This is a genomic window from Lacrimispora xylanisolvens (genome assembly GCF_002934545.1).
Taxonomy (GTDB): domain Bacteria; phylum Bacillota; class Clostridia; order Lachnospirales; family Lachnospiraceae; genus Lacrimispora; species Lacrimispora xylanisolvens.
Window position 1 is genome coordinate 57,672 of the sequence record NZ_PTJA01000012.1, and the last position, 57,671, is coordinate 115,342.

Sequence of the window (57,671 nt, forward strand, 5' to 3'; positions counted from 1 at the left end):
TTCAAAATTCTCCGTCTCTGTATCCACATCATTCATTTTATCTGCAGGAAGAGCGCGGGCAGCAAAGGCATAGGCAGCCTGATCTTCTTTTTCGATATGACGCTGTAATAAAGCCCCGTATCCCACAGCATTGGAAATGATATCCAGCTTATGGTCAGTCACAGGATCTTTTTCATATTCTTCGATTGCCGCTTCCAGCTGGGTAAGATGCAGTCTTCCCAGATCGTGTTCCACCAGCATTCCGTTACGGATCAGCTTATCGGCAACAGGACCCATATTCTCCATCATGATGCGGAACAGGATTTTTTCTTCCTTTCCATGATGATGCTTGTCTGCATAATTTCTGCCAAAGTCAATGCATTCTCTAAGAAGAGCTCCGTCTACTTCTCCGCCCTCAACAATACCAGCACAGATCTTTCTTAAAAAACCGTTGAAAGCCAGAATATTTTCATGTTCCTTCATTAAAATATCGATTCCATTCATTAGCGGCTCCTTAATTCATACTCCTGATTTCCAGTATGATAAAATTGTACACTTGAACCTTCAAACATTCCCTGGATCAGGGCTTCTCTCAGTTCATAGTAGTTATTAACATCTCCGTGAATCATATCCCAGTATGGCTGGTGTATTTCCACTGCCTGACGATAGGCCAGAAGATCCGGTTCTTCCTTCACAAGCTGATTCACTCTGTCACAGGGCATACCGTTTAATAACGTATTTTCCAGATGATCATAGGCCTGTTTTACAGATAAATCTCCACTTGCGCTGTGGTTCTTTCCGAATTCCTTTACTGCCTGTTTCATTTCATCAAGACGTGTGGAGTCTTCTTCTAAAAGAGTTGTAACAGCATAAGCAAGGCGGTTTTCCACCAGGCTTACCCGCTCCTGAAGCCATCCGTGAATGTTATCTGTATTGATGTTGTCCTCTAAATTACCTGTTTCCAGAGTCCCGTATCTGGAAGCCAGCTTCTCGTCTAAGCCCTTAGTCCAGCCCTTTTCTTCTGCATAAGCTGCTATAGCATCTGTCATTGCATTCTGAAGCAGGATTTTATTATATAACCAGGTGTGAATCGGTCCTAAAAATGCACTCATTATATTCCTCTTTTCTCTATTTGTTTAATTGTTCCAGCACTTCGTCCGCATCAAGTCCGTGAACCATGCAGGCATCCTCTAAGGATTCCATCTGAGAAGACGGGCAGCCAAGGCAGTGCATTCCGCAGCCCATTAAAATTTCTGCTGCTTCCGGTTTGCTTCTTAAAATTTCTCCAATATACATTTCCTTCGTTATCATTATTTCTTCCTCCTGTTAATTGAATGTGGTTAATTTCTCAGTTATTTTTCTTAAATCTTCTTCTGGCAAGGGAATCAGGGATATTTTATAATCTTCTCCCAGGATTGCCATTATATTAGGTGTCATAAGTTTTTTCAGGGATTCATAATCCGGTATTATAATAGAAGGACTTTCAGGGCTTATATCTGCTTCTTTGCAGATCAGATTCATCTCTGCCGCTTCCTCTGCAACCGGAAGAAGATCTTCCATTGTTAAGTCATAGCTTATGATAGACAAAGCTTTGTAAAAGAATTCATTTATTTTTTCATTTTGATCTCCCTTTACCATGGCAGGAAGAGCATAAACTGCAATTCCTTTGATAGAGGATAAAATCAGGTACTTTAAAAAACGAATGTCTTCATCAGCTGCCCAGATATTATTTATGTCATAATCAGAAGTATTACCGCAGACACTTTTACAAACAGCACAACCAGGTGCGATCCTGTCTTTTTCCCTTCTGACCCTTAAAAGCATGTCTGACAGTGCCTGATCAGCAAAGCCTGCATCAGCAATTGTTGTGATTAAACCTTCCATCAGAAGTCTTGTTACGGCTGTCTGGCGGATATTCATCTTACATGCTTTTGCCAGACCGATGATCGATCCAGTCAGCTCATTTAAGAAACCGGACATTTGATTTTCCATTTCTTTGTACTGCCTTTCTTTAAAATATTACTACCAAAGACATCTTAAAACTTTCCTGCCCATATACAGCATGAGGTTTTTTCGCCGGCATGACCAGGGTTTCCCCTTGGTTTAAAATAAACTCGGTTCCGTCTACCGTAAATTTTCCTGTTCCCTCTAAGACGGTAACCATGGCATCTCCATTGGATTCATGGGTACTGATCTCTTCCCCTTTATCAAAGGCAAACAAGGTGACGCTGACTGACTGATTCTGTACCAGAGTCTTACTTACGATCTGACCCTTTTGAATCTCAACTAAATCTGCTAACTTTAAAACTTCTTCCTGTGCTATATTTTTTAAGAGTTTCTCTGACATTTGTCTCCCTCCTTATTTTGTTCTTGTCTTTCTATAGCGATTATAATATAATATTATCATCATTTCCGTTGTTTTAACAACATTTTGAAAATATTATTTAAAAATGGAAAAATGGATATATGGAAAATACCATTCACATACTTGGGAGGGACAATCATATGGAAGAATTTCTGCCTGTTTTAAAAAAATCAAGCTTGTTTTCAGGTGTCTCGCCTGATGAAATCAGAAGCATGTTAAAATGCTTATCTGCACGAATGAAATGTTATAAAAAAGATGAATTTATTATAAGAAGCGGTGATTACATTCATTCCGTGGGAATGGTTCTTTCCGGAACCGCTCTTATTATACAGGAAGATTTCTGGGGAAAGAGAAGTATTATCTCAGAAGTGATGCCTGGAACGCTGTTTGCAGAAACCTATGCCTGCATCTCATCTGTTCCAATAGAAATGAGCGTAGTTGCTGATTCTGACTGCGAGATTATGTTCCTGGATTTTAATAAGATTTTAACTGTATGCACCTCTGCCTGCGGTTTTCACACCCGGCTGATCCAGAACTTTCTGTCAGCAATTGCCGGCAGAAATCTGGTTCTGACGAAAAAGATGCAGCACATGTCAAAAAAGACAATCAGGGAAAAATTGCTCTCCTATCTCTCCGCAGAGTCTTTAAAGAGCAACTCTTCCACATTTGATATTCCGTTTAACAGACAGCAGCTGGCTGATTATCTTTCCGTAGACCGGAGTGCCCTGTCCAATGAACTGAGTAAGCTCCAGGCAGAAGAAATACTGAATTTTAATAAGAACCGGTTTACTTTAAAAGAGCAGGGACCGGAAGGATATCTATAAACTATGATTCTGACTTAGGAATCGAGACTGTAAAACAGCTTCCCGATTCCTCTTTACTATCTGCCACTATGGTGCCGCCATGGGCTTCCACAATGGATTTTACAATGGTCAGACCGATTCCGGCACCTCCGGTTTTCCGGTTCCTGGATTGATCCGTCCGGTAAAAGCGTTCAAAGATAAGAGGAAGCTCCTCTTTCCTGATTCCGATTCCCGTATCCTCTATGGTTACGACTCCGTTCTCCCTTGTTTCAGATACGCCAATCCGGATACTGCCGCCTTCCGGTGTGTATTTTACAGCATTGGAAATTAAGTTGGAAAATACCTGTCCCATTCGGTTTTTATCTCCATCCACAAAAACCGGTTCCCCTTTTATACTGAGAGCCAGCTTCTTCTTGTTGATTTCTCCCGTCATATTCTCTGCTGCCTGACAGACTGCCGAATATAAATCCATGGAACCTTTCTTCAGGCAAAAGCTATCCCCTTCGATCCTTGCAAGCTGTTCCAAATCAGCTACCAATGTACCGAGCCGTTTTACCTCTTCATGACAGCTTTTTAAGCGTTCTGGTGTGGCATCCCACAACCCCTCTGTCATCGCTTCCAGATGTGAGCCAAGTGCCGTGAGAGGAGTCCGAAGTTCATGGGCTACATCGGCAGTGAGGCGTTTACGCAGCCGCTCCTGCTCACTTAACGCTCCGGATAAATGGTTAATGGCTATGCCCAGATCGTCAAGCTCTTTTATCCTGGTACCTGGTTCAAATTTAAGTTCGTAATTTCCTGTGGAGATCTGCTTGGCAATATAGGCAGTTTTAGTAACTGGGCGGGATATCCTGCTTCCTAATACACAGCCAACCACAACAGAACAGATGCTGGACAAAACTCCAATGACAAGTAAAACGATATTCATCACACGGATAAAATTAAAATCGGCTTCATTCATGAAAAAGGGTCCGTAATATTTAATGGAAACGGAACCAGTCTTTTTCCCATTCTGAGTCAGCTCATAGGTGTGATCCACAAAGCCGCCTTTTGCCCCCCGTTCTTTCATACGTGCGGAAATATCGTTCATGATCTGGCCGCAAAGCCTCATATCGTGATTCTCTGCATCCCACACCATGTTCCCATCTGCATCATAAAGTTTTATGATATATCCGTCATATAAGGAATTCATTCCGATTGCATGAACGTAATCCAGCTTCCAGCTTCTTTTGAACTCATCATACTGGCTTTCCAGTTCATCTGCAATATTATCCCGCCGCTCCTGACCGGTTTTGGCAATGTATTTTTCAAATTCCCGGTTAATGAGCAGGTTGGAGGCAAGTCCGATCAGTGCAATGGTAATGAGGAGGGTTAAAAGTATGGTCAGGGAAAGCTGTTTTCTTAAGGTTTTCATATGCATCAGCCTCCGAACTTATAGCCCAGCCCGGGAATCGTTAAGACATAGTCGGGATTTTTAGGATCATCCTCTATTTTCTTTCTGATATTTTTAATGTGGCTGTCAATGGCTCTGTCATAACCGGCAAAGTCCCTGCCAAGAGCCGTATCAATCAGTTCCTCCCTGGTAAATACCTTACCGGGATATTTAATGAGGGCAGATAATATCTTCAGTTCGCTTGGTGTGAGTGTCAGACCGGATCCATTTTTTCTTACCTCATTTTTTTCAAAATCAACGACCAGATCACCGTCTCTCCAGGAATTTCGTTTAACAAGAGGTACCAGATCCCCTTCTGTGCGTCTTAATACCGCCTCCACCCTGGCATACAGTTCCTTTAAACCAAAGGGTTTCATAATATAGTCGTCGGCTCCCAGCTCCAGCCCGCTTACCACATCCTCTTCCTCTACTCTGGCAGTCAGCATTATGACTGGAATCCGAGACTTTTTTCGGATGGCGGAGCAGACCTCTTCTCCTGAGATATCAGGCAGCATTAAATCCAGTATGACAAGGGAGAGATTCTCCGTATCAAATATTTCCAGTGCCTTCTTCCCAGTTTCGGCGGGGAATGTCTTAAATCCTTTGCTTTCCATGAGCATACATACTACTTCCAGAATTTTAGGCTCATCATCCACTACCAGCACTTGCCTGCAGTTATTGTTCATTTCCTGTCACCTCATTTTAAAAACTTTCAGTATGAAAAGAGGGAACCGGTCAGATTCCGGTTCCCGTCTTTCTTTATTCTACTACATCATATCCCTGGTCTTCAATCTCAGCTTTGATTTTTTCTACCGGTGCTTCATCGGGATTGTGATCCACAGTCACGGTTTTTGCAGCTAAATCAACCGCTACTCCTGATACGCCGGATAACCCGCTTACTGCTCCTGTTATTGCTTTTACACAATGTTCACATGCCATTCCATCTACGTTTATTACTGTCTTTGCCATATCAATTTCCTCCATGATTTTAATTATTTAATATTAAAAGGCTTTAAAAACTTGTTGACCTGCACTTTCTTTCCGTTTTCCATAACTGGAACGGGTGCATAGAGCCAGCCTTCCACTTTTTCAGGGTCTACGCCAGCCGCAATCAACGGTTCAGGTGACAGAACAAACACAATATCTTTATCCTGTGCCTGTTTCGTTGCAGCACTGGTCTCTAAGTCTTTTGCCCATTCAAACATATTTCCGCCGCCCAGCTTTACTCCAAAATGATCCATATCCATATGGTAATTAATCAGGTTACGGCCATTTTTCACCAGTCCCTCATAGGAGGAAAGGGCGGATTCTTCTGTACCAGTGAAGCTTCCATCATTGAGCTTCACGCCTACAGTTATAACATCGTCGTTTATCTCGTAATTCTCAGGAAGCTTTCCGGTATCCAGGCCTGCCTGGATAAATGGTGCCGCATCTGCCTGAAGCTTTACGTCAAAACGAGAACTTTCATCTGTTTCTCCGCTCCAGATAAAACGGGCTCCCCCGTCAGGAGCAGTCAGGACAAAGCCTTTGCCCCCATCTTCCTTACTCACCTGATCAGGAATGGCATTTAATACCATATCAAAGGACTGTACCGACTTTTTACCCACTACATCAAGGGTACCTCCGGCACTTTCTACTGTCAGAAATATAATTGCTGCAATCACCAGTACACCGGCGATAATTGCGGTTATTGTTTTCTTGTTCTTTAACATGGATCTGTCACCTCTTTCCTGTGTCTGGCCTAAACCTCTTTAACCGCAGCGCATTGGTCAGCACTGATACAGAGCTAAGGCTCATGGCAGCTGCTGCAAACATAGGGTTTAAAAGAGGGCCGTTAAATAGTAAATGTAACACACCTGCTGCAATGGGAATTCCGATTACATTATAACCGAATGCCCAGAAAAGGTTTTGTTTGATATTACGAATGGTATGCTTACTTAAATCAATGGCTGCCGGCACATCCATCAGATCAGACCGCATTAATACGATATCTGCTGATTCCATGGCAACATCCGTACCGGAACCGATGGCGATTCCGATATCTGCCTGAGCCAGCGCAGGTGCATCGTTGATTCCATCTCCTACCATGGCTACTTTCCGGTTCTCTGACTGAAGCTTTTTCACTTCATTGGACTTATCCTGAGGCAGAACCTCAGCAAGAACCCGGTCAATTCCTACCTGTTTTGCAATGGCTGCAGCCGTCTTTTTATTATCACCGGTAATCATGGCAACTTCGATTCCCATCTTATGAAGCCGCTCAATGGCTGCACGGCTGGACTCCTTCACAACGTCGGCAACCGCTACAATTCCTGCCAGTTCCCCATTGATTGCTACATACATGGGAGTTTTGCCTTCTTCTGCCAGCCTGTCTGAAATCTCTTCCATACCTGCAAGGGAGATGTTTTGCTCATCCATCAGTTTTCTGTTTCCAGCAAGGATATCTTCTCCCTCCAGACGAGCCTTGATTCCACGTCCGGTCAGTGAATCAAACTGCTCCGCTTCCAATAGGGTAAGTCCTGATTCCTTTGCTCCAAGGACAATTGCCTGACCAAGGGGATGCTCAGAACCTCTCTCCGCCGATGCGGTAAGCTGTAAGAGACGGTCTTTTGAAACACTGCCTGCCACAAGTACATCTGTCACTTTTGGTTTACCTTCTGTAATGGTTCCTGTTTTATCAAATACAATGGTATTTATTTTGTGAGCGGTCTCCAGAGCTTCTCCGCCCTTAATTAAGATTCCGTTCTCTGCTCCTTTTCCCGTACCTACCATGATGGCAGTGGGTGTAGCAAGACCCAGTGCACAGGGACATGCGATTACCAGGACGGAAATAAAGATGGTAAGTGCAAATTTCAAATCTCCTGCTGTACCGAAGTACCAGCCAATTCCTGCAAGCAGGGCAATGACACAGACAACTGGTACAAAGTATCCGGAAACGATGTCTGCCATCTGGGCAATAGGTGCTTTTGACCCCTGGGCATCTTCTACCAGTTTGATGATCTGGGCAAGGGCTGTATCACTTCCGATTTTTTCAGCTTTAAACTGGATCACACCTGTGGTGTTTAAGGAAGCGGCATAAACCGGATCTCCTTCTTTTTTGTCCACCGGCATACTTTCTCCGGTGAGCATGGATTCATCAATGGAAGTGTGTCCGCCTGTAACAGTTCCGTCAACCGGAATCTTATCACCAGGCTTTACCAGAATTATATCGCCGATTTCCACTTCGTCAATGGGGATTTCCTTTTCCTGCCCGTTTTCCAGAATTACGGCTGTTTTTGGAGCAAGACCCATAAGCTTTTTAATGGCTTCACTGGTTCTTCCTTTGGATACAGCCTCTAAGGATTTGCCCAGTAAAATCAAGGTAATAATGACACCGGCTGATTCAAAATAAAGGGCATCTACTGCCATAAAATGTCCGGCAGCGATCTGGAATGTATTATAAATGCTGTATAAAACAGCTGCTGTTGTTCCGATTGCAATGAGTGAATCCATATTAGGACTTCTCTGAAAAAGTGCTTTAAAACCAATGGCGTAAAATTTATATCCTACCCCAATGACAGGGGCTGTTAATATCAGTTCCGTCAGAGCATAGGCAAGGGGATAGTTCATGGGCTCAATGGCTGATGGGAATGGAAGGCGGATAAAGCTGATCATGGGTGCCATCGCAATATATAATAATGGAAGGGAGAATACTGCTGAAGTAATAAACTTCGTCCACAGTGTCTTAATCTCCTGCTGCTTTCTTAATCTGTCTTCGTCCGCAGCGTCTGCTTTATTCACTTCCAGTGCCTGATATCCTGCCTTTTCAATGGCTGCCTTAATGGCGGATAATCTTACTTTCCGGGGATCATAGGCAATGGTTGCTTTTTCTGTTGCAAAATTGACTGAGGAGCTTTCCACACCCTCCAGCTTTCCGACTGCTTTTTCCACCCGTCTGGCACAGGCTGCACAGGTCATTCCGCCAATGGGAATGGTTACGTCCGAATATTCTGTTTTTTCTGCTGCTTCATATCCAATCTTAGAAACTGCATTTTTGATATCAGATAAATTCAGGCTGCTGTCATATTCCACAAAAAGCTTTTCACTGGCAAGGTTCACAGATGCCTGACTGATTCCCGGAAGCTTCTTGACTGTTTTTTCAATTCTCTGGGCACAGGCCGCGCAGGTCATGCCTCTTATATCTAACGTTTTATTTTCCATATATTTCACCTCTTTTAATTGGCTGATGCCTCTTGAAGTTTTTGAGTACTCATGATATTATTATGGCAGATATCGCAATTATTGCAAGTATGCACTTTTTAGTGATATAGTACCCAAAAAGATACTAAAGGAGGATTCACTATGCCCCCAATTGATTGTGCCGGCTACAACTGTCCGGTGGATGCAACCCTGGATATGATCGGAGGGAAATACAAAGCCCTGATTTTATGGCATCTGATCGACCACACCTTACGATTTGGAGAACTAAGAAAACTGATTCCCCAGGCCACACCCAAGATGCTGACCCAGCAGTTAAGAGAGCTGGAAGAGAATAATTTGATTATAAGGACCGTTTATCCAGTTGTTCCTCCAAAGGTGGAATACACTCTTTCCGATCTGGGAAACAGCATACGCCCCATTCTTGAGACCATGTATAAATGGGGAGCAGATTACTTAACCCAAAATGGTGTTACCGTAAACTGCTCCATGAAATGTCCTGATTAATTTAATATGTTTTTTTCCAGTTAGCAAATATCTGTTTGGATTCCTTTAAAAAGTCAGAAGAGATCGTGATTGACTCATCCGTCACGGTCTTATTCTGATCGAATATAGGCCATGGATTACAGCCTCCGGCTTCCACTTCCACCCGGCTCATAGGGAATCTGTTACCACAATTCTGGCACACCAGCTCATTCCCATCCTGTTTATAGTATCCCCGACCGGAATCGTAACATACCTGACAGGTATTAAATGCAGTTCGTATGGTACCGTCAGGCGCTTTCACTGCCAGAACTTCCATCTTTGTTCCATCTGCTTCTACCGGATAAAAGCTCACCTTTTCTGTGATATCTGAAACTGGAATTACAAGATCTGTGTCTGCCTGTGCACTTTTACTGTTGTTTTCCGATTTTATAGCTGTGGTTTCCTGTGTTTTGGTTGCAGAATTGGAGCTGCAGCCAGTAAGTACCAGCAATGACATAGCAGCCACCACCGCTGTTTTAAGTATTGATATTCTATTTGCCTTCATCATTCTTCTCCTTGTTATTCACTTTTATTTTCATTTCTTCTCATAAAAAATAATCCTGCGATCAGAGCCGCTGCCGGCAGTATGCAGTGCCAGTGACTGTATAATAATCCCATAAACCAATCTCCTTTCCCATTCCTGTCAGAACCTGATTATTCATAGCATAATTATCCGCAGCATGATCCTCCGGACCCCTGAAACGTTTCCTCAGGCCATATCATCGTCTGAAATTTACTCACTTCATCCTTTACTGCGTTTAGATCCACGTTCTCCAAATCATCTACCACCTTTATATATCCATAAAAGGAATTGTCCCCGGTAGAAAAGTCAAAACTTTTATCTGGTACAAAATAAAGGGTGTTTTCTCCCTTTTCAAGATACAGTTCCGTAGCAAAATCAGGGATCAGAAGATTGGTCCCATAGTCCATATCCTGACGGTTATCAATAAATGTCCACTCCGTATCCACTCCGGCTTTTACCACCGCAACTGCCGGCTTAAATCCCTGACTGGTAAGTTCAAGAGTGATTTTTTGTACGGGCTTTCCATTCTCATCCGTGGATTCCTGAGCAACGACCACATCATCAACTGGTATGGTATATCCGGCTGGAACCGGTTTTTGGGGTGCATATTCTTTTAATACTCCCTGACTTTCTGATTGCTGGCCGCCATCTGTCTCTCCCTCTTTTAAAACATTAATCGAACCACGAATCATACCCATCCAGCAGCTATATGGGATTTTTCCGGTTTTGTCCGGCGTAAATTCCACCACGTTTTCTCCTGTATGAAAGGAATATTCGATGCCGTATTCCCTTATAATCATCCGGTTATTACAACCGTTTATACTTCCTGCAGGTGCATCTATAATCCACTTTACAGGAATTCCTGCCTGAACCTTAATATTTGGATACCGCCCCGGACTTAATGTGCTGTTAATCACCTGCACACCGTCTTCTATTTTTATCTGCCCTGAACTTTCCTGCTGATTTCCACTGATGCCTTCCAGCCCAGGTAAGATTGCAGATGGACTGATTCCCGCCAGACTGACTCCCTGTGTAAACATGGACAGTCCCAGTACCACCACTAAAACTGCACCGGCAGTCATGACTCTGTTTGTGAATTTCTTTGAAAGAACCGTTGATAAAGCTCCCAGAATAAACATCAGGGGAACAGTGCCAAGGCTGAATAAAAACATGGAAAGTGCACCGGAAAACGGATTTCCGGTTGACAGTGCATAGATCTGCATGGCCTGGAGTGGTCCGCAGGGCATCAGTCCATTTAAAAGGCCTACAAAAAACGGACTGTTACTTTTTGATTTTTCTTTCTGGATCTTTACTGCAATAAACTTTGGCATTCTGGGATTTAGTCTGCGAAGCCAGGGAAAGATTCCCAGCATGTTGATGCCCATAATTACCATAAAGATCCCTGCTGCCAGCTTTAAAACACCCTGAAAGGTGTTAGAAAAGGTTACGGCAGCTCCCAGGCCTCCTGCCAGGAAACCCACGGCTGTATAAGAAATAACACGGCCGAGGTTGTAAAGAAATGCAGGCCGAAATGCTGCAAGCCGTCCCTGATTTAATTCTTCCTGTCCGCTTTTGGGAATACACTGGGAAAGGTTAATGCCGCCGCACATTGCCACACAGTGAACGGAGGTAATCAGTCCGATTATAAAGAGCATTCCGTATCCCATTGTCTTATCCGCCAGCTGGCTGGGCACCAGGAGATTTAACAGACCGGATTGTTCTAAAAAAAGATACAGGGAAGCAATAATCATTAAAACACCTATAGTCCTGGATGTATCTTTTCTTTCCTGCCCCTGATCCGTTATCACGCTATACCCTAAATTTTCAATGATTCCTGTTATGCTCTGATAGGAAATAATATCCGTATCAAACGTGACCAGAGCGGTTCCTGCGTTATAGCTCACCTCTGCTTTTTCGATTCCAGCTGTGTTACGTAATTTTTTTTCAATTTTATTCTGGCAGCTGATACAGGTCATCCCGCCGATACGCAATTTTTTCGTTCTGATTGCATTTCCCATTACGCATCCTCCTTTTTCATTTCTGATAGAAGAATAGCAGGAGCATATGTAGAAGTTGTGTAGATGGTTTTTGGACACAAAAAAAACACGTATATCTCATTGGTTTAAGTGAGATACACGTGCATTTCATTATTTAGCCGGTTCCAGTCTGATATCCAGACAGACTTCCCCTATTTCCGAAGTGATTAAGATGTTGTTTCGAAATTCATAGTCTTCACCGCCGTCCTGACTTTTTAAGACAGGGGGAAGGATATCACAGGTCAAATCTTTCTCTGCAAGCATGGTAAGTACATTTCCACTGATGATATTGGCTATTTCTGATATGGCAGAGATTACAAATTCATCCACTGTATCAAACTCCATGCCGCTCATAATGGTTACAATTCCAAGAGATGTCTGATGAGGAAGACGATAAATTACTTCTCCTTTTAAATCACCAGTAAAACCGATGGAAACATCTAACTCTTCCTCATTCCCTAAACACTCTGCCGGCTGGTCAGAGATATTTGATATATCCAGCATTAAGTGAAAAACATTACGGGTCGCTTCTAAAAAGGGAGTGTACAAATCAGTCATGCTTGTCCACCCCTTTCGAAATTGCATAGGCGGCAATTCGCTGATCTTCTGATGCCACGTGATTAATCAGCCAGGCCATCAGCTTTCCTGCAAACTTCTGCATGAGCTGTTCATCGTATCCGCTGTTTTTATATTCTTCTGTTACAGCAATCACGTAATTTACCATATCAGCATGAACCTTCTTATGCTCTTCTTCACCTGGATATCCGATTTCCTGCTGAAAGGCTTCTTCATCACGGAAGTGCTCAACTACATATGTATTCATAAAATCCAGGGTTTCATTTACTTTTTCCACCTTGTCTTCCCAGGAAGACGCCATACGCAGTACCTGCATGAAAGATTCAACTCTTTTAAATAATTCCTTGTGCTGCTCATCAATTAACGGTACTCCAAGTTCATATTTTTCTTTCCAAAGCATCTAAATTCCTCCTTATCTCCCGTGAAATAATTCTTAAATTGCTGCTTCCAGTTTCATCAGTGACTGAATAAGTTCCTCACAGATATCTACTATATCTTTTCCGTCTGTTTCTATTATAATATCAGCCGCGCTCTGGTAGAGGCTGGCCCGTCTCTCCATCAGTCCCTTAATATACTCAACATTCATATTTCCATTTAAAATGGGGCGCTCATCACTATCCTTCACTCGTTCCAGGATCGTCTCAGGACTGGCAGTTAAAAGTACGATTCTGCTGTTTTTCTTTAGATTCTTCACATTCTCTTCTCTGATTACCGCACCGCCGCCGCAGGAAATAATCGTCTGCTGACAGTCCTTTAAACTAATGATGGCGTTGCTCTCACAGTTACGAAAATACTCTTCTCCGTACTTTGCAAAAATATCCTTTATAGGCATCTTCTGATCTTCGACGATTTTTGTGTCTAAATCCACTTCGTTCATTGCCAGCATGTCTTTTAAATATTTGGACACTGTACTTTTGCCTGCTCCCATAAAACCAATAAGAGCTATGTTATAATGAAACAGACTCTTACTCTGCACACTTTTACTTTCTTCCACAATCTGACGGAAAATTCCAAGGAGCTCCTCTTTATAACCATGTTCACCAATCGCCCGGATAAGAGTCTCCTGCTGAACCTCTTCCTGCTCCGGCTGAAAAATAGGAAGGCCGTATGCTTTCTTGTACTCTATGATCTCCTCGATGCAGGAAAGCCGATTCATTAAAAGTTCCAGAATCTGAAGGTCACATTGATTTAAATCGTTTCTAATTTCTTTCAGTTCTCTCATTTTGCTTCTCCCTAAAATATCCGTTAGTATAATTTTTTACATTATACATACAGCTGTGGGTGATTGTAAAGTAATTCTTACGCCTTTTCTTTTATAAATTCAATATATTCATCTCCCCATTCTCCCAGTGCCACAAGTACTTTATCAAATTTATAGCCAATTTCACTTAAAAAGTATTCTACCTTTGGCGGAATCTGGGAATACTCTTTTCTGACAATCAGTCCCTCCTCTTCCAGGGATTTCAACTGTCTGGAAAGGGTTGTATGGGTAATCTCCTCCGGCATCATTCGCTTCAGTTCATTAAAACGCACCGGTCCATCCTTTAATAAATAGAGAAGATATATGGACCATTTGCCGGAAAGGATCTTCTGAGAGGTAACGTAAGGACACAGTCCAAATAAATCTTTTTTATCCATATAGGTATCCTCCTTGATACTAGGTATCATAAAATATCGTAGTTTACAAAAATCTCATACTCGATATAATAATCTCGTAAACAAATTATATCATGGTCTCACGAAAGGAGCAAGAGCGATGAACGAAATCCTCAATTACTTAAAAGAATGCGGAACATTTTACCTGGCAACCACAGAGGGAGATCAGCCCCGTGTCCGTCCCTTTGGTGCTGTATGCGAATTCGAAGGCAGACTTTACATCACAACTAACAATCAGAAAAAAGTTTTTAATCAGATGCAGAAAAATCCTAAAATTGAAATTTCCGCTATGAATAAGGGAACATGGATCAGACTGGAAGCTGAAGCAGTGTGGGACGACCGCAGAGAAGCAAGAGCTGCCATGATGGAGGACAATGAGGCTTCTCTCAGCCGCTTGTATTCCGTAGACGATGGAATCTTTGCAGTTTTATATCTGAAGAATGCAACTGCTACCATTTTTTCATTCACCTCCGAGCCGAAAGTTGTAACGTTCTAACTCATAACGGAAAACGGCAGCTGTTAAACTGCCGTTTTCATAAAAAAATAATTCTGTTACTGTAACCGGAATTTCTCCACTTCCTGGGTAAGTAAGTGCGCCTGTGCCGCCAGTTCTTCGCTGGAAGAAGAACTTTCCTCCGCAGTTGCTGCATTGGTCTGAATGACAGCGGATACCTGGGACAGTCCCTGGTTAATCTCATCAATCATCAGTGCCTGTTTGGCGGAAGCCTGCTCAATTTCTCCAACAGACCGTCCTACAAGCTCCGATTTTTCTCCCACTCCAAGGAGCAGTCTGGCTGTTTCTTCTGCCAGCTTTTCTCCTTCAGATACAATTCTCACAGAATCGTGAATTAAATCTGCAGTCTGTTTTGCAGCCTCTGCTGATTTGCCTGCAAGGTTTCTCACTTCATCAGCTACAACGGCAAAGCCCTTTCCTGCCTCTCCTGCCCGGGCTGATTCCACTGCCGCATTTAACGCAAGTATGTTGGTCTGGAATGCAATATCTTCAATGACTTTCGTGATACTGGATATCTTTTCCGAAGAAGTTCCAATATCTTTCATTGCAGAGTTTAACTTCTGCATATATATATTGCCTTCTTTGAGACCTTCTCCGGTATTTGCAATATAAATCGTAGCTTTCTTTACATTTTCTGCATTTTGTTCTGCTTCCTTTGCTATGCTGTTTACCGATGCGCTTAATTCTTCCACAGTAGCGGCCTGTTCTGTAGTTCCCGATGCAAGTGCCTGGGCTGCGGATGCCACCTGGGCAGAACCTTCATTTACCTGGTCTGCAGCCACACTGATGGAGAGCAGCGTCCGGCTTAAATCCTTTCTTATTTTCTGTAGTGCAAGGCCAAGAACATCTTTATCAGAGCGTAGAGGAACTTCTATGGTGAAATCACCATTGCTGATGTCTTCTGCTGCATTTACCTGTTTCTTAATACTGCCTGTCATCTGGGTAAATGCATCTGCAAGCTGCCCGGTCTCATCTTTTGAATCGATATTTCCCAGATCAACATCAATATGACCTAATGCAATACGACCCGCAGCTTCCACAACCTGGGTGATGGGACGGCTGATCATTCTGGAGATTCTGTTTCCTAAAAACATTCCGAAACCTGCACCAAATATAACCGTAAAAATCAAAACCACAATAAGTACATCAGCAGTTAAACGATTGTCATTGTTTGTTTTATGTGCTTCTGCCATGCGGTTATCAATGAGTAAATCAAAATTATCAAACATTTTCTGGATATTGTCGGTTTCCTTTAAAAGTTCGGCATATGCTTCCTTACTTTTTCCATTTCTTGCTTCTACGAGGCAATTCTGGATAGCCGGCTCAAAAGAATTATTAAAAAGATCTACTGATTCATCAAGAAGTGCAAAAGATGCCGAATTAGTAAGTGTCTTCCGGTACTCTTTTATATTTGTTAGAAATTTTTCCTTATCGCTATTAAATTGCTGTTCCAGCTTGTCCAATTCCCCATTGTCACCTGCTACAACAACCATGGTTCTTGAATCAATTCGAAACTGATACAGTCCTTCAACGGCTTCCATCAGATTCTCAATTGGTGCCGTCTGCTTTTCATACAAATATGTATCCATTGCGCTGATTCTGAAAAGTCCGGCAACTCCAGCCCCTCCCACAACAAGCATAATCAGAGTCAGACATAAAAAACCGGTCCGCAGTTTTCGGGAAATGCTGTAATCCTTAAAATTCTTCATTTAATTTCCTCCCTGTTTTATCTTTTGCAGCTAGTACCAGACTACTGATCGCAGTATATTTGGTACTGCGGTTTTCGGCGAACAATACAGGCTATACTTGCAATTAAAAGCTTAATGACGGAGATATAGACGGCGTTCTGACCAGATAATCATCTGTTTCCCATACCTGCCAGAAGCTAATTTAGACACATAGGAGCCAGTTATCTACATTTTATATGACGTAATTTATGACGGCGTTCTTATGTTTATAAGCTTATTTACAAAATCATTATTTTGTCAATTATTTTACTTTATATTTTTAAATAATTAATTTATATAATTACTTCCTATTTGACAAACAATATATATTAGTTGTATAATATATATTGTCGAAAAATACATATTTTTGTAACCGCAGTACCAAATATACTGTGGCATTTTCTCCTATTTATTTGATAAAAGAGCACAAGTTTCCCGCAGTTTTCAAACGAAATGCGGCTTGTACTCTTTTATTTGTTGCATTTATTCAGACATTAATCTTTTTTCTCCAGTAATTTTCTGAATTTGATCAATGTCCTGAGTGACTTCCAATACTCCAAGATATTCACCATCTATACTGCGAACGGCATAATAACGAATCAGGATATATTTTTCTCCCATTCTGATCCAGAAATCCTCCTGATCCTTCACCCCATTTTTAAAATCTTCTACGATTTTTTCAACAATATGGACACTTGCAGGCGGGTGGCAGTTGGATACATTTCTTCCGATAATTGTTCTGGTTCTTGGAAATGCCCGGTCCTTTCCTTCCGAAAAATACTTCACTTTATCCTCTTTATCAACGAACGTGATATCAAAAGGAAGTGTGTTAAGCAAGGCAGTCAGTTCTTCGGTGTTCACTTCCCCGGAAGGCAGCTTTACGATTCCATCTTCCGCAGAGACAGAAACTTTTTCTTCTTTATTAATTTCTCCTGGCTCCCACTTAGGCACATGTTCAATTATATAGCCGATTTCTCCGCTTCCATCTGCAATGGTTTTCCACTCTTCCTGTGTAAGGTTCTCCATTAGCATGGGGATCATGATATTTTCTTCTTTGAATATCATCTCTTCAATCTTATCGGCCATATCCTGTGCTTTTTGTATCAGGGTTTCTTTTTTTATGGGATCATTGTTAAGAAGGGAGGAAACTTCTTTCACCTGAGCTCTGATCTCGTCATCCACTCCCCACATGACTTTGGGAGGTGCTGTAATTCCATATTTCTCCATATAAGGGAAGTAAAGATTCTCTTTCTTTTTGTAGTGGACGTCCAAATCCTTTAGCTGTTCCACACCTGCCTTTAACTGATCTATTGCGCCTGATCCCTCCAGTGCTGTCAGGGACAGATATGGCTGGACTTCCTTTTCCAGTATGTGAGAGATTTTCTTATTTTCCCGGACCAGTACCTGGAGGGGGTGGCCGGGAATCAGTGCCGGCTCTTCCGGCTGATGAATTTCCTCTATCGACCCCTTAAATACAGCTGCATGAACATCGCACAATTTTTGCACCTCTTCCACGGGAAGCCCCTCCGCAATTAAAGCGCCCTCCGCTTCTGAAATCTCTGTGGCAGATACTCCATGAAATACATGTTCAAACTGGGATTTTACCTGATCTACAGTCTTTCCCTCATGAAGCTGCCGGATAATATCTTTGATTGTCTTCTGTCTCATCTGGCGGTTATTGATGTATTCACTCATTGCAGTTCTCCTTTTCCATTTATAATATAGTAATAAAAACACCTCAGTCTGATTCTTTGCTTCGTTTCAGAAAGAGGTGCCTTCAGTGATTATTCTTCTACTTTAATTACAGAGACCGGACAGCCTTCCTGTGCCTCAACCGCCGATGATTCTGATGACTCTGGGACGGTGTCAACGTACACCTCTGCCGGACCATCATCACCCATACGAAATACCTCCGGACATACGGAAGCGCAGAGCCCGCATTCGATGCAGCCCTCTCTATCTACTTCTGCTACCATTTTCTAACTCCTTTCTGTTCTGTCCCGGGGACAGCTTTCATTCTTTGACCCTGAATGCACTTTTATTGTTGGTAATTTTTATAAAAAATATTCAAATAAAAAGAAGATCCAAAGCCTGCCCCTTACTTATGGGACTGACTTAAGGATCTCCTTTTTAATTCATCTGTTGTTTACTTTCTTTTCGCCAGATATTCCTGACCAAGTACATCGGCAGCAATGAGAGCATCATAAAGCTGCCCGGGAGTCACATCTCCGATCATATTATGAATGCTTTCACCTTCGGCACATGCATTTTTAGCAGCGATGTGAACTCTCTCTTTATCTGTTACACCAATTTCTTTTAAGGTCACCGGAAGACCTACGCTGACGCAGAATTCCAGCACCTGATTAAATTCTGCTTTCGGGGCATCTTCCAGCACCAGCTGAGCCAGAGTTCCGAACGCTACCACACTGCCGTGCATCGTGGCTTCACATTCCTCCAGCGCTGTAAATCCATTGTATACGGAATGAGATACTGCCAGACCGCCATTATCTGCGCCTACACCGCTTAAATAAGTATTGGCTTCAATAATTGCTTCCAGAGCAGGGGTTACAATCTGATTTTCACACGCCTTCAGTGCCTTATATCCATCTTCTAAAAGAGTCTCGTAACAAAGTCTGCAAAGAGCCATGGCGGATTTTGTAATTCCCCCATTTTCCAGGCTGGGGGCTTTCGCCTTCTCACAGGCTCTCGCTTCAAAATAAGTTCCCAGTGCATCCCCCATTCCTGCAACCAGGAATTTAACAGGTGCATGCGCAATAATATCAGAATCTACAATTACTGCATCAGGATTTTTGGGATAAAATATGTAATGGGAAAAGCTTCCGTCATTGTTATAGATTACGGATAAGCCGGTACATGGTGCGTCTGTTGCCACCACGGTAGGTATGATTACCACCGGCAGTTTCTCATAATGAGCCGTTGCTTTTGCGGTATCAATGGCAGAACCGCCTCCAACTGCAACCACACAGTTAATCTGATTTTCTCTGACTATTTTCTGCATCCGCTCTACTTCGCCTATGGAACTGATTCCGCCGAATATCTCAAATTTCAACTCAGCTTCTTTTCCCTCAAAGCTTTCTTCAATCTTTTCATGGCAGTTTCTATATCCGCTGTTGCTGCAGATAAACAGAAATGATGTTCCAAGGTCCTTTGTTTCTTCATAAACCGCTGACAAAGCCCCCTGTCCCTGTACGTATTTTAAAGGTGATCTCATTAATTTCAGCATAGTAGTCTCCTCTCATCAATCAGTAAAAATTTATCGTTTATGCTACGTCAAATATACACCTGTCACAACAAAATGTCAATATTTTAACGAGGTATAAATTCCAATACAATCTTACTGATATGAACCATATGGAGTTAAAATGCCACAATCTCCTTTATCAGAAATTCCCTTCCTTCTAACAGTTCCCAGGAAAAGCTCTGGCAGAACGGACACTTGTAATAATCTTCTGTAACATGGAACATTTTATTGCAGGTACTGCATCGTCCACTGGCAGGGAGAATTTCAATAGTAAGACGGGTGTTTTCCAGTATCGTCCCATTAACAGCGGCAGGATAACACTGTTCTACATAATAGGGAATCACAGAAGCCATCTCGCCAATTTGCAGCACAAGGCTTTCAACCTGTGTCAGATTCTGCTCCCTGACTACATTTTCCACAATCCGGACCACTTCCGTCATGACTCCCAGTTCATGCATACCAATCCTCCCGCTCTATTTGTTATACGGTTGCTTTTGTTTCTGCTAATGCTTTCACTTCCTGATACGATTTTAAATCTGTATAAAGTTCAGGTCCATAGGGGTTCCGGTGCTTTTTCCAGATATTAATACCCATATAGACTGCCACTGCAGCATTGCTTAACAATGCAATCAGGCTGACTGCAAAGTAGATACCCGGCTTATAAGACGAGTCCACCCGGAATTGTCCCACATCCTGAAATCCTGGGAAGGTCTGGGCAAACATACACCAGAGTGCAAGAGTCTGAGCCCGGTGCTGAAGCCACGCTCCCTTTCCTACTGTAAATGCACAAAGAGTGGGTGCCAGTAGAAGTGCCAGACCGCAGTACCAGGCATGGTGAGGCAGACAGTTATAGGTATAAGCAAAGTTCCATATATCGTAGGCTGCGATCCAGAACCAGAGCATGTCAGGCCAAAGCATATCCTTACTCTTGTCTTTCTCAGTCACTTTCCTGAGGCAGATACCAAACCAGCCGGTTATGGTAATGATATTTAAGATCCCTGCCGCCGCATTCATAAAATTCCAGGGACCTCCCATTAAAAGCACGGAGACATCCGCCGTTGCATCCTGAGCGATGGTACGGTACGTCATTCCAACTTCTATATCCCTTGTCACTGCCTCCATAATATTAACCGCCAGAATTAACGGAGGAAAACAAAGGGCAATCCGGCTGTCACACAGGCGGAATACGGTTTTGTCTTTTCTTGTTTTTTCATAATGCCTGATTAACCAGAAACCGATGCAGCCTGCCGTGGCAGAATAGACCTTGGCAAGATGAAACCAGTCCGTATAGGTACTCTTTTTCAGCACTGTAAACCAGAGGACGGATAATACGGCGGGCATGACGAAAAAGAAAAGCAGGCCAATCATTTTATAGCGCCGTGACACCTCATTTAATAAGAATAGCGAAGCAAATACCAAAAACCACATGAGAAGATAAGTGACAGGGATTCCACCCTTCGCTGATTGAAATACAAACATGTTTCTACCCCCAATTAATTTTATTTCTTTGTTTATATTTTAACACTCTGTTTTAACTTTTGTCAAAATCTTCCTAATATTTAACTGAAAACTAGAGGTTTTCACAGTAATTTTCATTGCTTTTTATACAAAATTACCATATAATTAGAATTGTGGTTACTGGCTGAACCAGGAACAATCACATACAAACAGGGGGAACTATGATATGGAATTTAAAAAGCTGAATGCGCCTACATTAAAAGAGCTGTTCGTAAAGGAACTGGAATCTCAAATCCTGTCCGGACGGCTCCCAATTGGAACCAGACTGCCTCCGGAACGGGAGCTGGCGGCCACCATGCAGATCAGCAGAACCGTTGTCAACGAGGGCGTAATTGCTCTGGCAGAAAAAGGATTTCTTGATATTCGCCAGAGGCAAGGGATTTTTATAGCGGACTACCGAAAAGAAGGAACGATGGATACCTTTCTATCTATTGTCAATTACAATGGAGGGGTACTGCGAAAAGAAGAGATCCGGTCTATTTTAGAGCTTAGAATTGCCCTTGATACCCTTGCCATCGATCTTGGGTCAAAAGACATCACAGATTCAGAGCTTTCAGAGCTGCGGAGTCTTACGGAAGCCATTGGCAGAGCCTCCTGTGCGCAGGACGCGGCGGAATCCGCATTTGACTTTCACCATCATCTGGCACTGTTTTCCGGGAATACTCTTCTTCCATTGATATTCCGCTCGTTCAAATCCCTGACCTGCACGCTCTGGCTTCGTTTCTGTGACTTATACGGAATTCCAGCTCTTTATGAAAACACAAACGAGCTTTGTACCATGATAGAAGAAAGGAACTTTAAAGGAGCCGGGGATTATCTGAAACGTTCCCTGTCAGAAAGCATAGATGGTCATCGGGAGATTTATTACTGAATATGTACAGAAATGCCGGTTACATCAGCTTTCCTAAGAACTAATATAACCGGCTTTCTATCTGATTCCTTTCACCTTTCATCCATATAGATCTTTATGAATTCTGCCATGAGCATGACATAACTGATGACGAATACAAAACCTGCCGCTGCAAGAGGCCACTTCCTCTTTTTTTCCGGAATGGAAAGTCCAATTATTATGCCCACTGCACAAAGACAAATTTTTAATAATGCAAAATCCTTGATTCTGCACTGCCTGATATATTGGTCTGCACAGTCAATTAACTGTTTCATCTTTTTTGCCTCCTTTATCCTTAATCGTTTGTACTTAGTATATACTTATTGTATATTTTTATTTAGACGGATCAGAAAAGGTTAAAAACTGTTTTACGTCAACACCCATTTCCCGAAAGCCAGACCATAAAAATTCAATCCTTTTTATTGTAATTTTTATTAAATAAAGAGAAGAAGGAAGTTTCATCACATTTTCATATTTTAATTTTCTCATAGCGAGAAAATCACAGTACTCTTCGCTGCCCGTTTCTATTATTTCCGACATGCCTTTGATTTGCATCCCTCTTAACTGATTCATTCCCTGAAACTCATTAAAAACTGCCACAGAGACATTGGGACTCAGCAGAATATTAGCAAACTTTTCTCCGCCCTCACTTAAAATATATAAAAATCCATTCTTATACCGATACTCAATAGGTGTGGCGCGAACCCTTTTCCCATATCCGGTTGATAATGAGCAGGTATTATGGTTTAACAGGAATTCTTCACAGAATTCAAGAATTTTTTTTTCATCCATTGCCTCTGTGGGATTGTCCTTCCACTCCTTTATGCCAAGCAGTGTGTCAATATACCAGTTCTGATCAAAACAAAGATAATCCTGCTCCTTAAGTCCTGCTGATTCCAAAAATGATGCCGTCCGGACCCGATCTTCCTGATCCAGCTGTTTTAAAATCAGATTACCTGGAATTCCTTCCTGAAATACAACGCTGCTTCCAAGGAGGTCGCTTACCGGCTGCAGATATTTTTTTGCATAATCTTTCACCAGGCAGGTACAAAAAAGTACTATTTTTCCTCTTTTTAGCCGGTCAAGATTATTTTTTATGTTTTCAACTGCTTCCTCATCCAGTTTTTCATAATAGACTGGAATCAGTAAAACAATAAGGTCCCATTCCTGTTTATTATTGTTAAATTCAGAAAACCGCATACATTTCCCGGGTCCCAGTACGAGAGCAGCCTGCCAGGCGGCCATTTTGGTAAATCCATATTTGCTTTCGTATAGAACTAAAGTATTTTTCATTACTCCACCTCCCCTTCTCCATTCATATGCGGGAACTTGAAATTTTAGAATTTAAGAACCTTTTAATACCATACATCCAGTTGCTTTTTATAATAAAACATATTAAAATTGGTTTAGTTAAACTAGAATGGAGGCAGCAGCTATGATTCTGGATATCCCTACGATCGCCGTTGTTTATTTTTATATCAGCTTCATACAGGTTCTGATTATGCTGTTTGTTTTCCGCATTATTAAAATTTATCCCGGAATGAATTACTTACTTTTCAGCTGTATTTTTTCAGCCGTCTGCGGACTGCTTTATGCTTACCAGTACATATCCCATTATGGAAATTTATTGGTATTCTTTTCTAATATTTCTTTCTATTTTTCCATATTGGCATTGAACATTGGCTTTTCAAGATTTTTAGATTTACCTGTAGCAAGAAAGAAACTGCTGTTACTTTCGATTCTGTTTTTTGCTGGTTATTTCTGGTTTTCCTTTCTCTACGAAAATAAAAGCTATCGGATTGTTGTATTTTGCCTCATATTTGCTATTGTTTCCTTTCATAACGGGAAGATTTTAAGCAGTCATGCCATTGATTCTGTCCGTCCTGCCACCAGACTTATCGCAGCAGCATGTGTTCCTTATGGTACCTTTTTTGTCATCCGGGCTTTACTTACCTTTTTTAATGAGACACGAAACTACAACTTCTCTTCCTTCTTTTCCTTTATGAGCTACTTTCTCTCCATTGCCGGTATCCTTTTATGGACTTATTGCTTTATTGTCATGACTGTCCAGAGGGAACATGCGGACAGGACGTATGCAGAGGAACGGTTTGGACTTATATTTAAAACAATTCCTGATACCGTATTTATTTCTGAGCTTCCCACCGGAAAAATAATAGATGTAAATGAAACCTACACATTATTAACTGGATATACGAAAGAGGAGTCTTTGGGAAAAACCACACTTGATTTAGAATTCTGGAAAACCCTTAGTGACAGAGACCGATTTTTTGATATCATTAATAAGAATGGCAGCTGCAAGAACCTGGAAATTACGATTCTTACCAAAGAAAGAAAGGAATTAAATGCACTGATTTCATCACAAATTACCAGATTTCAAAATAGTACATACATCATCAGTGTGATCCGTGATATCACCTCGAATAAGGAATTAAGGCAGAAGCTGAAAAAAAGTGAGGACACCTTTCAGGCAATTATGGAACAGAGCCCCATGTCTTTTATTCTTACCAGTACATCGGGAAAAATTGAATATGCAAATCCGACTTTTTTACGGCTTATGGGATATGAGTTAGAGGAAGTTTTAGGGAAAAACCCAAGGATCTTAAAATCCGGATATCACAACCGGGAGTTTTATCATACTTTATGGAATACAATTCTCTCAGGGAAACAGTGGAGCAGTGAAATTGTTAATAAGAAAAAGAATGGGGATTTTATCTGGGAACATATAATTCTTACTCCTATTTTAAATGAAGATGGGGAAATCGTTCAGTTTCTTTCCACCTTAGAAGATATCTCCGATCGTAAGAAAACGGAGCAGGAACTTAAAATTCAGGCAAGAACTGATATGCTAACGGGTATTATGAACCGAAGAAGCTTTCTGGAAACAGCCCATAAAAGGCTTTTAACCATCAAAGAACACGGTCAGAAAGCCGCTTTTCTCATGATTGACATCGACCGTTTTAAATCTATTAACGACTCTTTTGGGCATAACATAGGGGACCGGGCAATCTGCATGGTAACAGAAGAATGCCAGAAATTTATGAAAGGTCAGGATTTACTGGGACGGATCGGCGGGGAGGAATTTGCCGCACTGGTTCTTGGCTTTAGTGAAGGAGAAATTGTGGCAGCGGCTGAACTATTATGCAAACGAATTGAGGAGCTGGAATTTTATACAGAAAATAAGGAACGGATTCCCCTTCGCATCAGTGTAGGAGTAACCTTTTTCCATCTGGATACCGATACTCTGGAGAGTCTGATGGAACGTTCTGACGTCGCTCTTTATCAGGCAAAGAATGCAGGGAGAAATCAGATATCCGTGATTAACTAAATAAAAAGCATGCCTGGGTACTGTTCTGTCCCAGGCATGCTTTTTATTCTAATGAAGCTCCATTTGTTCCAATTACTTTCTGATACCAGTAAAATGATTTTTTTCTACTGCGTTTTAATGTTCCGTTCCCTTCATTGTCTTTGTCTACATAGATAAATCCATACCTCTTTTTCATCTCTCCCGTAGACGCACTTACCAGATCAATGCAACCCCATGGGGTATATCCCAGTAAGTCCACTCCATCCAGATCCACTGCATCCATCATGGCTTTTATGTGCTCCCGCAAATAATCAATGCGGTAGTCATCCGACACAGTGCCGTCTGCCTCCATCACATCAGCTGCGCCAAGTCCGTTCTCCACGATAAAAAGTGGTTTCTGATAACGGTCATACAGCGTGTTTAAGGTAATACGAAGTCCCAGGGGATCGATCTGCCAACCCCAGTCAGACGCCTTTAAATAGGGGTTTTTAATGCTCTTCATTACATTTCCTGCTGTTGACTTCTTTAGGATATCCGGGTCTGCTGAGGCACAACGGGAAGAATAATAGCTAAATGAGATATAATCAACGGTATTTTCTCTTAGTATCCGGTAATCGTCCGCTTCTGCATTGAGGGTAATTCCTTCTCTTTCAAAAAATTTCAATGCATAGGCAGGATACTGACCTCTGGCCTGAACATCGATAAAGAAATAGTTATCCCGGTCTTTTTCCATGGCTTTCCACACATCATCCGGATTGCAGCTGTAGGGATAAAAATTACCTGCTGCCAGCATACACCCAACCTTACACTCGGGATCAATCTCATGAGCAAGTCTGGTCGCCATAGCTGATGCCACCAATTCGTTATGAGCCGCCTGATATTTGACCTGGATTCCATTCTCCCCTTCCTCAAAGAGTATTCCCGCTCCCATAAATGGCAGGTGCAAAAGCATATTAATCTCATTGAAGGTGATCCAGTATTTGACTTTTCCTTTGAATCTGCGGAAAATCGCGTCACAGTAATGAACAAAACAGTCGATCAGCTTACGGTTTTTCCAGGAGCCGTATTTATCTGCCAAAGCTAAGGGCACATCAAAATGGCAGATGGTGATAACCGGTTCGATGTTATATTTTAACAGCTCATCAATTACTTCTTCATAAAATTTAAGACCTTCCTCATTTGGCATTTCCTCTTCCCCAGTGGGAAAAATTCTTGACCAGGAAAGAGAAAAACGATAACATTTAAAGCCCATCTCTGCAAAAAGCGCAATGTCTTCCTTATAGTGATGATACATGTCAATGGCTTCTCTCGATGGATAGTAGGAGTCGTCAGGAAGATCCTTATAATTCATCTCACCTAACATAACAGGGAAACGGTTTTCCCCCCATGGCACAACGTCCACCGTACCCATACCTTTTCCACCTTCCAAATAACCGCCCTCACACTGGTTGGCTGCGGTTGCGCCTCCCCACAAAAAATCTTTTCTCATCGTTTTTATCTTTCCTTTCTTTCTGTTATATTACGGGACTCAGTTAGAAACCTTCTTTGCTTCTTCATCCCGGTAGAGAATGAAACAAACTGCAAATGCAATCACCATTGCAACAATTACACCAGCAGCTACCCAGGGTATACTGGATGTATCATTGTTTGCAGGATTAATAAAAGTAGGAAAACCAAAAATTCCCAAAGCGCCGGACATATACTTCTTAACATTCCCGGCTCCAATAATTGCACCGCCAATGGAAGCTGCCACACAGGAAATAATAAATGGCTTTTTCTTTGGCAGAGAGATTCCATAAATAGCAGGCTCCGTTACACCGAAAATACCGGAAATTGTTGCCGGAATACAAAGACTCTTTAAATTCTTATCCTTTGTTTTAAACATAACTGCCATTACTACTGCTGTCTGTGCAAAGGAAGCTGCAAAATAGGGCTGCATGAAGCTGTCAAATCCCTGGGATTTAAGATTCATAATATAGACAGGAACCAGTCCCCAGTGAAGCCCGAAAATTACCAGTACCTGCCAGAACGCACCTACAATCGCACCTTCTAAAACAGGGCTTGCATTGTAAGCAGCCTGGGTCAGATAACCAATGACTGCTGCAATGGAATTTGCAAGAGGTCCAACCACAACAAAGGTTAAAGGTGCTGCAACCATCAAAGTCAGTGTGGGAACCAGGAAGTTCTTAACCACATCCGGGATCACCCGTTTCCAGAACTTTTCAATTTTAGAAGCTACATATACGGCAAGAATGATTGGTACTACGGAAGACGGATAACCGCTTTTGGGCATGATCACAGGAATCTTCATAAATGTAGCATAAATATTGGATTCAAACATAGTTCCGGCAAACAATACTTCCATTACATCCTTGGAAGTAAGTTCCACTACCTTAGGATAAACCAGGGCACAGCCAAGTGCAATACCTGTAAATGGATTTAAACCGAATTTTTTTGAAGCGGTATATCCCAGGATCACCGGTAGGTAATAAAAGAAGCCGTCTGCTACTGCATAAAGGAGCTGATACGTTCCGCTTTCTGCTGTAAGCACTCCGGTAAAGGTTAGTATTGCCAGAATACCTTTAATAAGTCCGGTTGCACAGAACACGCCCAGGATCGGCTGAAATACTCCTGATATGGTATCAATCAGGGCAGAAAACAGCTTCTGGTGCTTCACCGGTTTTTCTTCGTCTGATCCCTGGGAGTCTTCCCCGAACCCGCCAATTTTACAGACTACCTCATAAACATCTGGTACATGATTGCCGATGACAACCTGATACTGTCCCCCGCTTTTCATGACTGTCACAATTCCATCGGTGTTTTTTAGGATCTCCGTGTTTGCTTTTGACTCATCCTTTAATTTGAAACGCAGTCTGGTAATGCAATGGGTCAGACTGATAACATTGGACTTTCCTCCAACGTTCTGAATAATGATTCTTGCTAATCCATCATACTTGCTTGCCATATTTTCCTTCTCCTTTTTATAGTTAGTAAGGTTTCATCCTTACTACTTTTTCTGCTTGTAAACCCAGTCCATGATTTCTCTGCTTTTTAATGCAGGAACCCAGGAACTATGGTATATCATCTGCCCCGCCTGTTTCATTTCTTCATCACTGTACATGGTAATTCTATTATTTTCGGCTCCTTTATCCTTTAATACCTGATACAAAATTTTGGAAGTATAGCTGGTACATACCGGATCATTTTCCGCCTGTACAAACCACATGGGAACATTGGTTATATCAGGATGACTTATTAAATCAGAGATATCCTGATAGCATTTTTGATAGTCCTGCTCTGTAAGAGCCAGACTGCCATCAAACTTATATGCAAGTCCATAGGGCCTGGATATAGGTATTAAGGTATCCTTTGCACATATAGGAAGGGCTGCTGCGAAAAAGTCAGGATACTGCATAACAAAACGCAAAACTGCACCGCCTCCTGACGAAGCCCCGCTGATATAAACCCGCTTTGAGTCAATCTTCCCCTTATTGATCAGATCCTGAATAAACTCGTGTATCACATCATTATAATCCTGCATTTTCTTAAGCTGGTCCGGTTCTTCTGAGATCCCAAAACTGTAGTTTTCCGGAAACTGAAAGGAAAGAACCGCTGTCTGGTATCCGTCCTCTATCCAGGAAACAGCTCCCCTGTTATTTAAAATATTAGCTCCTTCAAAGGAGGATGAAAGGACTTCCCCACCTCCATGTTCCCACAGCATAAGCGGCACTTTTGCAGAGCCGGCAGGCATATAAAGCCAATAGGGAAGTTCCACTCCGTTGCTGCCTTTAAAGGTTCCTTTCACAAAATCATCTGCTGTTCTTGTTTTAATCTGAAAGGAATCTCCCTTCTTTAAGTCCAGCCCATCAATGGTACTGTTAATGGAAAAGTCATAATGGGTCGGCTGCATTTTTTCATCGTATACCGTTTTACCAAGATATCGAAACGGATCCACGTAAAGTTTTACATTGTTACCCATTATCTTAATATCATTGACCTGATAGCGTTCACTCCCAATTGTTATGTTAAAATCATCGGGTGCAATGCTGCCTAACGCCGAAATGTCCCTGAGCTGATAGGTGATGGACTGTACCTCCTGACCATCATCTCCCACATATGTATGGAGAGTGACATTCTCCACCGTAACTGCCTTATCAGATGCACTTGCAACAGTTATAAATGCAGTACCGCTCAGCATCAGCACCATAGATAAAAGCAGACATCTTCTGGTGAACTTGATCTTTTTCATGTATTTCCTCCTTTTAAAATTTGTTTATACTCATTACGGGATTGGCCTTCTCCCCAATGGTTCCTTGTTTAATAACCCATAAAAATAAAAAAACTGATCATACTTACACGTTGCTTAAGCAAACATGTAAATATCACCAGTCATGCCTGTATCTGCTGATACAGTAACACCTAGTTATTAATTTGTTTTTAAATCAATACACTCTTTATGAATTAAGTAAATGTTACCATATTTATCCAGTTATGTAAATACTTTTTGTGTATTTTTATATTTTAAATCCTGACTCAGGAAGAAATGCCCGATTTTATCAATTTTATGTTATAATTTCTTTATTATTACTATTTTGAGACACAGGCCGGCAATGGCCAGAAAAGGAATTACGGATGCCATGAACCTTTATCATTTACGCTATTTTGTTACACTTGCGCACCTGGAACACTATACTAAGGCTGCTGCACAGCTAAACACCACTCAGCCCAACTTAAGTTATGCCATTTCATCATTGGAAGCCGAGCTTGGCGTTTCTCTCTTTGAAAAAGACGGACGGAATATTGTCCTTACAAAATGCGGAAAGGATTTTTTATCTGATGTAGAACATTCTTTATCCATTCTGGATTCCGGAGTATTAAAAATGCAGCTGATTGGACGGGGAGAGGGTCTGATTGAGATCGGATTTTTAAGAACTCTGGGAATCAACTACATTCCCCTTACCCTTTCCAGCTTCTTAAAGACGGAGGATGGGGAAAATGCCGCCTTTCATTTTCATGACGGGATCACTGCAGATTTAATTCCCATGCTGAAAGATAAAACCTGTGATGTGGTTTTTTGTTCCTATGCAAAGAATGAACCGGATATTGAATTCGTTCCGGTCGCTGCCCAGGATCTGGTTCTTATCGTTCCCACAGACCATCCCTTGGCAGACCGGTCCGAAGCAGATCTTTCAGAAACACTGCCCTATCCCCAGATTTTTTTCCACTCAAGAAGCGGACTTCGTTCCATTGTGGACAACCTGTTTCAAAAAATAAACGCCACACCCAATATCGCATTGGAAATCGAGGAAGATCAGGTAATTGCAGGATTTGTTGCTGCAGGATTTGGAATTGCCATTGTCCCGGATATGTTTGAATTAAACCAGCTGTCTGTTAAAAAAATATCCATTAAAAACCCCAGTTGGGAGCGCCGCTTTTATATGGCTTATTTAAAAAATCAGTATCAGACACCAGTTGTCTCCCGCTTTATCCATTTTATAAAGGAAAACAGAGAAAATTATATGAAAAATCCATAAATATTTTTTATATATACCCACAAATTCATCAATTAGTTTTTTCATTCCCCAACGCTTATAATAGAAGGAGAATCTAAGATCACTTTTATTTATATTGAAAAGGGAGAAATTATATGAAATCCAAATATTCACAGCTTTTTAGTCCTTTAACTGTTAAAAATATGACAATCAAAAACAGGATTGCCATGATGCCCATGGGAACCAACTATGGTGAGCAGAATGGAGAAATGAGTTTTCTGCATATCAATTATTACAGGCAGAGAGCAATGGGCGGAACAGGGCTGATTATCGTGGAAAATGCCAACGTAGATTACCCGTCAGGCTCCAATGGAACCACCCAGATCCGAATTGATCATGACAATTATATTCCCCGTTATTATAAGCTCTGTGAAGAACTTCATAAGCAGGGAGCCTGTGCTGCCATACAGATCAATCATGCGGGAGCTTCCGCACAGTCTGCAAGAACCAACATGCAGCCAGTATCTGCATCTGATATCCCTTCTAAGACAGGCGGTGAATTACCACGCCCCCTAAGCAGGAAAGAAATTGATGATATCGTGATCAAATTCGGACAGGCAGCCAGACGGGCTCAGATCGCCGGATTTGATGCAGTTGAAATCCACGCAGGCCACTCCTATTTACTCAGTCAGTTTCTCTCCCCTCTCACCAATGACCGGACAGATGAATTCGGCGGCTCTGCAAAAAACCGCGCACGCTTTCCACGGATGGTTTTTGAGGAAGTACGCAGACAAGTGGGATCTATGTATCCCATCCTGGCAAGAATCAGTGCTGACGAACTTTTAGAGGGTGGAAACACGTTGGAAGACACATTGGATTACTTACAGTACTTTGATGAATTTGTAGATATCTATGATGTATCCTGCGGTTTAAACGGTTCCATTCAGTTTCAGATTGATGCCAATTACCTAAAGGATGGCTGGCGCTCCTATATGGCAAGGGCAGTAAAAGACCGGTATCACAAGCCATGTATTACCATGGGAAACATACGAAATCCCCAGATCGCTGAAGAAATCCTTCTAAAAGGAGATGCCGATTTAATTGGAATCGGAAGAGGTCTGATTGCTGATCCCTCCTGGGCAAACAAAGCCTATGCCGGCAGAGAAGCGTTTATTAATAAATGTATCTCCTGTAACATCGGCTGTGCAGGAAACCGCATCGGCATCAACCGCCCCATCCGCTGTACTGTTAATCCCAGTGTGAATGAAGGGGAATCCTATGAGAAGAACAAAGTAAAGAAACCCTGCAATGTGGTTGTAATCGGAGGTGGAACGGCAGGTCTAGAGGCCGCCTGCACTGCAGCAGAGGTAGGATGCAATGTTTTTCTTATCGAAAAAAAGGATTACCTGGGTGGACTGGCAGCCGAGATCTCCAGAATTCCCGATAAGGTAAGGCTGAATGATTTCCCAACTTACTTAATTAACCGTGCGAAAAATCTTCATAACCTGTATCTTTTTACTGGAGAAGATGCTGTAGTGGATCGGGTGAAACGTCTGAATCCGGATATTATCGTAAACGCCACCGGCTCCAACCCTCTTCTTCCACCCATTAAGGGACTCTTTGATTACATAGACAAAGAGGACAGCCACATTTCTTCCATAACCGGTATGATCGGACACATTCCTGATTATCCCAATGATCTGACTGGGAAACAGGTGGTGGTGGTAGGCGGAGGTGCCGTTGGTCTTGATGTGGTGGAATATATGGCACCAAGAGGTGCAAAGGTATTCATCGTGGAAATGATGCCGGATATCGGAAAAGACTTGGATCCAGTTTCAAAAAGCGGAATCAATGCAATGATGAAAAAATATGAAGTGGTCCAGTTAACAGGAGCCACACTGACTGAAGTCAGAGAGTCTTCTTTCCTCATCAGCCAGGACGGGACGGAAACAGAGCTTCCCTTTGACTATGGCTTTGTCTGCCTTGGCATGAGAGCCAACACGCCGGTCATCAATGATCTGCATCAGGCATTTGATGATACTGATGCCGAGATCATCAACATTGGAGACAGCGTCCGGGCGCGAAGAATCATAGACGGAATTCAGGAAGGACGGAACCTGTTAAATACATTGGAACGCAAAGATTTTCTGTAAACAGCGGATCCATTATTAATTACACAGGAGAAGAAGGCGCTGATCGGTAACGAATCAGCGCCTTCTTCTCCTGTGTCAGAGTTTTACCGTTTTCTATTCAATTACTGTTCTTTTTTTCACTCCCGGAATGCTCCAGTTGCTCAGGACAATGTTAAGCCCAAATCCCACCAAAAGAGCCCAGGCAGAGCCCTGCATGGCAAGAACCACTGCCATAATGGCTGCGATGCTTTTATCAAGATCTGTCTCACAGTATTCCATGCCAATTCTTCCGCAGACAAATGCCTGGAATATCAGAGTGATTCCTGCGCCAACGGGAAATACCGGTTTTAATAGTGTAACAACAGGAATGCAGATAACACTGATTAAAGTTCCAAGGCGGAAGGAGCCCATTGCACCAAGAAGAGATTTCATTGCCTCTTTTCCCTCCTTGTAACGGATGCTCACTGAAACGGTCATTCCCACCCACAAAGGTCCTGCCAGCGGGGGAAACGGAGCAAAGATGGCAAGAATTATATTTCTGACTCCGCTGATTAAATTGGATCTGCTGGAATTAAAATCAATGATTTCATCGTCCCGTTCTGCCTTTGCTTCTTCAATCAGACTCTCAGACGTAACAAAATCTCCGAATGCGATTACATAGCAGATCAGGGCAAGAGGAAGTGCACTTAGAAACATCCGGATTCCCGGAAAACCCACTCCAAACACTCCTACACTTTTAAGCATTTCTTTAAACATGGGGATTTTAATAAATGTACCAATTTCCACGTGAGGCATGGCAAGCTCACCTGCTGCGATTCCGATTACCATGGCAATCAGATAGGGAAATAAGTTTCCGTACTGGGCAATGATATCAAGGACTTTGTATTTTTTCCGCTTTTCCTGATAAGAGGAGGAGAAGCTGATAATTGCCAGGAGCAAAGCACCTGCTCCGACTGCTACCGGAAAATTTCTAAGCTGCCCGTTTGGAGAAAGCTGCCCCTGTAAAACCGTGATGGGAGTTGCCATTAAGATTCCCCCCTTGATAGACGGGGGAATGTTTTTAATAAAGCTCTCAGCCAGTTTTGTCACTCCCATAAATATAAAAACCACACCAACCAGCAGCTGCAGGGCAATCATTGCCTGAATCCTCTCCGCCCCCATTTCATATGAAGTTAAATAAGCCAGCGTCAGAGGCAAAGTTGCTGTTATCCAGCCAGGAATCACAGGATCGCCCAGGTTTGCATGGAGTATGTATAAAAATGCTTCCAGAATAATGCAGCTCCACGCCAGTTCATATGGAAGTCCTAAATATTCTGTCATATATGGGATCGCGCTGAGAGCGGTCGCTCCTACGATCAATCCCTGAATAAATTCTACCTTTTCCAGTTTATAATGGATAAAAGGAATTCTCAGTTTAAAAATCCCCATTGGAATAAATGCCAGTTCTTTCTTCTCCGAAATCATATGACCTCCTGTATTTTGTTATTTTTTTAACATTTTAGGTTAAAAAAAGAATGTGTCTGAAATTAAACACATACCTTTCATTTTTCAGGTTCTGTCAGGAACTGCCGCACTGCTGCCCCTGACAGAGTCTTTTTTATCTCTAACTTACTTTCTGTCTTTTCTCCATTACCTTTACAAAAACCGCAAGCATAACGCCAAGGAATGTGACACCTGCATTCAGTAGAAGGATCATTCTTGGTCCTTCGCTCCCTCCGATTCTCGTTAAATATCCTGCCAGAGACAAGATGGTGTAATTAGCCACAGAGGAGGCAATCATCACAAAGGAGGTTGCAGTTGCCTTATTCTCAGGGAAGAACTGAATGGTAGTTGCCACAGCAAGCTGAAGAACACCGCCTGCTCCTGCATATCCAATTACAAAACCCCCGATAATACAAATCTGCGGTGTTCTGATCCAATAGCACAAAAGCAGCATGACAGTGGAAACAGCCGGATATAAAATCAGAACCGTCTTCTCGCCTAACCCCTTTTTAATCAGAAATGCCGTTACGATAATTGCAACAGCCGTACCAGCTGCATAATAGGACTGAATCAGGGATGGATTGGTCATTCCATACAGCTGCCCCAGCTCTTTATTGCAGTTTAACCACAGCATAAATGTGGAGGAGCTGGTAAAGCCGATTAAGATTGCAGCTACGGAAACAGGCGTAAATTTCATTCGCTCCTGTTTGGTTTTTACACCATTTACCACCTTTTTCTCCCTTTCCGGGAATGGAAGCAACAGGATTAATAAGCCGTCTGCCAGAATCGCTGCTCCGCAGATGATAAACAGTGTGGTGTATGGAAGTCCTGCATTCCCTACCAAAAGAATGAAAAAAGGCAGGAGAAACTGGCTGACACACATAGAGAATTTCGTAAACATGTTGGCTATGGAACCGTTATTTACAAAGATCTCCATGCAGGTTGGGCTGACACAGGTATCTAAAAAGGAATTTGCCGCTCCTCCAAGAATGGCAAAGCAATAGGCTGCTGCCATGTTAGGTGACAGGATAATTCCTGCAAAGAATATGACATATAATCCCACCCCGATGAGTCCGCTTAACTTTCTTCCATAGCGGTCTGAAAATGGTCCGGCCACAAAATGTGCCAGCAGCCTTCCAAGCCCAAGAGCTGCAATAACGGTCACAACCGTGCTTACATCATAGCTTCCGTCAGCCAGCTGTCCGGCACCCCAGGCCCTGGCAAAATTCGTCTTATACTGGCTCAGTATGGAAGCTCCGATTCCATGGATAAAAAAAGAAAAGTATAAGGCAAAAGCAGTCGGATAGTATCTTTTGTTATTCATCTATAACTCTCTTTCTGTTAGCGAAAGAGCAGATCCTTTACACCTTCCACAGGCATTTCCTGTCCTGTATAAAGCTTAAAGGCCGCTGCCCCCTGCCAGACAAGCATTCCCTGCCCGTCAATGCAGGTACAGCCTGCTTCTCTGGCTTCTCTCAGCATTTTCGTTTCTTTTGGATTATAAACCGCATCTGTCACTACAAGACCCGGGTAAAACATGGTTACATCCTTTACCACGCTCTCATTGTCCATAGGCTTCATCCCTACAATCGTCGCATTGGCAAAAATGTCACTGGTTTTCATTTCTTCTCTCATGGTTTCCATGTCAGCAATGTCAAATACGCTGACTGTACAGCCAGGTCTTTCCTGTCTGATTTTTTCTGCTGTTTCCAGAGTTCTTTCAAAGAATGCATCCTTAATATTAAAAATGGAGATTTCCCTTGCTCCTTCTAAGGCACACTGCACCTGTATGGCAGTCGCTGCGCCTCCGCCTCCGCATATGGTAATCTTCTTATCTTTTATTTCAACGCCATGATCCCTTAAATTATCCACAAATCCCTGTCCGTCTGTTATATGCCCGATCAGCTTTCCGTCTTCATTTACAATGGTGTTGACAGCGCCAATAATACGGGCTGCATCAGACAGCTCATCCATGTATTTTAATGCTTCCGTTTTGCAGGGCATGGTTACGTTGCAGCCTCTCATCTTTAAGGTTTTTACGGCCTCAACTGCCTTTTCTACCTCTTCTACCTTGATATCAAAAGCAAGATATGCATAGTCCAGTCCCAGCTTTTCAAAGCTGTAATTATACATAGCGGGGGAACCGGAATGTCCTACCGGTGAGCCAATTAATCCCATTAAACCTGTTCTTCCAGAAATTCTCTTATCCATATTTGCTCTCCTTATTATCAGATATTTTTTGCTGCCTCGTATGCTTCTCTTGTGGCATCCAGCGCTCTTCTTGCTTTCACTGCATCACCGATAACATACACTTCTTTTGCCAGCTTGTCAACATCTTCTCCAAATGGATTGTAATTCCGATACCCCATGGCAAGAACCACTGAGTCAAATCCGTTTATGCAATTATGGGTGCCGTCTTCCAAAGTATAGGACACTCCGTCCTGATGAAATTCACTGACTTTTGCACCGGTTATGGTAGTAATATGGTAATCACTGAAATCCTTCATTAAATATTTCCGGTGTTCACTGATCACATCTGCTCCTATCTTATCCCTCAGTTCAATCACGGTGACCTCATGCTCTGCTTCTCCAAGAAACGCCGCCAGCTCCGATCCAACCATTCCGCCGCCTACAACCAGTACCCTCTGTCCGCACTGTGCTTCCCCTGAAAGCACATCATCTCCGGAAAGAACGGAGGAATCGGTGATTCCCGGTATCGGGAGAATGAGAGGGCTGGCACCGGTTGCAACAATGACAGCGTCGGGAGCGTTTTCCTCTATATAGTCTTTTGTTACCTCAATGCCGGTTAGAAGCGTTACATTTGCCTTTTGACAGAGTACGATGTAATTTCGCACCATACCCACGATGTCACCTTTTCCCGGCGGATAGGCTGCAAGGCGCATGTTGCCTCCTAACACCTCTTTCTTTTCGCAAAGAGTCACCTCATGGCCTCTCAGTGCGGCAATGTAAGCAGCATAGAGCCCCCCAACACCTCCGCCAATCACCAGAACCTTTTTCTTAACTGCCGCAGCTTCCAGTTCTGTTTCTCTGCCTGTTCTTGGATTTACCAGACATTCGATGGGTTTTCCCTGAAACATATTGGCTACACAGCCCTGTAGACAGGCAATGCACGGTGTCAACGTTTCCATTTCTCCCTTAAATGCCTTTACCGGCAGCTCCGGATCAGCAATGCTCTGACGTCCAAATGCCACAAGGTCGGTTCTTCCCTCTTTCACCATGAGTTCTGCATAATAAGGCTCTGTAAAACGTCCTACCATAATAACCGGAATCTGAACAGCCTTTTTAATTTCAGTAACATAATCCGCATTAAATCCTCCATGGATACAGGTTGGTGCCCACATAAACTCATCACGGATATGGACTGCCCTGGATACATGAATGGCATCAGCGCCACAGTTCTCTAAATATGAAGCTACTGTTGCTGCATCCTGTAAGGATATTCCGCCAAGTGTATCATCACTGCAGTTAATTCTGCAGATAATACCCAGGCTGTCTCCTGTCTTTTTCCTGATATTTTCCAGAATCAGCCGGGACAGGCGCATGCGGTTCTCAAAGTTTCCGCCGAATTCATCCACCCGTTTATTGGTTCTCTGGGATATAAAGCTGCTGACCAGATAGCCATGTGCCATATGTACTTCCACGCAGTCAAAGCCTGCCTTTTTAGCCCGAAGCGCGGCATCTCCATACTCCTCAATGAGAGCGTAGAGTTCCCTGGCTGTTATCTCCTTGGGAACATCCTTTCCTGTATGGCTGGCAATGGAGGTTGGCGCTTTTATGGGATATCCCGCCAGTTTTGCATTTCCTTCCGGACCTGCATGCTGAAGCTGAACAGATATTTTTGCCCCCCAGGCGTGAACGGCATCTGCCACCAGTCTAAAACTGGGTATCACACTGTCGTCATAAAGACAGGGTTTCCTTGGTCCCCCTTTTGCTGTCTTATCAATAACGGTTGCCTCTACGGTAACAAGGCCAAACCCTCCTTTTGCACGGGCTTCATAATAATCTCTGGAGCGGTCACTGAGGGTTCCGTCCCCATTTGCAAAATTATTTCCCATGGGAGGAACAACAAAACGGTTTTTAACCGTAACAGGACCGATGGTAACCGGTGTGAACATATTCTCAAATTTCACTGTATCTCTCCCCTTTAGTTGTCAAGTAGTTCCGGCCATACCTCTTTTAACACGCTGACAGCACCGGCATATGTCTCCTCAGCGGCAGCTTTTGCTCCCTTTGCAATATAGAAATCGGAAATAACTTCTACCCCTACAGCCTTTGGCAATACGCCGGCATCCTTTACCATTTTTATAAAACCGGCTGTATCGCCAAAACCGGTACCGGGTGCCAGTCTGTCATGCATGGATTCGTCCCTTAAGACAGAAGGGGCATATGCTCTGTCATGAACATCGTTGATCTGTATGGAGACAATGGCATCTCCCGGAACACCACAAAGATCAAAGGGCTGGTTTGCCCGGACCCAGTGCCAGGTGTCCAGTATGATTTTAGCATTGTCGCAGCCGCACATCGTAACCACTGCCCAAGCCTTTTTTAAATCAGGAATTCCGCTGTAGGGCATGGGTTCCACTCCGATGATGCGTTCCCCTGCCCTCTGGCAGAGTTCTTTTAACTTCTGTGCGGTATGTTCCACAGAGTAATTCTCCATGAGACCGCAGTTAATATGAGTGACATGAAATAAATCACACATATGGAAACAGATCTGCTCCTTATACATCTGTTCATAGCTTCTGTTCTCTTCTGCCCACATGGTGATGTATTCTACTTCTGTACAGGCAATCTGATACTTTTCCAAGATTGCCAGGATGTCCTGGTCGTGCAGTCCCTCTGCCAATGCATCCACATAGGTCTCTGCCCGAAGTCCAATTCCTTCATACCCCGCCTCTTTGGCAGCTTTCACACGTTCTTCAAACGAAATCTGATCTCCTAACGTCCAGGAACTGATTGTTATTGGGTGTTTCGCTGACATGATCCGCTCTCCTTTGATATTTCATAATGATTGTTAATTTCATAACATATTTTCATTATATATTGTTTTCTATTAGAAAACAAATTGATTGTTTTGCCTGAATCTATAAATATTTTATATGGATCAAGCAATAAAAAAGGATCCGTGCATCATTCGCATTGATCCTTTCCTTTTTACATTGCTGCCAGTTTATCAATTCCCTTTTGCAGATCTGAAACAAAGCAAAAATCTGAACCGTGATTGCTTTCATAGATAAAATCCTTAAGAGGCTTGCTGGTATAACCTGAAAAATCCCCGATCACTGCCATCTTCACACCGTAATTTACAAACTTCTGTAAGACCTCTCCGGCAAGCCGGGTACTAAGGCAAAAGAAATCTTCTGTAATGGCTTCCTTTGAAATCACGAATCTGCTGCTTCCGGACTCATATTTTACCTGCGCCATTAAATCAAGGGCTGAACCAACATCCTGAATTAACGGCTCTTCACCTGAAATCACTGCAATGGGAATTCCATTCTGGGTAACGATATCGATCTTCATAACTTTTAATCTCCTTTTAAAAAACTCATGATCTCTGGGGATAACCGGGTAATGGAATGCCCCTCCCGGGGTAAAACGTTAATTTGTGAATGGGGAAGCAGTTTATGAAGCCTGTCCGCAGTTTTATAAGAAGGAAGCATGATATCTTTTCCTCCCGCAAATAAAGCCACGGGCATGGAAAGTCTCTTAATTTCATCATCACGGAAAATTGGGATTTCTTCCATTCGATAGCGGAAGCCTTTCTTAATCAGCTTCTGAAGTGCCAGCATTCTCTCAGGCAGTTTCCTGCCTCCGTTTATTTTTATATAAAGTTTCTCTGTTCCTTTTTCTCCAAAAAACCCATAATACAGGGCAGTAAAGAGAAAGGATTTTTTAGCCGGACTGATTCCGGACGGAGCGATTAAAACCAGCTTTTCCACATATTCGGGGTAATGAATGGAAAACTTCACCGCCAGCCAGGCTCCCAGTGAGATACCAATTAAAATTACCTTCTCTATCTGAAGCGAATCTAAAACATCAGAAAGCCAGAGTGCATAGGCCTTGCCCTTCAGCGACTGCTGTCTCTCATCACTTTTCCCCGGTTCTCCTGGAATATCTGCGGCATATACCCGATATTCTTTTGCATAGCTTTTTATTTCTTCCAGCCACATTGCCGAATTCATTCCTGTACCATGAAGCAGAATCAGAGGCGGACATTCCTTATCACCTGCTACAATAAGATGAGTCTTACCAAAACGGGTCTCTACGACCTGTTCTTCGTGGGGAAATTTCCACTGTTCTATAAAGGAATCATATAAATCTAAAATCTCTTTCTTCCTCTCCTGGTTACGAAATCCGCTTTTCGCTTTCATATTATTCACCGTTCCCTTTCTCCTCCTCAGTCAGCAAGCCAACTGTATTTAACATCTCTTCCATAAATTTCAGCCCTCCCCAGAGGAAAATTCTCATTTTCTGCTCCCCTTCATAATATTTCATATTAATAGAAGCCTCCTGAAAATCTCCATTCCTGCCGTTCATAACTGCCAGAAGTAGATTTGATATTCTCATATACTGGTTCTTTGCAATATCTGCCAAATCAATAACGGAGGATACCTGACATCTGCCTCCTCTTAATATCTCCGGCTGCTTCAGTATGGTAAAAGAATCCGAAGATTCATTCTGCTCCGATGATTCCCGGCTCTGTACAAATAAATCCAGATCCTCCTGTGTTACCCTCCATTGCTTTCCCATCCTTGATGCGTTTAGTTTGCCGCTGTTTATAAAATTCCGTATGGTTTTATGATGCAGATTCAGCTTCTCCGCCACCTGGGTGATGGTATAATATTTCTCTTCCATGGTATTTTCCTTTTTTTATTAATATTTATTACATAAATTTTCGCATTGTACTTTATTGTACTTTTTTGAACTTTATTATACTTTAATGTATTTTATTGTACTTTGTTACCATGCATTTGTCAATACATACAGAACAGACAGCACTGGAAATTTGTTCCTTACATAAAAAAGTGTTCCCAGAAAGAAAAGCGAAAATCCTTTTTGCAGCAAAAAAAAAAACGCAGTTGCCGCCGGAATATACCGGCAGTGACTGCGTTCATGAATCGATTTAATATATTTTATAATCTTCTAATTTTCCATTGCTCCACTTGATATCTACTGTCTTACCATTTTTAATTCTGAGACCTCTTACGTAGCCATTCTCAAACTCAGCAGGAAGAGCCGGAAGTATCTTTACCTTGCCGCCCCGCTCCTGTACCAGCATGTTGGCGATTCCGGCAGTTCCTCCGAAATTACCATCGATCTGGAACGGCGGATGGGCACACCAGAGATTGTCATAAGAAGATCTGGTCAGAAGAGTCTTTAAATACTCATAAGCATGTCCGGAATCTTCCAGTGCGGCGAAGAGGTTGATAATCCAGGCACAACTCCAGCCGGTATATCCGCCTCCGTTTGCCAGACGCAGAAGCAGAGAGGTTTTGCATGCCTCTGTCAATTCTTCATCTCCTTCAAACAGCTCAGACGGAAACAATCCATACAAATGGGAAACATGGCGGTGGCCGGGCTCTGGCTCCTCAAATTCCTTATGCCACTCTAAAAGCTGACCTTTGCTTCCGATTTTAAAAGGAGTGAGTTTGCTCAGTCTTTCTGCAATTTCCGGTAATACTTCATCATCGATTCCTAAAATTTCACAGGTTTTTTCAAAGTTTCCAAAGACTTCCCGGATAATTTCCAGATCCATTGCTGTTGACATTGCCACTGCCACTGTGCTGTCTTCGCTGCCCGGAACTTTATATTTATTCTCAGGCGATGTGGATGGGCAGGTTACATACTGATCGTTATACAGATACAGCCAGTCAACCAGGAACAGAGCCGCTTCTTTTAAAATTGGATACACTGTCTCCTCAAGAAATTTCCGGTCCGGATTGTATTCATAATGCTTAAACAGCTCATTGGTTAACCATGCGCCGCCCATGGGCCACATAGACCAGGTAACGCTTTCCGGTTCTCCCTCTTTTTCTCCATGAGCCATTCCTACCGGGTTGGTGTTGCACCAGTAATCCGCGTTATGGTGATGTACAAAACCCCGGCACTGATAATGGACTTTGGCTGTTTTCTTTCCTTCCTCACAAATCCGTTTTACAAATTCAAAATAAGGCTCCAGGCACTCCTGTAAATTACAGCTTTGTGCAAGCCAGTAATTCATCTGAGCGTTGATGTTGGTCGTCCAGTTACAGCTCCAGGGAGCTCTTAACTGCCAGCTCCAGATTCCCTGCAGGTTAGCGGGAAGACTGCCCTCTCTGGAGGAACTGATCAGTAAGTATCTTCCATATTGGAAATAGAGACTGTATAGTGCATTGTCCTTTTCCCCGTCACGAAGCCGTTTCAGTCTTTCATTGGTGGGGATCTCTAACTGCTCTCCAAGGTAGAGCTCCGCTTTATCATAAATGGATTTATAATCACTGATATGCTGCTCTTTTAAGGTTTCATACGCTGCTAAATGGTCGAAAGCAGGCTCTTTCACTGCATAAAGTGCCAGAATCACCGTAGAAGCGCCAGTAATGCGAAGCCCTTCTTTTTCACCGGATACTTCTCCGTCACAGGAAAGAAGATGTAATCCAGCATGAAACTCCATTCCTTTTTCTCCCTGGATTACTGGATTCTTGCTGTAATCGATATAGGAAGGGTCTACATGCTCCGGACATTTTCCGCTGATCTTAATTCCATCTTTCTCATACTCTGCTTTAAATGGCACCTGGGATTCAAAAGAAATCAGCGTATTAATTGCCTTTTTGTCACAATCGAGCTTTATAAATAACGCTTTGGCAGGATAGCTTGCAAAGTATTCTCTGGAATAGCTTGCACCGTTTACCTTGTAGCTTACATTGCTGACTGACTGATCCAGATTCAGGACACGATTGTAATCCGATGTCTCCCCCTCATGATCAAAGTCCATGTACAGATTACCCAGAGGAAGATAGGATTCATTATATTCTCCCAGCATATGACTCCGGATTAATTCCTCTGCCTGTACGTACTCCTCCCGCTCCACCAGTCTGCGGCACTGTTCCAGATAAGGAAATGCATTATGATTGTTTTTGTCATGGCGGTAACCTGACCAGAGACTCTCCTCATTGAGCCCAAGACACTCTCTCTTAATACTTCCCCAAATCATGGCTCCCAGACTTCCGTTGCCGATTGGTAGGGTTTCTTCCCACTTACTCGCCGGTTCAGCGTAGAATAGCTTCATATTAAAATTTCCCCTTTTCCAGTTTTACCCTGTTACTTCACAGTCAATATACTGATTTTTTCTCCATCTGTCAATGGTTTACTGCTCTGTAAAATAACAAGGTCACCGGTGGAAAGTCCCTGGGTCACTTCAATATAAGCATTCTTTTTCTTTCCCAGTGTGACCGGAACTTTCACCGCACTGGTGTCAGCGGCTTTATAAACATAGGATCCCGTATCATCGGTCTGAACAGACTTGGCTGGAATATAGACAGATTTTTCTTCCTTATTATCGGAGAGCCGGATATCTGCCATAAGACCGATTGCGCTGTTTGTACTCTCCTCACCCAAAGTGACCGTCACAAGAAACATTCCGGTACTGGAATCACTGACTGCAGAGATATCACTGATACTGCCCTTTAAATTCTCCCCAAGAGTCTGAAGATTTACCTGTACCTCTGTTCCTGCTTTAACCTGATCAATATCCATGTCAGCAACTTTTATTTCCACTTTTTTACCGCTGTCATCGATTACAGTGGCGGCCTTGATCTGGGGTGAAACCGTCTGGCCTGCTTCCACGTTTATTTTTGTTACCAGACCTTTTATTGGTGATGATACCATACAGTCATCGTATCTTTTCTGGGCAATATTAAGGGTTGCCCTGGCACTTTCAAGCTGGGCTTTTGTCACCTCAGTGGTGGTCGTCTGGCTGTTCTGTGCTGCCTGAAGCTGAACCTGAGCCACATCCACCTGGGCCTTAGCTGCCTCATAGTCTGCCTGGGACACGTCACCGCTTTCATAAAGGACTTTTATCCGGTTAAAATTATTACTTGCTGTGGTGAATGTGATCTGGGCCGGCTTAACCACACTGTTTAACTGATTTGCTTTTTGTGCGCTGTCATAAGAAGCCTGGGCTGACTGGAAGCTGGCTTTTGCCTGCTCTAACTGCAGACTGGCATCCTGATTGTCGATCTGAAACAAGGGCGCACCCGCTTCCACATGGTCGCCTTCTTTGGCTAAGATCTGGGTCACCTTACCGCTTGCAACGGGAATAATATCAACACTGCTTAAAGCCTCAACTGTTCCCTGCCATACCATGGCAGATAAATCTTTTCCTTCTTTTGCTGCAGCAACTGTTACCTCTGTCTGTTTTCCAGCTCCCGCACAGCCTGCAAGAGCCGACGAAAGCATTGCTGTTACCATTAAAACTGCTGTTATCTTCTTCATCCGTTTTCTCCTTCTCAGACTATTATTTTAAATGAATTTTCACAGAAGCATTCATTCCAAAAACAAGAGGAAGATTCTGCTGATTTTCAATCGCTACCTTAATCGGTATCAGCTGTGTCACCTTTGTATAGTCGCCGCTGGTGGTAAAACTGGTTCCACCTGAAAAATAAGTCTGGGTTGCAGGATCGATCTCAATTACCTGCCCCTTAAACAGTTTTCCGGGATAGGCATCCAGTTTAATATCCACTTTCTGTCCCAGCTTTATCTTCATAATGTCTGTCTCTTCTACATTTACCCCGATATAAAGATCTGAGGTGTCTGCCACCACTGCCAGTTCAGAGCCCATGGCAACTGCCTGATTGGCAGCTCCCTCATTTTTTACTACGGTTCCGGTTATGGGTGATGTAATATAGGGAAGGGTCTCCTCACGTCCAAGCACCTGGTCCTGCTCCACCAGATCTCCATTTTCTACTTCCCAGGATAAAAGCTTTCCATTTGCTACAGCTTTTACCGAATACAGCTTTGCTGTCACTCTGGCATTGTCGGTTTTAAAATAATTTGTGCTTACGTAATAGAAATAACCTGCGGCTGCTCCTCCCAAAAGGATGACTGCCAGCAAAAGGGGAATGAGTACTTTTTTCAGTTTTCCTGATCCCTTACTGATCTCCTGGTCTTCAATATTAATGTGTTTGTTTTCCTGCATATCATTATCCTCCGCTATGATTGTTCTGCAAACTGGCTGTGATACAGATCGGAATAGAATCCTTTCTTTTCAAGCAATGTTTCGTGATTTCCCTGTTCAATGATATCGCCATCCTTCATAACCAGAATCATATCTGCATCCCGGATGGTGGAAAGACGATGGGCAATGACAAAGCTGGTTCTGTTTTTCATTAATTTATCCATGGCTCTCTGGATAAAGACCTCGGTCCGTGTATCAATGGAACTGGTTGCTTCATCAAGAATCAGGATTTTCGGGTCTGCCAGAATGGTCCTTGCAATGGTTAACAGCTGTTTCTGCCCCTGGGATAAGTTACTGGATTCTTCATTAATCACCATATGATAACCTCCCGGCAGAGTTCGTATAAATTCATCGCAATGAGCCGCTTTTGCCGCCGCTATCACTTCTTCATCTGTCTTATCAAAATTTCCGTAGCGGATGTTATCCATTACCGTGGCATTGTAAAGCCAGGTATCCTGAAGCACCATACCGAACATGGCACGTAAATCTCTTCTGGTAAATGTAAGGCTGTCATGGCCGTCAATCAGGATCTGCCCGGAATTAAGCTCGTAAAAACGCATGAGAAGCTTGACTATGGTAGTTTTTCCGGCTCCTGTAGGACCTACAATGGCAACCGTCTGCCCTGCCTCTACATTGGAAGAAAAATGATTGATAATCATGGTATCCGGCTGATAACCAAAACAGACCTTTTTAAATTCCACATTTCCATGAACCTCAGACAGTACGATTGGGCTTTCTGTCTCACTGACTTCATCTTCTTCATCTAAGAATTCAAATACACGTTCTGCTGCCGCAGCTGTTGACTGCAGAGTATTGGAAACGTTGGCAATCTGAGAGATTGGCTGCATGAAGGATCTCATGTACTGGATAAATGCCTGAACATCACCGATCTCAATTACCTTTTTCACCGTTAAATATCCGCCTAACAGACAGACACACACAAATCCAAGATTACCCACAAAAGACATAATGGGCATCATCATTCCCGACAGGAACTGGGATTTCCAAGCAGATCCATAGAGTTTATCGTTGATCAGCCGGAATTTCTCAATGGCTTCTTTCTCTCCGTTAAAAATCTGGACCACGTTATGGCCTGCATAAATTTCTTCAATATGACCATTTAGATTTCCCAGGCTTTTCTGCTGCTGGGAAAAATATTTCTGGGACTTTTTCACTACGGTAACGATTAATCCCATTGATATAAACAATACCAAAACTGCCACAAGAGTCATTCGTACGCTGATGGAAAGCATCATGGCTACGATACCGATTAAGGTGGTCACCGATGTGATCATCTGGGTCAGAGACTGATTTAACGTCTGGCTTACCGTATCCACATCGTTGGTAATTCTTGAAAGAATCTCTCCATGAGTTCTGGTATCGTAATAATTTAACGGAAGGCGGTTCATCTTTTCCGATATGTTTTTTCTCAGCTCATAGGTGATCTTCATGCTGACCCCTGACATAATGTAACTCTGCAGATAGGAAAAGAGAGCCGATACAAGATACAGCACTACTAAGAGCAGCAGCCGGTTTCTGATATAGCGGAAATCTGTAAGCAATCCGGTTCCCATGGCCCATGCCATCAGCCCTTCAAACAGCTTGGTGGTCGCTTTTCCTAAAACTTTAGGTCCTACAATGGAAAATACAGAGGAACAGCATGCAAACAGGATTACAACAATGACGGAAACCTTGTAATGTTTCAGATACCCGGCAAGGTGGAGCATGGTGCCTTTAAAATTCTTTGCTTTTTCAGTTTTCTGGCCAAGTCCGCCGCCCCGGCCCATGGGTCCGCCTGAGGATTTTTCTTCACTCATTTCAGTTCCTCCTCACTTAGCTGTGACAGCGCGATTTCCCGGTATACTTCACAGGTTTTCATCAGCTCCCGGTGTGGTCCTTTCCCGGCAATTCTGCCCTGATCCAGAACAATAATCTGATCCGCATTCATAATGGTACTGATTCGCTGTGCCACTAAAATGGTGACGCTGTCTTTTGTTTTATCTTTCAGCGCAGCCCGAAGCTTTGCATCGGTCTTAAAGTCCAGAGCGGAAAAGCTGTCGTCAAACACGTTAACCGGTGCTCGTTTAACCAGTGCTCTTGCAATGGAAAGGCGCTGCTTCTGACCGCCTGATACGTTCTGGCCTCCCTGGGCGATTTCTGTTAAAAAGCCCTCGGGCTTGGAATCAATGAATTCCTCTGCCTGAGCAGTTTTGGCTGCTTCTTCCACCACTTCTTTACTGGCTTCTCTGTCACCATATTTTAAATTGCTCTCGATTGTTCCGGAAAATAAGATTCCCTTCTGAGGCACAAATCCAATCATGTCTCTCAGCTTTTTTAAAGGCCAGTTTCTGATATCAATGCCGTCAATTAAGATTTCTCCCCCTGTCACATCGTAAAAACGGGGTAATAAGTTGACCAGTGTGCTTTTTCCGCTTCCAGTTGCTCCGATAAATGCAGTTGTCTGACCTGGCAGTGCTGTAAACGTAATATCGTGAAGAACCGCTTCATCGGCATCGGGATACTGAAAGGATACTCCCCGGTATTCCACAGTCCCTTTGGGTGTTTCAGAGATAACTGCAGCTACCTTGGGATCTGTGATGGTTGAATCAGTCGTCAGTATTTCAACCACTCTCTTTATGGATACAATGGCTCTTGGAATCATAATAAACATCATTGCCATCATTAAAAAAGCCATAATGATCTGCATGGCATACTGCATATATGCCATCATGTCTCCTACCTTCATCTTAAAGCTGGATACTGCCTTTGATCCTACCCAGACAATTAATAAGTTGGTCAGATTCATAATAAGCATCATGGCCGGCATCATGCCGGAGGTGACTCTGTTAACAAATAAATTTGTGTCTGTCAGCCTGGCATTCACCTTATCAAACCGCTTTTCCTCAAATCTCTGGGTATTAAATGCACGAATGACCAGAGTTCCGTCAAGGCTTTCCCTGACTACAAGGTTCAGCCGGTCGATTAACTTCTGCACATACTGAAACCTGGGCATTACCACCATCATCATGGAAAAAATCATCACAAGCAGTAATCCCACTGATAAGGCGATTATCCAGGACATTGACTTATCCTTTTCCAGGGCATGAATAACACCGCCGACTCCAAGTATGGGTGCATAAAACACGATACGGATCAGCATAACAATCAGCTGCTGGATCTGGGTAATATCATTGGTGGTTCTGGTGATTAACGAAGAAGTGGAATACTTCTCCATCTCCGCACTGGAAAAACTCTCAATTCTGGTAAATACATCCTGCCTTAAATTCCGGCAGATGCCTGCTGCCATTCTCGCACCGATCAGTCCCACGATTACGGTGCAGAACGCGCTTAAAAAGGCGATTCCCATCATTTGAAATCCGGCTTTGACTATGTACATCGTGTCTCCCGAAGTGATACCTTTGTTTACGATATCAGACATATAATCCGGAAGGGATAAATCACAGGCAGCCTGCCCGAACAGCAGCAGCATAACCGCTGCTAAGGATATCAAATGGGGTTTGAAATATCGGAAAAATACCTTCAAGTCAGTTCCCTCTTTTCTGTTTCATCAATCTGTCGTTTCGTCAATTTCTTCCGTCATATCATTCACTGCACGTTCCATCTGATCAATAAAGCGGTTCCATAATGTGATCAGCTGATCCATATCTTCCATTCCCATGCCTTCCACAACTCTTCCCACCAGCAGATTCACTTTCTCCAGGCACTTCTTTCTTACGAAATATCCCTTTTCCGTAAGCATGACATAAATATTCCTTCTGTTGTCAGGATCAATCTCCCTGGATATCAGTCCCCGCTTTTCCAGGGAATTTAAAGTCCGTGATGCAGAAGGTAAGACAATATCCATTTTTTTTGCCAGTGCCGATACATAAATGCCCTTTTGTTCCTGATCTCCGTTCGTTGCTTCATATATCTGCTGAATCGCAAACAGTTCAAGGCGGGTCAGTCCCTGGGACAGCAGGATTTTATCCACTTTTCTCCCTTTCCCCATCATGACAGCCAGGTGGGTTTTTACCTTTTTTATGTATTTTTCTTTTTCATCCAACAAAATTTTTATCCCCTTTTAATTACTTAATACTATTAACATTTACCAACGTTCATCATTCTACTCTTCTCCAGTTCCTGTGTCAATAAGTATTTTTTTTCCTTTCAGATTTTTAACACCGAAACGAAAAAAGGTCCAGGCCCTCAGAGGGCTGAACCTTTTTCAAACATTCTGTTAATTTTTTACAGATGGCAGATTACTTAAATTATTATTCTCTGTTCCGTCAGGAAGTGATTTTAAGTACTCATTGCCGTTTCTGGAAGCCACACCGACACCCTTTATCTCACCCTGTCTGGCAAGCATGACACCTTCTTCTTTATTCAGTGTTCTGCCGTCAGATAACTGGTATCCGGTTACCCGGCCGCTTTCTTTTACCAGCGCAACAATTTCCTTTGCATCTGCCTTGGGTGATGGGATATCATCAAGAGCCATCATGGCAAGTTCAGCTCCAGCACCTTTCGTCTTGTTTTCTGACATTGTTATTCGCCTCCTTCTAAACATGACCGTTCGTTTTTAGTGTTTCAATATTCTCCCGGATTATTCAGTACTAATTAGCCTTTCACAGCACCGGAGGTCATGCCTGATATAATATATTTTTGAAGAAGTAAATAAACTGCTGCCACCGGAAGGGTGGATAACACCACATTTGCAAAGACCAGCTGCCAGTCTGAGCTGTGATTTCCAAAGAAATTATAAACGGTCAAAGGCAATGTGTAATTTTTTGCACTGTTTAGGAAGTAAATGGATATTCCAAAATCATTCCACACAGCCATAAAATTAATGATAACTGCCGTAATCGTAACAGGCTGAAGCAGTGGAAATATAATTCTGAAAAAAAGCTCTGTCTGACCTGCTCCGTCGATCCAGGCAGATTCATCAATCTCCTGTGGAATACTTTTTATAAAGCCTGTGTATAAAAAAACGGTAAAAGACATGTTTGCTGCAATCAGTACAAAGACTGCCGCTGTCTCATGTGTCAGGTGAAGAAAATTGCAGACAAAATAAGTTGGTATGATCTGAAGAGGGAGTACCAGCCCGAAAATCACCGCCATATTCACCATGCGTGATAACACCGTTTTTCTTCTCTCTAATACAAATGCCATGGTAGAGCATAAAATGATCAGAAATAATACACAGATTACGGTTATTACGGTGCTGTTGACAAATCCCCGCAATATTCCTCCCTCTTTTATCATGTCGTGATAGTTTTTTAAAATCTGCCACTGGGTGGGAAGCATCATATTCATCTTAGCCGCTTCTGACTGATTTTTAAAGGAATTCATAATCACCATGTATACCGGAATCAGAATGAGGAATGCACACAGCCACAGCACCAGATTGAGAATACTTGTAAACAATCTGTTTTTTTTCACATCTCCACCTCCTTACCCGCTATATAACGGTAAGTTGGAAGTGCAATCCCTGCTATCACCAAAGCCAGAATCATACTGGCTGCACACCCTTCTCCAAATCTTCCCGCACCAAAGGACTTATATATCAGGGTTCCGAATACTTCTGTTGCTGAACCAGGACCTCCCTGAGTGGTTGCCTGTATCAGATCAAACACTTTTAAGCCACCGATAATACTTAAGATCAGAGCGTTGTTAAATGCAGGCAAGAGAAGAGGAAAGGTGATATAACGAAATTTAGTAAACTCTCCGGCTCCATCAATTTCAGCCGCCTCGTAAAAATCCTTTCCTATGGTCTGCATACCTGAGAGCAGTATTACCATGGTAAAACCGGACCATTTCCATATCTCAATTGCACATACAGAAAAGATTGCAACATGAGGGTCCGCCAGCCAGGATTTTGTTAAGGCAGAAAGACCGGCTGCACGAAGGAAGGCGTTAATAAGACCATTTGACGGATGCATCAGAGAGGAAAAAATCAGTCCTACTGCAACCGTGTTAATCACAGCCGGTAAGAAAAATATGGTTCTCAGTGCATTGGTAAACGCCAGCCTGCGGTTTAATGCGACTGCAAGTGACAATCCGATTCCCATTTTAAAAACAGTAGTAATTACTGCAAAAATAAACGAATTTGTAATTGCCCTTCTCATATTGGGCTGAGTAAAAACATCAATATAATTTTCCAGTCCGCCGAAACGGGCTGAGGACAAATCAAATCCCAGTATTCTGACAAACGACAGAACAAGGCCCAGTACGGCGGGAATTATAAAGAAGATCAGATAAAGGACCAGTCCCGGAATCGCAAGGGTATAGGAGTATCTCCTGCATTTTAATGAGTTCATAATTTCATCCTTATTTCCAGTTGGCATCACCCTGTGCCTTTGCGTTACGCTCTGTCTCAGCATCAAGGGCCTTTGCCACATCCTTAGCTTCTTTTAATGTACCGGTATAGTAATTTAACAGTGGTTCACTTAAATTTCCATAGGAATACTGATTAATTTCTTCCCAGTCCGTCATGGATTTTCCACTGTCCATAATCTTTTTTAAGTCTGCTGTTGCCTTAGGTATCTCACTGGTTACGTTTTTATTTAAATAAACGCCAGGCTGTGCATCGGCATAAATCTGCTGTGCCTGTTTGGAAGCAATGAAATTTAAGGCTTTCTTTCCCAGCTCCTGATCCTTGCAGTTGGTTGTCAGGGCAAGGGAATAGGGGGTAAACATATTGATGTAGTTGTCTCCGGTTGGTGTGGGAATTGCAAATGCTCCGATATCATCAATTTTGTCAGCAAACTTCTTATTAATGTTATCTGCACACCAGGTTCCGTTGATGTACATACCGCACTCCCCGTTTGCCAGTGCCTGATGGGCATTGTCAACGGTATCTGATAAATAGGTTTCATTCACGTATCCAAGATCAATTAAGTCTTTTGTCCGCTGTATGGAAGCAACAAAGTTCTCACAGTCGGCAAATTTCAGCTTATTTGTATTGATCTGCTCCATTAAACCAAACGTATCGGTTCCCCGTTTTGCTGCATCATTTAAGATTCCGCTGATTGCAGGCGGCTGGACACTCCACGCATCTTTTGCGGAATAATAAACCGGAGTGATCCCTGCTTTTTTCAGCTTTTCACAAACGGCCAGAAACTCATCCCAGGTCTTTGGAATTTCTGCTCCTGCTTTCTCAAATGCTTTTTTATTGTAAAAGATTCCGGATAATACCACCGAATCAATGGGAACCGCATATAATTTGCCGTCGTAGACAAATGTTCCGTTTAAAGCTGCCTGATCGTATTCCGATACACATTTCAGTCCGGTTAAATCCACCAGCTTATCAAGACCGTTGGCGTAGGATTTTACCCATTGGGGTTTGTATACCTGAATGAGATCAGGAAGATCATTGGTGGCAAATTTAGTCTGCAAAACCTGGTCTCCCTGAGATCCTCCCTGAATTTTTGATATCTCCAGCTTAAATCCCAGTTCTGCAGAATTGTCATTGATGTACTGCTCCAGTGCCTGCCAGCCTGCCTTGTACCAGTCTGTATACATTAAAACAGTGAGGGTTTTCACATCTCCTCCGGTCTTAGCCGCTTGTTTACTGGAGACAGAATCCGTATTGGTTTTGGCGCACCCTGCCATACTGGCAGTCAGCAGAATGGAAAGTCCCATGGCAATCCATCTTTTACTCTTTTTCATATTATATATCCTTCCTCTCATATTCACTTGAATTAACCGGTTATTTCTTACTCTAATCATACCATTAATCTCCAGGTAACAGCATTGGACTTTTTTCCACTTCATATGATTTTTTTACACTTTTTCTATATAACTTGACATATATTCCCTGAAAAACTATGATGATTTTATCACAGATTACCAAATACGGAGGCATCATGAAGAAACGGTTTCGAAGTATCCGATATAAATTTATTTTATCCATGACAGCTGTCTTTTTGCTTTTTTCCTTCCTCGTACTGGGAATCTGGTATCAGGCGTTAAAGCAGGAGGCGGCTTCCACTGCCATACGTAATTCCGAACACCTGTTAGAAGTTTCCAATACTATATTTGAAAACCAGGTACAGGATATTATCAATGTAGCCGCCTTGACTTCAGTCCGTTCCAGCAACTCCCTCTCCGCCAATATCCTGACCATATTATCAAGAAACGATTTGACGGGAGCAGAGATTGTCAGCTATCGGAAAATCGCTTCTGATTATTTAATCAGCTTATGCAGCTTCAAAAGTAATTTAAATGGTCTGATGCTCAGTGATTTCAAGGGAAATACCATTACTTACGGAATCCCCACTTCCTATGAAACGATGGCCCGTAACAACTGGATCTCCTTAATCAAAGACAGCGAAGAATCTCTTGTACTGATACCGCCCCATTTCCCAAGTCAATGGTATAACACCCAGAAGGATATGGCTTTTTCCGTTTTAAAACCGGTTTTCGATTATAACAATAAGAAAATTGGCTTTGTGATTGCGGACATCAACTCCGATTTGTTTCAGGAGTGCTTTGATACCAGTTCTCCCTCCCCCTCGTCCTTGTATGTAATCAACCGAAATGACGGCAGGGTACTTTTTTGTCCCTCTTTTAATCTGCTGAATATGGAGCTGAACAAAGAGGTTCTTCCTGAAATTATCAATCATATCTCGTCTTCGTCAGGCCATTTTCTTATGATGAGCCCGGAACGGGAAAAGATGCTTGTGGTGTACCACACCTCCTCCCTGACAAACTGGACCACATTAAGTGTGATTCCGGAAAAGGAGATCGTTACCGCATTTACCAGTACTCTGCACAATATAATCCTGATTACACTGATTCTTCTATTCCTGTTAATCGGAACCGTTTTTTTCATTACCACCTTACTCACCAGGCAGATCCGTATTCTTGCCAATGCCGTAAAGCAGATTGATGGGGATTATCTGGATTTTAATGTTTCCATTCAGACGAAAGACGAAATCGGCGCACTGTCCAGTCAGTTCCAGGCTATGCTTAAGCGGATAAAGCTTTTGCTTCTGGAGGTAAAAAAGGAGGAAGAAGGCAAACGCAGGGCAGAGATTTCGGCACTTCAGTTCCAGATGAATCCTCATTTCCTGTATAACACGTTAAACACCATCAAATTTCTTTCCTCTCTTCAGGGAGCAGAAAACATAGGAAACGTTGCACAGTCCCTGTCATCTCTCATGCATATTAACATGGATGGACGTTCTTTTTTAAAAGCAGAGGAAGATGGGGAATTTGTAACCTCCTATCTGGAAATACAAAATTATCGTTATACCAATGCGTTTCAATCCCGCATCCGTGTTTCAGAAGAAGCCAGAAGCTGTATGGTTCCAAAACTGCTGGTTCAGCCGCTGGTTGAGAATTCCTTAAAGCATGGTTTAAAAGATAAGGCATCCGGCGGTATTCTGCTTGTGGATTATTTGCTTGATGAGGAGTTTTTGAAGATTATTGTAGAGGACAACGGTCTTGGAATGGATGATGAACGAATTCATGAAATCATGAATCACAACCAGAACGAGAATGCAGGACATATTGGAATCCACAACATCAGAGAACGCTTACATATGTACTTCGGCAATAATTATGAAATGGAAATTATCAGTCAGCCGGGAGTTTTTACCCGGTTTGAAATACTGCTCCCAATTATTACAGAAAATGAGGTATCCCACTATGTTCCGAATTTTAATCGTTGATGATGAACTGCTGGTACGCAACCATTTAAAGCTGCTGTTTACAGATTTATCCAGTGATTTTACCATATGCGCAGAAGCCGGGGATGGCGTAACTGCTCTCCATAAAATCCAGGAGACGAAACCTCACATTATTATTTCAGATATGAAAATGCCGGATATGGATGGACTGATGCTCTGCCAACGGGTGAGGGAACAGTATCCGGACATTATCTTCATAGCACTGAGTAATTATGACGATTATACCTATGTGCGCGGTGCTTTAAAAAATGGAGCCCTGGACTATATGCTGAAACATAAGCTGAGCAAAGAATCACTTTTGTCTCTGTTGGAAGATTTAAAGAAAACTCTCAATATAAAAAATGACACAAAGGCATTTCCTGACCGAAGCTTATCCGCTTTAAGAGAAAAGTTTGTGGCGGATTTACTGGGTCAGCTTTTCCTGTCGGAAGAAGAGATTGAAGCCAATTTAAAAATCCTCGGTATCCGTCTGGATATGACTCAGGTCGTTCCCATTATTCTTTCCATCGATGATTATGTGAAACTGGAACAGGAAAGCAATATGAAGAAACGAAACATTTTAAGTTTTTCCATCTGTAACATCGGCAATGAAATTTTAAGCAACTACCCAACAGGTATCCTCACTCATATGGAACAGGGAATCTACTGCATTCTCCTTTCCTTTGCCCACGAAGCAAGCGAGGCAAAGAGACAGGAAACCATTCATAGCCTGTTGCACCAGCTTTCATCCAATTACAAAAACTATTTAAACATTTCCGTTAGTTTCTGTGTAGGGGAACTTTCCCCCCAGATTTCGGGAATCGGGCATTCCTATGCAAAAGCACTGGAGACTACAGGGCTTATTTTCTACTCCGGAAAACAGTCCATACTTCATTCCAGTCACTTGATTCCTCAGCCATCAGAATTAACCGGGCTTGATTATTCTCTGGAAAAAACTCTCCTTACCCTGGTTTTAAAGGGAGAGACTATAAAAACGGAGACACTTATTAAAGATTTGTTTCAAACTATGATTGACCAGAAAGAGACCCGCTCCAACGTGCAGATGAAATGCACGGATCTGCTCAGCATTATCACCCGGATTTCCAAAAAGAATCAACTGGATCTGGGAAAAATTATTGCCGGAAAAGCAGCTCCTGATCAGATTTTTATTCAGCTTAATACGCTGCCCCAGCTTTGTCAGTGGTTCCTTGACTGCTTTATAAACATGTGCGGGGAACTTAATCGCCAGATGCCAGGCGATTCCTCCTATGTAAAAGCTGCAATCGGATACATCAACCGGGATTATGGGGGATCTGTCTCTTTGCAAAGTGTGGCAGAGGAAATCGGAATCAGTGCCGGATATTTAAGCACTATATTTAAAAACGAAACAGGTCAGGGCTTTACCGAATACTTAAACTCCATCCGGATTGCATCCGCCGTAGATATGCTGGAGCTTGGCGAACGGGACTTTCATAAAATCGCAGCAGAATCAGGATTCTGGGATTACGCATATTTCTTTAAGGTATTCAAAAAGCGAATGGGAACTACGCCGAAAACCTATTTAGAAACAGTAAGCGGACGGCGGTGACAGTCTGGAACATACTCCTCTATCCAGATGAGGGAAAATGTGGTACAATCGAAGTCAAAAAAATAAGGAGGAAATGCTTTGACTTACATAGAACGAACAATCCGTTATTTTTTCCTCATGCTTTTATATAATCTTGTGCTGCTGTCTCCCATGATGCCAGACAAACTGATACGAGTTCTCTCCTGTACTGGTTTGATGCTTTTTTATCTTTACTGCCATATTATACCTATGAATACCAGCTGCAAGGGACAAAGACTTAGAATTCTCCATGGCGGTTATGAGCTGGTGCTTGCATCAATTGTGACTTTTCTGATTGAAACAGCAATTTATCTATTTCTGATTTTCAAGACAGCTACACCGGCACGTCTTCTTATTACGAATGGGATCATATGCGTCATTCTACTTTATTTATTGTTTATGAATGGGATTATACGAATCTTTACCTGTTCCGGACAGCTTGGATTTTTCAAAAGGATTGCACTCTTGCTGTTCTGGTGGGTTCCGGGATTGAATCTGTTTCTGCTTCACAGTTTCATTGAAGTTTCGCGGAAAGAATACGATTTCTCAATGGAAAAGCAACAGTTCTACGAAAAATGGAAAGATGAAGAATTATGCAAGACCAAATACCCCATATTAATGGTTCACGGTATATTTTTCAGAGACTGGAAAAACTTTAACTATTGGGGAAGAATTCCTGACGAACTAATCCGGCACGGTGCCACCATTTTTTACAGCAACCATCAGTCTTCCGCTTC

55 protein-coding genes (2 of these 55 cut by a window edge) are annotated in these 57,671 nt (G+C 42.6%); 10 read left to right on the top strand and 45 right to left on the bottom strand.

All coding sequences use genetic code 11. From position 1 onward, the window contains the following. The 5 genes in view from BXY41_RS19755 to BXY41_RS19775 are tightly spaced (at most 19 nt apart) and all read right to left on the bottom strand, a layout consistent with a single transcriptional unit that may run on beyond the window. Positions 1 to 483, bottom strand: the 5' portion of a protein-coding gene (locus BXY41_RS19755; protein ID WP_104438601.1) for a hemerythrin domain-containing protein. 66 nt of this gene lie to the left of the window's left edge; 483 of the gene's 549 nt are visible here — the first part of the coding sequence; the start codon lies at positions 481 to 483; the stop codon falls past the left edge of the window. After that, positions 483 to 1,091, bottom strand: coding sequence for a hypothetical protein (locus BXY41_RS19760; RefSeq protein ID WP_104438602.1), 609 nt, complete (start codon positions 1,089 to 1,091; stop codon positions 483 to 485). Before BXY41_RS19760 ends, BXY41_RS19755 begins: the two co-directional genes overlap by 1 nt. A gap of 16 nt (positions 1,092 to 1,107) precedes the next feature. After that, positions 1,108 to 1,290, bottom strand: a complete 183-nt coding sequence (locus BXY41_RS19765; RefSeq protein WP_170823777.1) for a DUF1858 domain-containing protein — start codon at positions 1,288 to 1,290, stop codon at positions 1,108 to 1,110. 15 nt (positions 1,291 to 1,305) lie between these two features. Then, positions 1,306 to 1,971, bottom strand: coding sequence for an anaerobic carbon-monoxide dehydrogenase catalytic subunit (locus BXY41_RS19770; RefSeq protein WP_146088587.1), 666 nt, complete (start codon positions 1,969 to 1,971; stop codon positions 1,306 to 1,308). Between the two features lie 19 nt (positions 1,972 to 1,990). Further along, positions 1,991 to 2,326: a cupin domain-containing protein gene (locus BXY41_RS19775; protein ID WP_104438604.1), complete on the bottom strand. Its 336-nt coding sequence runs from the start codon at positions 2,324 to 2,326 to the stop codon at positions 1,991 to 1,993. A gap of 158 nt (positions 2,327 to 2,484) precedes the next feature. On the opposite strand from BXY41_RS19775, the gene BXY41_RS19780 reads away from it, so the two are divergent. Further along, positions 2,485 to 3,168, top strand: a complete 684-nt coding sequence (locus BXY41_RS19780) for a Crp/Fnr family transcriptional regulator (protein WP_104438605.1) — start codon at positions 2,485 to 2,487, stop codon at positions 3,166 to 3,168. Position 3,169: 1 nt separating this feature from the next. Here the strand turns inward: BXY41_RS19780 and BXY41_RS19785 are convergent, their stop codons facing one another. The 5 genes from BXY41_RS19785 to BXY41_RS19805 all read right to left on the bottom strand — a co-directional run bounded on the left by BXY41_RS19785 (position 3,170) and on the right by BXY41_RS19805 (position 8,773). Beyond that, positions 3,170 to 4,558 (bottom strand): HAMP domain-containing sensor histidine kinase, encoded by a 1,389-nt coding sequence (locus BXY41_RS19785; RefSeq protein WP_104438606.1) that lies wholly within the window; start codon positions 4,556 to 4,558, stop codon positions 3,170 to 3,172. Positions 4,559 to 4,563: 5 nt separating this feature from the next. Next, complete coding sequence (locus tag BXY41_RS19790) at positions 4,564 to 5,262, bottom strand: response regulator transcription factor (RefSeq protein ID WP_104438607.1); 699 nt, start codon at positions 5,260 to 5,262, stop codon at positions 4,564 to 4,566. A gap of 73 nt (positions 5,263 to 5,335) precedes the next feature. Next, entirely contained in the window at positions 5,336 to 5,545 is a 210-nt protein-coding gene (locus tag BXY41_RS19795; protein ID WP_104438608.1) for a copper ion binding protein, read from the bottom strand. Between the two features lie 23 nt (positions 5,546 to 5,568). Then, positions 5,569 to 6,288 carry a hypothetical protein gene (locus BXY41_RS19800; protein WP_104438609.1) on the bottom strand — a complete coding sequence of 240 codons (720 nt, stop codon included), beginning with the start codon at positions 6,286 to 6,288 and terminating at the stop codon, positions 5,569 to 5,571. Between the two features lie 7 nt (positions 6,289 to 6,295). After that, the gene (locus tag BXY41_RS19805; protein WP_104438610.1) at positions 6,296 to 8,773 is read right to left on the bottom strand and encodes a heavy metal translocating P-type ATPase; all 2,478 of its coding nucleotides are present in this window, start codon (positions 8,771 to 8,773) and stop codon (positions 6,296 to 6,298) included. 141 nt (positions 8,774 to 8,914) lie between these two features. Between BXY41_RS19805 and BXY41_RS19810 the strand changes: the two genes are divergently transcribed. Continuing rightward, a complete protein-coding gene (locus tag BXY41_RS19810) occupies positions 8,915 to 9,277 on the top strand; it encodes a winged helix-turn-helix transcriptional regulator (RefSeq protein WP_104438611.1) in 363 nt (120 codons plus the stop codon). Between the two features lies 1 nt (position 9,278). Here the strand turns inward: BXY41_RS19810 and BXY41_RS19815 are convergent, their stop codons facing one another. From BXY41_RS19815 to BXY41_RS19840, 6 genes are all read right to left on the bottom strand, one after another. Next, positions 9,279 to 9,803, bottom strand: coding sequence for a DUF2318 domain-containing protein (locus tag BXY41_RS19815; protein WP_242980262.1), 525 nt, complete (start codon positions 9,801 to 9,803; stop codon positions 9,279 to 9,281). A 161-nt stretch (positions 9,804 to 9,964) separates the two neighbouring features. Beyond that, on the bottom strand, positions 9,965 to 11,836 hold the full coding sequence (locus tag BXY41_RS19820; RefSeq protein ID WP_104438612.1) for an urease accessory protein UreH domain-containing protein: 1,872 nt from the start codon (positions 11,834 to 11,836) through the stop codon (positions 9,965 to 9,967). A gap of 129 nt (positions 11,837 to 11,965) precedes the next feature. Beyond that, entirely contained in the window at positions 11,966 to 12,412 is a 447-nt protein-coding gene (locus BXY41_RS19825; RefSeq protein WP_104438613.1) for a chemotaxis protein CheX, read from the bottom strand. Beyond that, positions 12,405 to 12,830 carry a bacteriohemerythrin gene (locus BXY41_RS19830; protein ID WP_104438614.1) on the bottom strand — a complete coding sequence of 142 codons (426 nt, stop codon included), beginning with the start codon at positions 12,828 to 12,830 and terminating at the stop codon, positions 12,405 to 12,407. The genes BXY41_RS19825 and BXY41_RS19830 overlap by 8 nt, the downstream gene beginning before the upstream one ends. A 33-nt stretch (positions 12,831 to 12,863) precedes the next feature. After that, positions 12,864 to 13,652: a shikimate kinase gene (locus BXY41_RS19835; protein ID WP_104438615.1), complete on the bottom strand. Its 789-nt coding sequence runs from the start codon at positions 13,650 to 13,652 to the stop codon at positions 12,864 to 12,866. Between the two features lie 77 nt (positions 13,653 to 13,729). Beyond that, positions 13,730 to 14,068 (bottom strand): winged helix-turn-helix transcriptional regulator, encoded by a 339-nt coding sequence (locus BXY41_RS19840; RefSeq protein WP_104438616.1) that lies wholly within the window; start codon positions 14,066 to 14,068, stop codon positions 13,730 to 13,732. A gap of 118 nt (positions 14,069 to 14,186) precedes the next feature. Between BXY41_RS19840 and BXY41_RS19845 the strand changes: the two genes are divergently transcribed. Continuing rightward, positions 14,187 to 14,582 (top strand): pyridoxamine 5'-phosphate oxidase family protein, encoded by a 396-nt coding sequence (locus BXY41_RS19845; RefSeq protein WP_104438617.1) that lies wholly within the window; start codon positions 14,187 to 14,189, stop codon positions 14,580 to 14,582. Between the two features lie 56 nt (positions 14,583 to 14,638). Here BXY41_RS19845 and BXY41_RS19850 read toward each other — a convergent pair whose 3' ends face one another. The 6 genes from BXY41_RS19850 to BXY41_RS19875 form a co-directional block, all read right to left on the bottom strand. Further along, positions 14,639 to 16,309, bottom strand: a complete 1,671-nt coding sequence (locus BXY41_RS19850) for a methyl-accepting chemotaxis protein (RefSeq protein WP_104438618.1) — start codon at positions 16,307 to 16,309, stop codon at positions 14,639 to 14,641. A gap of 501 nt (positions 16,310 to 16,810) precedes the next feature. After that, positions 16,811 to 18,022, bottom strand: a complete 1,212-nt coding sequence (locus BXY41_RS19855) for a DUF438 domain-containing protein (RefSeq protein ID WP_104438619.1) — start codon at positions 18,020 to 18,022, stop codon at positions 16,811 to 16,813. Between the two features lie 89 nt (positions 18,023 to 18,111). Then, entirely contained in the window at positions 18,112 to 18,303 is a 192-nt protein-coding gene (locus BXY41_RS19860; protein ID WP_104438620.1) for a ferredoxin, read from the bottom strand. Between the two features lie 170 nt (positions 18,304 to 18,473). After that, positions 18,474 to 19,571: a glycerol dehydrogenase gene (locus BXY41_RS19865; protein WP_104438621.1), complete on the bottom strand. Its 1,098-nt coding sequence runs from the start codon at positions 19,569 to 19,571 to the stop codon at positions 18,474 to 18,476. Between the two features lie 134 nt (positions 19,572 to 19,705). Then, positions 19,706 to 20,047 carry a hydrogenase maturation nickel metallochaperone HypA/HybF gene (locus BXY41_RS19870; protein ID WP_104438622.1) on the bottom strand — a complete coding sequence of 114 codons (342 nt, stop codon included), beginning with the start codon at positions 20,045 to 20,047 and terminating at the stop codon, positions 19,706 to 19,708. Positions 20,048 to 20,069: 22 nt separating this feature from the next. Continuing rightward, complete coding sequence (locus BXY41_RS19875) at positions 20,070 to 21,068, bottom strand: DUF5692 family protein (protein ID WP_104438623.1); 999 nt, start codon at positions 21,066 to 21,068, stop codon at positions 20,070 to 20,072. A 205-nt stretch (positions 21,069 to 21,273) separates the two neighbouring features. On the opposite strand from BXY41_RS19875, the gene BXY41_RS19880 reads away from it, so the two are divergent. Then, positions 21,274 to 21,978, top strand: a complete 705-nt coding sequence (locus BXY41_RS19880) for a FadR/GntR family transcriptional regulator (protein ID WP_104438624.1) — start codon at positions 21,274 to 21,276, stop codon at positions 21,976 to 21,978. Positions 21,979 to 22,049: 71 nt separating this feature from the next. Here the strand turns inward: BXY41_RS19880 and BXY41_RS19885 are convergent, their stop codons facing one another. After that, positions 22,050 to 22,271, bottom strand: coding sequence for a permease of phosphate ABC transporter (locus tag BXY41_RS19885; RefSeq protein ID WP_104438625.1), 222 nt, complete (start codon positions 22,269 to 22,271; stop codon positions 22,050 to 22,052). Between the two features lie 58 nt (positions 22,272 to 22,329). Next, positions 22,330 to 23,289 (bottom strand): flavodoxin domain-containing protein, encoded by a 960-nt coding sequence (locus BXY41_RS19890; RefSeq protein WP_104438626.1) that lies wholly within the window; start codon positions 23,287 to 23,289, stop codon positions 22,330 to 22,332. 142 nt (positions 23,290 to 23,431) lie between these two features. Here BXY41_RS19890 and BXY41_RS19895 point away from each other — a divergent pair, with 142 nt between their 5' ends. Continuing rightward, positions 23,432 to 25,342 (top strand): sensor domain-containing diguanylate cyclase, encoded by a 1,911-nt coding sequence (locus tag BXY41_RS19895; protein ID WP_170072477.1) that lies wholly within the window; start codon positions 23,432 to 23,434, stop codon positions 25,340 to 25,342. A 43-nt stretch (positions 25,343 to 25,385) separates the two neighbouring features. Here BXY41_RS19895 and BXY41_RS19900 read toward each other — a convergent pair whose 3' ends face one another. Genes BXY41_RS19900 through BXY41_RS19910 form a run of 3 tightly spaced genes read right to left on the bottom strand, consistent with a single transcriptional unit; the run spans position 25,386 to position 29,570 of the window. Further along, on the bottom strand, positions 25,386 to 26,810 hold the full coding sequence (locus tag BXY41_RS19900; protein ID WP_104438628.1) for a 6-phospho-beta-glucosidase: 1,425 nt from the start codon (positions 26,808 to 26,810) through the stop codon (positions 25,386 to 25,388). A gap of 39 nt (positions 26,811 to 26,849) precedes the next feature. After that, complete coding sequence (locus BXY41_RS19905) at positions 26,850 to 28,286, bottom strand: PTS transporter subunit EIIC (protein WP_104438629.1); 1,437 nt, start codon at positions 28,284 to 28,286, stop codon at positions 26,850 to 26,852. Positions 28,287 to 28,328: 42 nt separating this feature from the next. After that, positions 28,329 to 29,570 (bottom strand): carboxylesterase family protein, encoded by a 1,242-nt coding sequence (locus BXY41_RS19910; protein WP_104438630.1) that lies wholly within the window; start codon positions 29,568 to 29,570, stop codon positions 28,329 to 28,331. Between the two features lie 361 nt (positions 29,571 to 29,931). Here BXY41_RS19910 and BXY41_RS19915 point away from each other — a divergent pair, with 361 nt between their 5' ends. Together BXY41_RS19915 and BXY41_RS19920 are read left to right on the top strand one after the other, a co-directional pair. Continuing rightward, positions 29,932 to 30,855 (top strand): LysR family transcriptional regulator, encoded by a 924-nt coding sequence (locus BXY41_RS19915; protein WP_341457868.1) that lies wholly within the window; start codon positions 29,932 to 29,934, stop codon positions 30,853 to 30,855. A 113-nt stretch (positions 30,856 to 30,968) separates the two neighbouring features. Next, the gene (locus tag BXY41_RS19920) at positions 30,969 to 32,966 is read left to right on the top strand and encodes an oxidoreductase (protein ID WP_104438631.1); all 1,998 of its coding nucleotides are present in this window, start codon (positions 30,969 to 30,971) and stop codon (positions 32,964 to 32,966) included. Between the two features lie 93 nt (positions 32,967 to 33,059). On the opposite strand, the gene BXY41_RS19925 is transcribed toward BXY41_RS19920, so the two are convergent. The 18 genes from BXY41_RS19925 to BXY41_RS20010 all read right to left on the bottom strand — a co-directional run bounded on the left by BXY41_RS19925 (position 33,060) and on the right by BXY41_RS20010 (position 53,325). Beyond that, entirely contained in the window at positions 33,060 to 34,409 is a 1,350-nt protein-coding gene (locus tag BXY41_RS19925) for a hypothetical protein (protein WP_104438632.1), read from the bottom strand. Positions 34,410 to 34,548: 139 nt separating this feature from the next. After that, the gene (locus BXY41_RS19930) at positions 34,549 to 35,751 is read right to left on the bottom strand and encodes an MFS transporter (RefSeq protein WP_104438633.1); all 1,203 of its coding nucleotides are present in this window, start codon (positions 35,749 to 35,751) and stop codon (positions 34,549 to 34,551) included. 17 nt (positions 35,752 to 35,768) lie between these two features. After that, positions 35,769 to 36,638 carry a shikimate dehydrogenase gene (aroE, locus tag BXY41_RS19935; protein ID WP_104438634.1) on the bottom strand — a complete coding sequence of 290 codons (870 nt, stop codon included), beginning with the start codon at positions 36,636 to 36,638 and terminating at the stop codon, positions 35,769 to 35,771. A 17-nt stretch (positions 36,639 to 36,655) separates the two neighbouring features. After that, the gene (locus tag BXY41_RS19940) at positions 36,656 to 38,578 is read right to left on the bottom strand and encodes an oxidoreductase (RefSeq protein WP_104438635.1); all 1,923 of its coding nucleotides are present in this window, start codon (positions 38,576 to 38,578) and stop codon (positions 36,656 to 36,658) included. Between the two features lie 14 nt (positions 38,579 to 38,592). Further along, a complete protein-coding gene (locus BXY41_RS19945) occupies positions 38,593 to 39,429 on the bottom strand; it encodes a sugar phosphate isomerase/epimerase family protein (RefSeq protein WP_104438636.1) in 837 nt (278 codons plus the stop codon). Positions 39,430 to 39,602: 173 nt separating this feature from the next. Then, positions 39,603 to 39,968 (bottom strand): DUF4180 domain-containing protein, encoded by a 366-nt coding sequence (locus BXY41_RS19950; protein WP_104438637.1) that lies wholly within the window; start codon positions 39,966 to 39,968, stop codon positions 39,603 to 39,605. Positions 39,969 to 39,973: 5 nt separating this feature from the next. Further along, a complete protein-coding gene (locus BXY41_RS19955; RefSeq protein ID WP_104438743.1) occupies positions 39,974 to 40,819 on the bottom strand; it encodes an alpha/beta fold hydrolase in 846 nt (281 codons plus the stop codon). Between the two features lies 1 nt (position 40,820). Further along, a complete protein-coding gene (locus BXY41_RS19960) occupies positions 40,821 to 41,303 on the bottom strand; it encodes a helix-turn-helix domain-containing protein (protein WP_104438638.1) in 483 nt (160 codons plus the stop codon). Between the two features lie 268 nt (positions 41,304 to 41,571). Then, entirely contained in the window at positions 41,572 to 43,713 is a 2,142-nt protein-coding gene (locus tag BXY41_RS19965; protein ID WP_104438639.1) for a glycoside hydrolase family 95 protein, read from the bottom strand. A gap of 32 nt (positions 43,714 to 43,745) precedes the next feature. Next, positions 43,746 to 44,918: an efflux RND transporter periplasmic adaptor subunit gene (locus tag BXY41_RS19970; RefSeq protein ID WP_104438640.1), complete on the bottom strand. Its 1,173-nt coding sequence runs from the start codon at positions 44,916 to 44,918 to the stop codon at positions 43,746 to 43,748. A gap of 22 nt (positions 44,919 to 44,940) precedes the next feature. Further along, positions 44,941 to 45,621, bottom strand: coding sequence for an efflux RND transporter periplasmic adaptor subunit (locus BXY41_RS19975; protein ID WP_104438641.1), 681 nt, complete (start codon positions 45,619 to 45,621; stop codon positions 44,941 to 44,943). 14 nt (positions 45,622 to 45,635) lie between these two features. Further along, positions 45,636 to 47,477 carry an ABC transporter ATP-binding protein gene (locus BXY41_RS19980; protein ID WP_104438642.1) on the bottom strand — a complete coding sequence of 614 codons (1,842 nt, stop codon included), beginning with the start codon at positions 47,475 to 47,477 and terminating at the stop codon, positions 45,636 to 45,638. Next, positions 47,474 to 49,204, bottom strand: a complete 1,731-nt coding sequence (locus BXY41_RS19985; protein WP_432765526.1) for an ABC transporter ATP-binding protein — start codon at positions 49,202 to 49,204, stop codon at positions 47,474 to 47,476. The genes BXY41_RS19980 and BXY41_RS19985 overlap by 4 nt, the downstream gene beginning before the upstream one ends. Before the next feature lie 24 nt (positions 49,205 to 49,228). After that, positions 49,229 to 49,726, bottom strand: coding sequence for a MarR family winged helix-turn-helix transcriptional regulator (locus BXY41_RS19990; protein WP_104438643.1), 498 nt, complete (start codon positions 49,724 to 49,726; stop codon positions 49,229 to 49,231). A 171-nt stretch (positions 49,727 to 49,897) separates the two neighbouring features. Next, complete coding sequence (locus BXY41_RS19995) at positions 49,898 to 50,200, bottom strand: DUF3892 domain-containing protein (protein ID WP_104438644.1); 303 nt, start codon at positions 50,198 to 50,200, stop codon at positions 49,898 to 49,900. A 74-nt stretch (positions 50,201 to 50,274) separates the two neighbouring features. Beyond that, the gene (locus BXY41_RS20000; RefSeq protein ID WP_242980264.1) at positions 50,275 to 51,096 is read right to left on the bottom strand and encodes a carbohydrate ABC transporter permease; all 822 of its coding nucleotides are present in this window, start codon (positions 51,094 to 51,096) and stop codon (positions 50,275 to 50,277) included. Beyond that, positions 51,093 to 51,974, bottom strand: coding sequence for a carbohydrate ABC transporter permease (locus tag BXY41_RS20005; RefSeq protein ID WP_104438645.1), 882 nt, complete (start codon positions 51,972 to 51,974; stop codon positions 51,093 to 51,095). Before BXY41_RS20005 ends, BXY41_RS20000 begins: the two co-directional genes overlap by 4 nt. Before the next feature lie 10 nt (positions 51,975 to 51,984). Then, positions 51,985 to 53,325 (bottom strand): ABC transporter substrate-binding protein, encoded by a 1,341-nt coding sequence (locus tag BXY41_RS20010; RefSeq protein WP_170072479.1) that lies wholly within the window; start codon positions 53,323 to 53,325, stop codon positions 51,985 to 51,987. A gap of 197 nt (positions 53,326 to 53,522) precedes the next feature. Here BXY41_RS20010 and BXY41_RS20015 point away from each other — a divergent pair, with 197 nt between their 5' ends. From BXY41_RS20015 to BXY41_RS20025, 3 genes are all read left to right on the top strand, one after another. After that, the gene (locus BXY41_RS20015; protein WP_170072481.1) at positions 53,523 to 55,331 is read left to right on the top strand and encodes a sensor histidine kinase; all 1,809 of its coding nucleotides are present in this window, start codon (positions 53,523 to 53,525) and stop codon (positions 55,329 to 55,331) included. Beyond that, the gene (locus BXY41_RS20020) at positions 55,309 to 56,916 is read left to right on the top strand and encodes a response regulator (protein ID WP_170072483.1); all 1,608 of its coding nucleotides are present in this window, start codon (positions 55,309 to 55,311) and stop codon (positions 56,914 to 56,916) included. Before BXY41_RS20015 ends, BXY41_RS20020 begins: the two co-directional genes overlap by 23 nt. A 78-nt stretch (positions 56,917 to 56,994) precedes the next feature. Further along, positions 56,995 to 57,671 carry the 5' portion of an esterase/lipase family protein gene (locus BXY41_RS20025; RefSeq protein WP_242980265.1) on the top strand. 655 nt of this gene lie beyond the right edge of the window, so only the first 677 of its 1,332 coding nucleotides appear in the window; the start codon lies at positions 56,995 to 56,997; its stop codon lies off the right edge, out of view.

Coding starts and splice junctions, on each gene's coding strand:
- BXY41_RS19905 (WP_104438629.1), bottom strand. CDS start 28,286: ATGGCAAGCAAGTATGATGGATTAGCAAGAATCATTATTCAGAACGTT.
- BXY41_RS19850 (WP_104438618.1), bottom strand. CDS start 16,309: ATGAAGAATTTTAAGGATTACAGCATTTCCCGAAAACTGCGGACCGGT.
- BXY41_RS19815 (WP_242980262.1), bottom strand. CDS start 9,803: ATGATGAAGGCAAATAGAATATCAATACTTAAAACAGCGGTGGTGGCT.
- BXY41_RS19830 (WP_104438614.1), bottom strand. CDS start 12,830: ATGCTTTGGAAAGAAAAATATGAACTTGGAGTACCGTTAATTGATGAG.
- BXY41_RS19950 (WP_104438637.1), bottom strand. CDS start 39,968: ATGAAGATCGATATCGTTACCCAGAATGGAATTCCCATTGCAGTGATT.
- aroE (WP_104438634.1), bottom strand. CDS start 36,638: ATGGATAAGAGAATTTCTGGAAGAACAGGTTTAATGGGATTAATTGGC.
- BXY41_RS19820 (WP_104438612.1), bottom strand. CDS start 11,836: ATGGGAAATGCAATCAGAACGAAAAAATTGCGTATCGGCGGGATGACC.
- BXY41_RS19870 (WP_104438622.1), bottom strand. CDS start 20,047: ATGCATGAACTGGGAGTCATGACGGAAGTGGTCCGGATTGTGGAAAAT.
- BXY41_RS19760 (WP_104438602.1), bottom strand. CDS start 1,091: ATGAGTGCATTTTTAGGACCGATTCACACCTGGTTATATAATAAAATC.
- BXY41_RS19890 (WP_104438626.1), bottom strand. CDS start 23,289: ATGAAAAATACTTTAGTTCTATACGAAAGCAAATATGGATTTACCAAA.
- BXY41_RS19875 (WP_104438623.1), bottom strand. CDS start 21,068: ATGTTTGTATTTCAATCAGCGAAGGGTGGAATCCCTGTCACTTATCTT.
- BXY41_RS19900 (WP_104438628.1), bottom strand. CDS start 26,810: ATGAGAAAAGATTTTTTGTGGGGAGGCGCAACCGCAGCCAACCAGTGT.
- BXY41_RS20005 (WP_104438645.1), bottom strand. CDS start 51,974: ATGAACTCATTAAAATGCAGGAGATACTCCTATACCCTTGCGATTCCG.
- BXY41_RS19855 (WP_104438619.1), bottom strand. CDS start 18,022: ATGAGTGAATACATCAATAACCGCCAGATGAGACAGAAGACAATCAAA.
- BXY41_RS19925 (WP_104438632.1), bottom strand. CDS start 34,409: ATGATTTCGGAGAAGAAAGAACTGGCATTTATTCCAATGGGGATTTTT.
- BXY41_RS19945 (WP_104438636.1), bottom strand. CDS start 39,429: ATGTCAGCGAAACACCCAATAACAATCAGTTCCTGGACGTTAGGAGAT.
- BXY41_RS19995 (WP_104438644.1), bottom strand. CDS start 50,200: ATGTCAGAAAACAAGACGAAAGGTGCTGGAGCTGAACTTGCCATGATG.
- BXY41_RS19805 (WP_104438610.1), bottom strand. CDS start 8,773: ATGGAAAATAAAACGTTAGATATAAGAGGCATGACCTGCGCGGCCTGT.
- BXY41_RS20010 (WP_170072479.1), bottom strand. CDS start 53,325: ATGAAAAAGAGTAAAAGATGGATTGCCATGGGACTTTCCATTCTGCTG.
- BXY41_RS19860 (WP_104438620.1), bottom strand. CDS start 18,303: ATGGTAGCAGAAGTAGATAGAGAGGGCTGCATCGAATGCGGGCTCTGC.
- BXY41_RS20015 (WP_170072481.1), top strand. CDS start 53,523: ATGAAGAAACGGTTTCGAAGTATCCGATATAAATTTATTTTATCCATG.
- BXY41_RS19960 (WP_104438638.1), bottom strand. CDS start 41,303: ATGGAAGAGAAATATTATACCATCACCCAGGTGGCGGAGAAGCTGAAT.
- BXY41_RS19885 (WP_104438625.1), bottom strand. CDS start 22,271: ATGAAACAGTTAATTGACTGTGCAGACCAATATATCAGGCAGTGCAGA.
- BXY41_RS19845 (WP_104438617.1), top strand. CDS start 14,187: ATGAACGAAATCCTCAATTACTTAAAAGAATGCGGAACATTTTACCTG.
- BXY41_RS19825 (WP_104438613.1), bottom strand. CDS start 12,412: ATGACTGATTTGTACACTCCCTTTTTAGAAGCGACCCGTAATGTTTTT.
- BXY41_RS19800 (WP_104438609.1), bottom strand. CDS start 6,288: ATGTTAAAGAACAAGAAAACAATAACCGCAATTATCGCCGGTGTACTG.
- BXY41_RS19835 (WP_104438615.1), bottom strand. CDS start 13,652: ATGAGAGAACTGAAAGAAATTAGAAACGATTTAAATCAATGTGACCTT.
- BXY41_RS19910 (WP_104438630.1), bottom strand. CDS start 29,570: ATGAAAAAGATCAAGTTCACCAGAAGATGTCTGCTTTTATCTATGGTG.
- BXY41_RS19980 (WP_104438642.1), bottom strand. CDS start 47,477: ATGAGTGAAGAAAAATCCTCAGGCGGACCCATGGGCCGGGGCGGCGGA.
- BXY41_RS19840 (WP_104438616.1), bottom strand. CDS start 14,068: ATGGATAAAAAAGATTTATTTGGACTGTGTCCTTACGTTACCTCTCAG.
- BXY41_RS19780 (WP_104438605.1), top strand. CDS start 2,485: ATGGAAGAATTTCTGCCTGTTTTAAAAAAATCAAGCTTGTTTTCAGGT.
- BXY41_RS19970 (WP_104438640.1), bottom strand. CDS start 44,918: ATGAAGAAGATAACAGCAGTTTTAATGGTAACAGCAATGCTTTCGTCG.
- BXY41_RS19865 (WP_104438621.1), bottom strand. CDS start 19,571: ATGCTGAAATTAATGAGATCACCTTTAAAATACGTACAGGGACAGGGG.
- BXY41_RS19955 (WP_104438743.1), bottom strand. CDS start 40,819: ATGAAAGCGAAAAGCGGATTTCGTAACCAGGAGAGGAAGAAAGAGATT.
- BXY41_RS19765 (WP_170823777.1), bottom strand. CDS start 1,290: ATGATAACGAAGGAAATGTATATTGGAGAAATTTTAAGAAGCAAACCG.
- BXY41_RS19785 (WP_104438606.1), bottom strand. CDS start 4,558: ATGAAAACCTTAAGAAAACAGCTTTCCCTGACCATACTTTTAACCCTC.
- BXY41_RS19770 (WP_146088587.1), bottom strand. CDS start 1,971: ATGGAAAATCAAATGTCCGGTTTCTTAAATGAGCTGACTGGATCGATC.
- BXY41_RS19915 (WP_341457868.1), top strand. CDS start 29,932: ATGGCCAGAAAAGGAATTACGGATGCCATGAACCTTTATCATTTACGC.
- BXY41_RS19930 (WP_104438633.1), bottom strand. CDS start 35,751: ATGAATAACAAAAGATACTATCCGACTGCTTTTGCCTTATACTTTTCT.
- BXY41_RS19965 (WP_104438639.1), bottom strand. CDS start 43,713: ATGAAGCTATTCTACGCTGAACCGGCGAGTAAGTGGGAAGAAACCCTA.
- BXY41_RS19795 (WP_104438608.1), bottom strand. CDS start 5,545: ATGGCAAAGACAGTAATAAACGTAGATGGAATGGCATGTGAACATTGT.
- BXY41_RS19880 (WP_104438624.1), top strand. CDS start 21,274: ATGGAATTTAAAAAGCTGAATGCGCCTACATTAAAAGAGCTGTTCGTA.
- BXY41_RS19810 (WP_104438611.1), top strand. CDS start 8,915: ATGCCCCCAATTGATTGTGCCGGCTACAACTGTCCGGTGGATGCAACC.
- BXY41_RS19790 (WP_104438607.1), bottom strand. CDS start 5,262: ATGAACAATAACTGCAGGCAAGTGCTGGTAGTGGATGATGAGCCTAAA.
- BXY41_RS19895 (WP_170072477.1), top strand. CDS start 23,432: ATGATTCTGGATATCCCTACGATCGCCGTTGTTTATTTTTATATCAGC.
- BXY41_RS19920 (WP_104438631.1), top strand. CDS start 30,969: ATGAAATCCAAATATTCACAGCTTTTTAGTCCTTTAACTGTTAAAAAT.
- BXY41_RS19775 (WP_104438604.1), bottom strand. CDS start 2,326: ATGTCAGAGAAACTCTTAAAAAATATAGCACAGGAAGAAGTTTTAAAG.
- BXY41_RS19975 (WP_104438641.1), bottom strand. CDS start 45,621: ATGCAGGAAAACAAACACATTAATATTGAAGACCAGGAGATCAGTAAG.
- BXY41_RS20020 (WP_170072483.1), top strand. CDS start 55,309: ATGTTCCGAATTTTAATCGTTGATGATGAACTGCTGGTACGCAACCAT.